The organism is Streptomyces sp. NPDC039462, from assembly GCF_055639375.1.
This window is the reverse complement of record NZ_JBVKAO010000009.1, coordinates 339,528-397,198: the sequence shown is the minus strand read 5'-3', so window position 1 is coordinate 397,198 and position 57,671 is coordinate 339,528. Positions and strand designations below refer to the sequence as shown.

The window sequence follows — 57,671 nt, the reverse complement described above, 5'->3', positions numbered from 1 at the left end:
AACGCGTCCTGCCCCGGCCACATCCTGATCCGCAGCTTCACCCCTGTGCGGGTCGGACGCAGCCACAGCAGCCGCGGCACCCGCTGACGGGGAATCTCCCGCTTGAACATGCGGGCCATGGCCAGCCGGAACCGGGAGGCCGGCATGGTCAGATGGCAGGCATCCATCACATCCGCGTAGCGCAGCCGGATACGCAGCACCGTGAAGACGATCCCGAAGCTCATCCAGTACCAGGCGGGGCGCCGCCACCGCAACAGACCCGCGGCAGCGACCACCACCAGCACGAAGGCGAGTAACCACCACACGATTAGGCAGCCTTCGGCTTCGAGGCGGCAGCCGCCAGGGACGTAACCGCGACCGCGCGGAAAGCGATGCCGTGCCGCTTCTGGCCGTTGAACTCGTTCTCCCACGCCGAGGCCACCAGACCCGTCAGGGCAACCGGCGTGCCCATGGACAGTTCTCCCGTGATGCCCGGCTGCGGAACGGTGACCTTCAGGATCTCCACCTCGTCGTTCACGGAGAACATCACGTCCACGGTCATCAGCGTGACGCCCTCGGCGTCCGTGGCGATCTCACCGGTACGGCGATCCTTCACCTTGGGCTGCGGAGCCTTGGCCACCATCACGGTGGCAGCGGAGGTGTCGACGGGAATCTGACGCATGACTTGTGCTCCTAGATTCGGTCCACTTGACGTACTTGGTACGCCAACCTTGGTTCGAGAGTGCACCTGTCCTACTTGGTATGTCAAGTGGATGGTCTCGACTCGTGTCGGTGCGATGTGCTGCACTTGGTACAACAACCGTGGAGAGGGGCTATGGCCGAGTTCACCGGGCGCGCGGCGTACTTGCAGATCGCCGACGAGTTCAAGGGCAAAATCCGAGACGGGGAACTGGCCCCGGGGGACAAGCTGCCCTCAGAGTCCGAGCTGATGACTCGTCACGGCGTCTCGCGGACCGTCGCACGACAGGCGATCTCTCGTCTGCGTGAGGACGGATACGCAACCTCTCATCAGGGCAAAGGCAGTTTTGCCGCCATGCCCGGCGAGAGTACCGAGACAAAGCGAAGCCCGGAGTTCGAGCAGATCACCAAGTACCTGTCGGAGGTTCGCCGGGATGTGCGTCTGCTCGCCGAGCGGATGGAGCAGCTCGAAGATCTCGTGAAGCAACAGACGCAAGCGAAGTGATCACCGCGTCGGCGCGGGACGTAAGGGCGGTTATCTCGTCGCCAAGTCCCCTGATCTGGTCGATCAGTTCCGTCCGTTCTTGTGGGGTCAGTGCCATCGTGTTCCCCTCGCCGCACGTTCGAGCTAACAGCCCCTCCGGTTGTCAGCAACGCTAGGACCGGAGCGAGGCACCACCCCGGAAAAACTCTCCGGGGTCGCGTGAGGAGACGGGGAGACGCTCTTGCCATGCGAGGAATGACGACGAACCTGACGATCGGCGAACGAGTTGCTTGGTACCGCCGGCGCCGCGGCATCTCCCAGGAAGTCTTGGCTGGACTCGTCGGCCGCACAGTCGACTGGTTGAGCAAGGCCGAGAACAACCGGCTGGAGTTGGACCGGCTGTCGGTCATCAAGTCGCTAGCCGACGCGCTGGACGTGACCCTTGGTGACTTGCTCGCCGAACCCACTCTCATGGACTGGACAGCGGACAGCGGAACCCGAACTGTTCCGGCGCTGCGCTCAGCGCTCATGAACTACCGCCAGCTCACGCCACTCTTGGGGGTGGTCACAGAGGGAGAACCGAGCCCGCTCGACGAACTGCGGGACAATGTCGCGGAGGTGTGGGACGCCTACCAAAACTCGCGGTACGGGTTCGCGACGCGCCGCCTGCCTCTCCTCCTGGCCGACGTGCTTATCGCTGCCCAGGCGTACAGCGGGCAAGAGCGCGAACAGGCACACGAGTTGATGGCGATGACCTACCAGGGCGCCGCTATGGTGTTGACCAAGGTAGGTGAAACAGACCTTGCCTGGATCGCAGCGGACCGTGGCTTGGCCGCGGCACAGCAGTCGGGCAATCAGGTCGTCACAGGCTCGCTCTTCCGATCCGTAGCGCACTGCCTACTGTCCAACGGGCGATTCGACGCAGCCGTCCAGCTCGTCGGCGATGCATCGGAATACCTTCGTCCGGGACTCGAAAATGCTGACCCCGAGTTCTTGTCGATCTACGGAACACTTTTCCTCGCTGGATCGATGGCCGCGGCCCGCGCGGAGGATCGGTCCACAACTCGCGAGTTTCTTGCCGAAGCCGACCGCGCCGCACAGCAGCTCGGACACGACGCCAATCACGTATGGACGGCATTCGGGCCGACCAACGTCGCCATTCACCGTGTGGCCACATCGGCGGAACTCGGAGACATGCAGGTAGCCGTCGACCTCGGGCCACAGATCGATACGAGTGCCTTGCCGACCGAGCGACGAACGCGCCACAACCTTGAGGTGGCCCGCGCTCTCAGCGCACACAACCGCGCCGACGAGGCCCTTTCAATGGTCCTCGAAGCCGAAGGCTGGGCACCGGAACAAGTGCGGAGTCACTACCTCGCCCGAGAGCTTGTGCTCACCTGGGTGCGGAACCAGCGTGGTCGACCGAGTCGGCCCATGGCGGACCTGGCCCATCGACTTCACGTCGTCTGAGGTAGGTACGCTCAATCGCATGGCCTTGAACGAACACGAAGCGAAGATGGCGCATCCGCGAATGGCCGCGGGTGCGCTCTTCTTTGATGCCGCGGGGCGACTTCTCATGGTTGAGCCCACGTACAAGGACTACTGGGACATCCCCGGCGGGTACGTCGAGACGGGGGAGTCGCCCCTTCAGGCGGCGGTCCGCGAGGTGCAAGAAGAGCTCGGAATCTCCGCTCCCCTGGGACGTCTCTTGGCTGTCGACTGGGCGCCCAGCGACACGGAGGGGGACAAAGTCCTGTACCTCTTCGACGGAGGGCAGTTGCCCCCGGAGATCCTTGCAGGGGTGACCTTGCAGGAGGGGGAAATCAAGGGGTACGCGTTCCTCTCGTCCCAAGAGATCAGTGAACGAACCATCCCAAGGCTGGCTCGAAGGCTCATGGCCGCGATCGACGCCCGGTCGGGGGCCACGCCGATCTACCTCGAACATGGTCGTCAGCCCAAGGGCGTAGCCGCGTAGAGCTTGCCGGGAACCACGACCCGCTAGACGCAGCGCGGTAGAACTTTCCCTACTTCATCAAGGCTCGCTGCGCTCGCGGCCGTCCATGGCCAGCCGCGAGCGCCAACCATCCCTTGGCCGGGGCTTTGGCCCCTGGTGATGTGGGTGAGCCCACCGCGTGCCGCCGCCGCGATCCGGCCTTGGAGGGGGAAGACCTCAAGAGCCGTAGGACCTCAAGCGCACGCACGGACACACCCCATCAAGACCACAGACCCGAGCCGTCCCCGAAGGGGATCAATCCAAGGACCGAGGGCCACACATCAGCGGGGCGGCGCCGGTCGGCCGCCGCCCCGCTGCCTCCATGTCTCCGCCACCGGCTGCGCGGCGGCGTCCGCCCGTCACCACCCACAAGCGGCCAAAACCCAGCACCGGGCCATAGGGCACAGGGGAGAGCCGCACAGCAGGTCACAGAAGCTTTGGGTTACCGAATAGGCCGGATCGCGGCGGCGGCACACAGCGGGCTAACCCACCACCCGTGGCCACGACCCCAAGCCAGGATGCTCAACCCCGGAGCCATGGCCGGCCCCCTGCCGCACGCCTCGAAGGCAGCAGGAAGACCGCCCGGCAGCGCACCCGGGCAGGACCCGCACCGCCAGCCGAGCCCGCGGGAGCTTCCAGTGCGCCAGCACGGGATCACCCTGCCGGCCGTGGACCACCATTCGCCGCGGTGGGCAGGAGGTGGGGGAAGGAGAGGTGGGATGGGGGTGGGGAAGGTGGTGGGCTGGGGCGGTCGGCTCCACGGCTTTAGGCAGCCACTTTGGGGCGAGCCTCTAAGATCATGGCCCCGATTCGGACCTTGCGGGCAGGTCCACTGACTGCCCGAATCGCGATGAGCTTAAGGGGCCATGATCACTCGCCCCAAAGCAGCTCCAGCCCAAAGCCGCTCCACCGACCGCGTGGACAGGCTGCGAGCTGTGGAGGGTGCCGTGTTGGCATGCCGGGGGTGGGTGTGGCCGGCAGGCGGTCGGCCGTGGTCGTGGGTCGGCTCAGTGGGGGTGTCTGCCGGTCGGCACCGCTGTCCTGATGCCCAAGGGCAGCACGAACCTGGGAGGGCGCACAAGGTCGTTCAGCCAGTGGGGTGCTCCACCTTGTGCGCCCTCCCAGGACCGTGCCGGGCGAAGCCCATCAGGACAACGGCACCGACCTAGGGAGCACACCATGACCTGCACCAACCCCCAGTGCGACGACGGCATCGTTCCCAACCCGTACGCCGATGACCCCGAGGACGTCACGCTCTGCCCGGACGAGTACCCCGGCTACGACCCGCGCGACTTCCTTGACTACTGCGAGGGCTGAGCACCATGGGCCCCGGTTCCGGCCGGGGCTCACTCTTCCTGCCCGCATGACTAGATCCTCGGGTGGGGAGCTGACATCCGTTACTGACATCAACAGCCACGGACCACCGCAGACAGTAGTGACCTCATACGACTATCGTCACAGGCCAGTGACCTCTCTCACCAGCAGCCCAGTCACTGTTACGAGAATGGGATGATGTCAGGCATGAAGGGACGAGTCCTTGTCGTCGACGACGACACCGCACTGGCCGAGATGCTCGGGATTGTGCTGCGTGGTGAAGGTTTTGAGCCGTCGTTCGTAGCTGATGGCGACAAGGCGCTGGCCGCTTTCAGGGAGGCAAAGCCGGATCTTGTACTGCTCGATTTGATGTTGCCGGGGCGTGATGGCATCGAGGTGTGCCGCCTGATCAGGGCGGAGTCCGGGGTGCCGATCGTCATGCTCACGGCCAAGAGCGACACGGTGGATGTGGTGGTCGGCCTGGAGTCCGGGGCCGACGACTACATCGTCAAGCCGTTCAAGCCGAAGGAGCTCGTGGCCCGGATCCGGGCGCGGCTGCGGAGGTCGGAGGAGCCCGCGCCGGAGCAGCTGGCCATCGGTGACCTGGTCATCGACGTGGCCGGGCACTCCGTGAAGCGGGACGGGCAGTCGATCGCGCTGACGCCGCTGGAGTTCGACCTGCTGGTCGCGCTGGCGCGCAAGCCGTGGCAGGTGTTCACGCGTGAGGTGCTCCTCGAGCAGGTCTGGGGCTACCGGCACGCGGCGGACACCCGTCTGGTGAACGTGCACGTCCAGCGGCTGCGGTCCAAGGTCGAGCGGGATCCCGAGCGGCCGGAGATCGTGGTGACCGTCCGTGGCGTCGGTTACAAGGCCGGACCGAGCTGACGTGACCCGGGACAGTTCCACCTCGGCGCCCGGGGGTCCGGGGGCTCGCTCGGGGCGGACTGGCCCGGCGCGTCGCGCGTCCCGGTTCGGGCGGCTCGTCGACGGCGGGCTGCTGCTGCAGGGCGGGGTGCAGGGCAGCCCTGTGCTCCGGCTCTTCGTGCGCTGGGTGCGCCGTCCGCTGCTGCCCGCCGTGCGGCTGTGGCGGCGCAACATCCAGCTGAAGGTTGTCGTCACGACCCTGCTGATGTCGCTCGGCGTGGTGCTCATGCTCGGCTTCGCCGTCATGAGCTCCGTGAACAACGGCCTGCTCAAGGCCAAGGTGAAGGCGTCGCAGAGCCAGGCCGACGGTGGCTTCCGCGCCGCGCAGGACAGCGTCAACGCGGCGCGGCAGAGCACCGGGCAGGGCCAGGGCCAGGACGGCAGCACGGTTGACGGGCGTAACGCCGCCGTGTGGATGTCCGACCTCGTCGAGCAGCTCTCCAGCGGTGGGCAGAACGCCTTCGCGGTGGTGACGCTGAGCCCCACATCCGCCGGCGACTCCGGCAGTGTGCGCGGGTCGCGGGCCTCGGGCGGCGTGGAGCCGATACTGAGCGTGCCCGAGGAGCTGCGCCGCCAGGTCGACGACGGCACCGGCGTCTACCAGGCCAATACGCGGGTCGTGTACGACGACGGCCGTGAGCCGCAGTCCGCGTTGGTGATCGGCAAGCGGCTGAACGACCTCAACGGCGATCCGTACCAGCTGTACTACCTCTTCCCGCTGACGCAGGAGGAGGAGTCGCTGAACCTGGTGAGGACGACTCTCGCGACCGCCGGGCTCTTCGTCGTGGTGCTCCTGGGCGCCATCGCCTGGCTGGTGGTGCGCCAGGTCGTCACGCCCGTCCGCATGGCCGCGGGCATCGCCGAGCGGCTGTCCGCCGGGCGCCTTCAGGAACGCATGAAGGTCACCGGAGAGGACGACATCGCGCGGCTCGGTGAGGCCTTCAACAAGATGGCGCAGAACCTGCAGCTGAAGATCCAGCAGCTGGAGGAGCTGTCGCGGATGCAGCGGCGGTTCGTGTCCGACGTGTCGCACGAGCTGCGTACGCCGCTGACGACGGTACGGATGGCCGCCGACGTCATCCACGAGGCGCGGGTGGACTTCGATCCGGTGACCGCACGGTCGGCGGAGTTGCTCGCCGACCAGCTGGACCGGTTCGAGTCGCTGCTCGCGGATCTGCTGGAGATCAGCAGGTTCGACGCGGGGGCGGCCGCGCTGGAGGCCGAGGCGATAGATCTCCGTGAGGTCGTCCGCCGGGTCGTCGGCGGCGCGGAGCCGCTCGCCGAGCGCAAGGGCACCCACATACGCGTCGTGGGGGACCAGCAGCCGGTGGTCGCCGAGGCCGACGCGCGGCGGGTGGAGCGCGTGCTGCGCAATCTCGTCGTCAACGCCGTGGAGCACGGTGAGGGCAAGGACGTCGTGGTGCGGCTCGCCGCCGCGGGCGGCGCGGTCGCCGTCGCGGTGCGGGACTACGGAGTGGGACTCAAGCCGGGCGAGGCGACCCGGGTCTTCAGCCGTTTCTGGCGGGCGGACCCGGCACGCGCGCGTACGACGGGTGGTACGGGCCTCGGCCTCTCCATCGCCCTGGAGGACGCGCGGCTGCACGGCGGCTGGTTGCAGGCGTGGGGCGAGCCGGGCGGTGGCTCGCAGTTCAGGCTTACGTTGCCGAGGACGGCGGACGAGCCGTTGCGGGGCTCGCCGATACCGCTGGAGCCCGACGATTCGCGGCGCCACCGCGGGCTGAACGACGCGGGGCTGCCCCTCGGGGGCGGGAACAAGCTGGCCACGGTTCCCGCGCAGTCCTCCGCGCAGTCCTCCGCGCAGGCGTCCTCGGCGACGTCCGAGCGGGTTCCGCCGCCCGTGCCGGCGAAGGGGCCCATAGCGCCGCGGCTGCTGCACACCGGGCCCGTGGACCCGACGGCGTTGCCCGGCAGCGGGGCGCGGGTCGTGGCGCGTCGGCAGATGGATGACGAGCCGCAGGGTGGGGCCGGCGGCCAGAGCGGTCCGAGCGGTCCGAGTGGTGCGGGTGGCGTGAGCGACCCGGGTGGCGTGGGTGGCGCCGGTGACCCGAGCGGCCCGAGTGGCCCGAGCGGTCCAAGTGGCCCGAGTGGTGCACGTGAGGCCAGTGGTGCGAGTGAGTCCAGTCGCCCGAGTGGTGACGGCGCCGGGCAGGCGGACAGGGAAGAGGAGAACACTCGTGGGCGCTGATCCCGACGGGCGCGGCCGCCGTACGGGCCGCAGGCGTCCCCTGCGCACCGGACTCCTGCTGGGCAGCTGCGGCGCACTCCTCGCCGGGTGCGCCTCGATGCCGGACAGCGGGAATCTGAAGTCCGTCGACGCCTCGCAGCGTCCGGACTCGCAGTCGCAGGTCCGTGTCTACGCCATGCCGCCGCGCGAGGGCGCCCGGCCCATCGAGATCGTCCAGGGCTTCCTGGAGGCGCTGACCAGTGATGACCCGCAGTTCGCGATGGCGCGCAAATACCTGACCAAGAAGGCGTCGCGGGAGTGGCACCCGGAGGAGTCCGCGACGGTGCTCGCCGACGGGCCCAACCCCGACGCGGGCAACGCGGGCAACGAGGGTGAGGGCAGCCGCCGCTACTCCCTGACCGGGCACCAGGTCGCGAGGGTCGACGAACAGCATGCCTACCGCCCCGAGGACGGGGCGTACAGCCAGTCCGTGCACCTCAGCCAGAACGGCGGCCCGGGTGGGAACGAGTGGCGCATCGACCAGCCGCCGCCGGGCGTGGTGCTCGGCGAATCGGACTTCCAGCGGATCTACCGGCCCGTCAACAAGTACTACTTCGCCGGGCCCACCGGTGCGGGCGTGAGCGGCCGGACGGGGCTCGTCGCGGACCCCGTCTACATCCGGCAGCGCATAGACCCGCTGACGCAGACGGTGAAGACGCTGCTCAAGGGGCCGACCAACTGGCTGCGCCCGGTGGTGCTCTCGAGCTTCCCCAGCGGCACGGAGCTCAAGGACCCCGAGAAGACGCTGACGCCGGACGACCAGAACAGGCTGACCGTGCAGCTGAACAGCCGCTCGGACGGCGCCGGGCAGACCAAGTGCAAGGAGATGGCGGCGCAACTGCTCTTCACCTTGCAGGACTTGACGCCTTCGGGGGTCGAGCAGGTGACGCTGCAGCGTTCCAACGGCTCGATGCTGTGTGTGCTGAGCCAGGAGCGTGCCGAGACCGTCGCGGCACACCGCAGTGCGGACCGCCCCGACTACCAGTACTTCGTCGACGAGGAGCACCGGCTGGTCCGGATGTCCGCCAACTCCGGGAGCGCGGCGGATCCGGAGCCGGTGACGGGCGTCCTCGGCACCGGCGACCAGCCGTTGCGCTCGGCGGCGGTCTCGCGGGACGAGCAGCGTGCGGCCGGAGTGTCGCTCGACGGCAAGTCGCTGTACACGGGGTCGCTGCTCTCGGACGACCCGCTCGGCAAGGCGGAGCTGCGCAGCAAGGCGAAGTCGGAGGAGGACCGCCTCTCCACGCCCAGTTGGGACGGCCGGGGCAATCTGTGGGTGGCCGACCGTGATCCGAAGAGGCCGCGGCTGCTCTGGCTCGACCAGGGCGTGGGCAAGCCGGTCGAGGTCGAGGTGCCCGCGCTGGACGGGCGCATCCAGGAGGTGCGCGTGTCGGCCGACGGCGTGCGCATCGCCTTCCTCGTGGAGAAGGACGGCAAGCAGTCCCTGTGGATCGGCCGGGCCGAGCGGGGCGTCGGCAAGGGGGAGCGGCCCGAGATCTCCGTCCTCGACCCCACTCCGGCGGCACCGCGGATGGAAGAGGTCACGGCCATGTCGTGGGCGGGCGGGAGCCGCCTCGTGGTGGTCGGCAGGGAGACCGGTGGCGTGCAGCAGATCCGGTACGTCCAGTGCGACGGCTCGGTGCTGCCGGGCACCGCGCTGCCCGGCCTGACCGGCGTCAAGGAGATCGCGGCGTCCGAGGACGAGCGGCAGCCGCTGGTGGCCCACTCGGACGACGGGATCGTGCGGCTGCCGACGGGTTCGCAGTGGCAGACGGTCGTGAAGGAAGGGCTGGCGCCGGTCTATCCGGGCTGACTCGGCTGACCTTGGTGCGGCCCTCGGCGGACGTGTCGTCATCGGCGGGCGGTTGTCCACAGGGGGTTGTCCACAGGGGTGGCCGGGCGGTGGGCGGCTTGGCACAGTGGGGGCATGCGGGGGTGGTGGCAGGACCTCACCGACCTGGTGCTGCCGGCCGAGTGCGGAGGCTGCGGGGAGCCCCGGGCGGCGCTCTGCGACGAGTGCCGTGCCGCCCTGTGCGGGGCCGTGCCGCGCCGGGTGCGGCCTGAGCCTGAGCCGCCCGGGCTGCCCGTGGTGCACGCCGCCGCGCCGTACGAGGACGCCGTCCGGGCCGTGCTGCTCGCGCACAAGGAGCGGGGCGCCCTGGGGCTCGCCGCGCCCCTGGGGGCGGCGCTCGCCGGAGCCGTGTGCGCAGGCCTGCGGGGCCATTCCGAGCGCGAGGCCGTGTGCGGCGGTCTGCCGGGCGAATCCGGGGCCCACGGTGATAGCGGGGCGCGAACGTGGGTAAGCGGCACACAGGATGGTCCACAGGGGCGTGTGATGCTGCCGTTGTCACTCGTGCCTGTGCCGTCCGCGCGGGCCGCTGTGCGGGCCCGCGGGCACGACCCGGTGCGGCGGATCGCCCTTGCCGCGGCGGGTGAGCTGCGGCGGGCGGGAATCCCGGCGCGGGTGCTCGGGGTGCTGCGGCAGCGGCGTGCGGTGGCCGACCAGTCGGGGCTCGACTCCCGGCAGCGGCAGGCCAATCTGGCGGGCGCCCTGGAGGTGACCGCAGGGGGCGGCCGACTGCTGGCGGGCGGTGGCCGGATCGTGGTCGTCGACGACCTGATGACGACCGGTGCCTCATTGGCGGAGGCCGCCCGCGCATTACGTGCCCTGCGCACGGAAGAGAACGCCGGAGCGGAGGGCGTACGAGAACCGGGAACGGGGGTTGTACGAAGGTCGGTATTGGGCTGCGAGAACACGGTCGACGCCGCCGTTGTCGCCGCGTCGCCGGATTCTTTCGAAATAAACCGGAACTGACTGAGAACTTGCATCGTTGCAGGTGATGAGAGGGTCGTTACACCTGAATGGAGGTACGCCGCAGTAGAGGGTGACGACATCCGTCCGGGCGAGATATGTTCGGTTGTGAGGAATGGCGGACGCCGTCCCTCGCATATCGGAATACCGGTCCGTGCTGGTCCGTGGTTTTCGCAATCACCCGGGCCGGTGGGGTGGAGATCTTGCCCACGGGGGAGGAGGAGGTGGAAGTCACCGAGTCCGAGGCCCCGGGAGTCACCGGGGTCTGGTGCAAAAGGGAGATGCTCCGCATCCGAAGCGGAGCGATCCGGGAACGGAGTTCTGCGTGGACATCGTCGTCAAGGGCCGCAAGACCGAGGTGCCCGAGCGGTTCCGCAAGCACGTGGCCGAGAAGCTGAAGCTGGACAAGATCCAGAAGCTCGACGGCAAGGTGATCAGCCTCGACGTCGAGGTGTCCAAGGAAACCAACCCGCGTCAGGCCGACCGTTCCGACCGTGTGGAGATCACGCTCCGCGGGCGTGGACCCGTGATCCGCGCGGAAGCCTCGGCCGCAGATCCGTATGCGGCGCTGGACCTGGCGACGGCCAAGCTCGACGCCAGCCTGCGCAAGCAGCACGAGAAGCGCCACAACCGGCGCGGCAACGGCAGGCTTTCGGCCGCCGAAGTCGCCGAGCGCGTCCCGGACGCGGCGACGCTCAACGGAGACGGCACCCTCGCGCGCGACGAAGAGCCGGACGGCGTACCGGTCAAGAAGATCGGCTCCCTGGAGATCCAGGGTGAAGGTCCCCTCGTGGTCCGCGAGAAGACGCACGTCGCGGCACCCATGTCACTCGACCAGGCGCTCTACGAGATGGAACTGGTCGGACACGACTTCTACCTGTTCGTCGACTCCGAGACCAAGGAACCCAGCGTCGTCTACCGACGGCACGCCTACGACTACGGCGTCATCCGCCTCAACACCGACCCCATGGTGGCCAAGGCGGAGACGGGCGGCGGAGGCGGAGCCCTCGGCGGCTGACGACCGCCCCATGACAGCCGAGGTGGTGCCCCTGGAGCGCCTGTGCGCCCCCAGGGGCACCACCGTGCGCCCAGTGCGCGCACCGCACCGGCGCCGGGCATGAAATCATGGGCGAGCCGGTCAACCGGTGTGCTGCCGCCTGGGGTTGGCGCAGCAGAAGCACAACAGGCCGCGGCCTTCATGGGGGAGGAACGATGGCGGACAGCTTCGGACCGATGCGTCACCAGGGTGCCGGCGACGGCATCGGCATCGGCACGGACGCGGGCGCCCCACGCAAGGAGCCCATCCGGGTCCTTGTGGTGGATGACCACGCCCTCTTCCGCCGCGGCCTGGAGATCGTCCTCGCCGCCGAGGAGGACATCCAGGTCGTCGGAGAGGCGGGCGACGGCGCGGAGGCGGTGGACAAGGCCGCCGATCTGCTGCCCGACATCGTGCTCATGGACGTACGCATGCCGAAGCGGGGCGGCATCGAGGCGTGCACCTCCATCAAGGAGGTGGCGCCCAGCGCCAAGATCATCATGCTGACGATCAGCGACGAGGAAGCCGACCTCTACGACGCCATCAAGGCGGGCGCCACCGGCTATCTCCTCAAGGAGATCTCCACGGACGAGGTGGCGACGGCCATCCGCGCGGTGGCGGACGGGCAGTCGCAGATCAGCCCGTCGATGGCGTCCAAGCTGCTCACCGAGTTCAAGTCGATGATCCAGCGCACCGACGAGCGGCGGCTCGTCCCCGCGCCCCGGCTGACCGACCGGGAGCTCGAAGTGCTCAAGCTCGTCGCCACCGGCATGAACAACCGTGACATCGCCAAGGAGTTGTTCATCTCGGAGAACACCGTGAAGAACCACGTGCGCAACATCCTGGAGAAGCTGCAGCTGCACTCCAGGATGGAGGCCGTGGTCTACGCGATGCGGGAGAAGATCCTCGAGATCAGGTGAGGGCCCGCACCAGCTCGGCGGTGAGCTCGGGGCGGTTCACCCGCTCCACCCGCACCGCGTCGCAGCCGACCCAGGACGCCGCCTCAAGCAGCGCCTGCGCCATCGGGGCCACCGCCTTCGGGGTGTCGAGCGCCACCTGCCTGGCGACCAGGGTGCTGCCCTCGCGCGCGGGGTCGACCCGGCCGAGGAGCCTGCCGCCCGCGAGCAGCGGCATCGCGAAATAGCCGTGGATCCGCTTCGGCTTGGGCACATACGCCTCCAGGCGGTGCGTGAACCCGAAGATCCGCTCGGTGCGCGCCCGCTCCCAGATCAGTGAGTCGAAGGGCGACAGGAGCGTGGTGCGGTGCCGGCCGCGGGGCGTCGTCTCCAGGGCCTTCGGGTCCGCCCAGGCCGGCTTGGCCCAGCCCTGGACCATCACCGGCACCAGGCCCGAGTCCGCGACCACGGCGTCGAACTGCTCGCCCTTGAGCCGGTGGTAGTCGGCGATGTCCGCGCGCGTGCCGACGCCCAGCGCCTCACCGGCCAGCCGGACCAGGCGGCGCAGACACTCCGTGTCGTCCAGGTCGTCGTGGAGCAGGGTGTCCGGGACGGCGCGCTCCGCCAGGTCGTACACCCGCTTCCAGGAGCGGCGCTCGGTGCACACCACCTCGCCGTACATCAGCGCCCGCTCGACGGCGATCTTCGACTCGGACCAGTCCCACCACTCGCCCTTGTTCTTCGCGCCGCCCAACTCCGTGGCGGTGAGCGGGCCTTCGGCGCGGAGCTGCTTGATGACCTGGTCGTACGCCCCGGCGGGCAGGTCGTGGTGCCACTGCGGGCGGGCGCGGTAGGCGCGGCGGCGGAAGGCGAAGTGCGGCCACTCCTCGATGGGGAGGATGCAGGCGGCGTGCGACCAGTACTCGAAAGCGTGCGTGTCCGTCCAGTACGCCGCTTCCACGGTGTCGCGGCCTACGGCGCCCAGGCGTGCGTACGGAATGAGTTCGTGCGAGCGGGCCAGGACCGAGATCGTGTCGAGCTGGACCGCGCCCAGGTGGCGCAGCACGCCCCGGACCCCGGACCTTCGGTCGGGGGCTCCCAGGAAGCCCTGCGCGCGCAGGACCATGCGGCGTGCCTCGTCGGCGGAGAGTTCGATGGCGGGGCTCGGCAGGCTCGTCATGGTCCGAACGATAGGCGGCGGCACTGACATTGGGGCGGGCCCGGTCGGCGCAGGGGCTCTTCGTGGAGGGGCCTCACGCCCTCGCGGGCAGGTACGGGTGCGGTGACGGCATGCCGAGGTCCGAGGGGAGCAGCGAGCCGACCCAGCAGTCACGGAGCGTCTCCTTGTTGAGCATGCCCGCGCGGTGGACGCCCTCCACGGTGAAGCCGGCCTTCTCCACGACCGCCCGCGAGCCGGTGTTGCCGACCTCCGCGCGCCACTCCAGGCGAGTGCACCGCAGGTCCGTGAAGGCCCAGCGGGCGAGGGCGAGCACGGCCTCCCGCATATAGCCGCGGCCCCGGTGCTCCTTGGCCGTCCAGTAGCCGATCTCCCAGGTGCCCGAGCGGGGGTGGTGCAGGCTGGCGGCGGCGAGCAGGGGGCCGCCTTCACGGGGACGTACGGCGAAGGTGTATTCCGTGTCGTTGCGCCAGCCCGCTGGGACCATGGCGTGCACGAAGTCCTCGGCGTCCACGCGCGCGTACGGCGAGGGAATGGTGGTCCAGCGCTGGATGTCCGGGTCCTGGCAGGCCGCGTGGGTCTCGTCGATGTCCTCGGGTGTGAAGACACGCAGGAACAGACGTTCGGTGGTGAGGGTGACGGGCTCCATCAAGCGATGATGAGGGGGCGCCGCCCCGGGAGCCAGTACTTTTCGCCCGCCCTTCGCGATCACCTCTCGCGGGGCACTCGGGGGCGCGACCCGGCACCTTCGGCGCCCCTCGTCCGTTGACCTCATGGCACACCTCCCGGCGCGGCCCGGTCCTCGCATACGATGGCCGGTGCCCGACGAGTAAAACCGACCATGCCAGGCCCGACCGGCAAGGAGACCAACCCCCGTGTCCGTCCTCTCGAAGATCATGCGTGCAGGCGAAGGCAAGATCCTGCGCAAGCTGCACCGCATCGCGGACCAGGTCAACTCCATCGAAGAGGACTTCGTCAGCCTCTCCGACGCCGAGCTGCGCGCGCTGACCCAGGAGTACAAGGAGCGATACGCCGACGGCGAGACGCTCGACGACCTCCTTCCCGAGGCCTTCGCGACGGTCCGCGAGGCCGCCAAGCGCGTCCTGGGCCAGCGCCACTACGACGTCCAGATGATGGGCGGCGCCGCGCTGCACATGGGCTACGTCGCGGAGATGAAGACCGGTGAGGGCAAGACCCTCGTCGGCACCCTGCCCGCTTATCTGAACGCCCTCTCCGGCAAGGGCGTCCACCTGATCACGGTCAACGACTACCTGGCCGAGCGCGACTCCGAGATGATGGGTCGCGTCCACAAGTTCCTGGGCCTGACCGTCGGCTGCATCCTGGCCAACATGACGCCGGCCCAGCGCCGCGAGCAGTACAACTGCGACATCACCTACGGCACGAACAACGAATTCGGCTTCGACTACCTGCGCGACAACATGGCGTGGTCGAAGGACGAGCTGGTGCAGCGCGGCCACAACTTCGCCATCGTCGACGAGGTCGACTCCATCCTCGTCGACGAGGCCCGTACGCCGCTGATCATCTCCGGCCCCGCCGACCAGGCCACCAAGTGGTACGGCGACTTCGCCAAGCTGGTCACGCGCCTCACGAAGGGCGAGCCCGGCAACCAGCTCAAGGGCATCGAGGAGACCGGGGACTACGAGGTCGACGAGAAGAAGCGCACCGTCGCCATCCACGAGTCCGGTGTCGCCAAGGTCGAGGACTGGCTGGGCATCGACAACCTCTACGAGTCGGTGAACACGCCGCTCGTGGGTTATCTGAACAACGCCATCAAGGCCAAGGAACTCTTCAAGAAGGACAAGGACTACGTCGTCATCGACGGCGAAGTCATGATCGTCGACGAGCACACCGGCCGTATCCTCGCCGGCCGCCGCTACAACGAGGGCATGCACCAGGCGATCGAGGCGAAGGAAGGGGTGGACATCAAGGACGAGAACCAGACCCTTGCGACCATCACCCTCCAGAACTTCTTCCGCCTCTACAAGCGCGAGGGCTACGACAGCGGCCTCTCCGGCATGACCGGTACGGCCATGACCGAGGCCGCCGAGTTCCACCAGATCTACAAGCTGGGCGTCGTGCCGATCCCGACGAACCGGCCGATGGTCCGCGCCGACCAGTCCGACCTGATCTACCGCACCGAGGTCGCGAAGTTCGCCGCCGTCGTCGACGACATCGCCGAGAAGCACGAGAAGGGTCAGCCGATCCTGGTCGGCACGACCTCCGTCGAGAAGTCGGAGTACCTCTCCCAGCAGCTGTCCAAGCGCGGCATCCAGCACGAGGTGCTCAACGCCAAGCAGCACGACCGTGAGGCGACCATCGTCGCCCAGGCCGGCCGCAAGGGCGCCGTGACCGTCGCCACGAACATGGCCGGCCGTGGTACGGACATCAAGCTCGGCGGCAACCCCGACGACCTCGCCGAGGCGGAGCTGCGCCAGCGCGGCCTCGACCCCGTCGAGCACGCCGAGGAGTGGGCCGCCGCGCTGCCCGCCGCCATGGAGAAGGCCGAGCGGGCCGTCAAGGCCGAGTTCGAAGAGGTCAAGGAGCTCGGCGGCCTCTACGTGCTGGGCACGGAGCGGCACGAGTCGCGCCGTATCGACAACCAGCTGCGTGGTCGTTCCGGCCGTCAGGGCGACCCCGGCGAGTCCCGCTTCTACCTGTCGCTCGGTGACGACCTGATGCGCCTCTTCAAGGCGCAGATGGTCGAGCGCGTGATGTCCATGGCCAACGTGCCGGACGACGTGCCCATCGAGAACAAGATGGTGACCCGCGCGATCGCCTCCGCGCAGTCCCAGGTCGAGCAGCAGAACTTCGAGACCCGGAAGAACGTCCTCAAGTACGACGAGGTCCTCAACCGGCAGCGCGAGGTCATCTACGGAGAGCGTCGCCGCGTCCTGGAGGGCGAGGATCTGCAGGACCAGATCACGCACTTCATGGACGACACGATCGACGCGTACATCGCCGCCGAGACCGCCGAGGGCTTCGCCGAGGAGTGGGACCTGGACCGGCTGTGGGGCGCCTTCAAGCAGCTCTACCCCGTCAAGGTCACCGTCGAGGAGCTGGAGGAGGCCGCGGGCGACCGCGCGGGCCTCACCGCCGAGTTCATCTCCGAGGCCATCAAGGACGACATCCACGAGCAGTACGCGGCCCGTGAGGCGCAGCTCGGCTCCGACATCATGCGTGAGCTGGAGCGGCGTGTCGTCCTGTCGGTCCTGGACCGCAAGTGGCGCGAGCACCTCTACGAGATGGACTACCTCCAGGAGGGCATCGGCCTCCGTGCCATGGCGCAGAAGGACCCGCTGGTCGAGTACCAGCGCGAGGGCTTCGACATGTTCAACGCCATGATGGACGGCATCAAGGAGGAGTCCGTCGGCTACCTGTTCAACCTGGAGGTCCAGGTCGAGCAGCAGGTCGAGGAAGTCCCCGTCTCGGACGCGGCGCCTTCGCTGACGAAGGACGGCGTGCAGGACGCGGTGCCCGCGGGCGCCGGGACCTCGCGGCCGGAGATCCACGCCAAGGGCCTCGAGGCGCCGCAGCGGCCCGACCGCCTGCACTTCCAGGCGCCGAACGCCGAGGGCGGTGTCGACGAGGGCGACTTCACCACGGACGGCTCCGAGGTGCGGTCCGAGGCGGACGGGATGACCCGTGCGGAGCGGCGCAAGGCCCAGAAGGGCGGGCGGCGGCGCAAGAAGTAGGCCGCGGCAGCGTTTGTTGCTTTGAGTGGTGGCGTGAGGGGCCGGGCTTCTGTCCGGCCCCTTCGTCGTGGGCGGGGAGAGGGGGAGGCGCGTCTCAGGGGCGTGGGTCTGTTTCGACTGCCGTGCAGCGCCACCTTCGGTCCGCTCCCAGCGTCAGGCGGAACGCCAGCGCGCGCAGCCTCGGGCCCGTCGCGACGCGGGCGAAGACCTCGTACGTCTCGGGGTGCGGCTGGTAGTGGCCGATCCGGTGGATCGTGGGGCGGTGGCCGCCCGCGCAGAGCGGCCTGAGCTCCGCCAGGTGGGCCAGGTCGTCGAAGGCCGTGTTGGCGATGTGCCGGGCCACCCAGTGCATCGGGCGCTGGCCGCTGAGGACCAGGAGCAGGCGTTCCGCGAAGACTTCGGTGGGGTGCGGGGGTGGCTGGGCGGGGATCGTGCCGGGCGGGCGTTCGCGGTTCGAGGGACGGCGGGAGTCCCTCCGGGTCGGCGGGCGGCCCGTGGGCGGGCGGCTCGCGGGTGGCCGGGTGGCTGCCGGGCGGGGGCGAGGCCTCGTCATCACCTTGTGCATGGGGTGCCTCTCTTGTTCGCCTGAGGGTGCGTGCGGGGGTCCGGCTCGTGCTCGGTACCGGGGAGTAACTTCCTGGTGGGGATCTTGTACGGGGGCGGAGGCGGGCGGGGCAAGAGGGCTGAGGGGGTGCGGGGGGTCGCTCTCGGGTTCACCTATCAGGGGGGGGCGGGGGCTCGGGAGCGGTGGGGCGGCGGGGGTGTGGTGGGTGAGATGTCGTACGGGTGTTGACCGCTGTGGGGGTCGTGGGGGGAGCTCGATGGGGGACTCCCGCACGTATATGAGGGGCTCCCGCACGTATCCTGAAGGTCTCTCCACGACCACGAAGTCCGCGTGCCGCGGACACGGATGAAAGCGGTCAGCCCCATGCGCGTCTACGTTCCCGTGACCCTGCCCCGGCTCGCCGAGGCGTACAAGGCGGGGGAGCTGGGGCCCGGGCCGCTCGTCGCCTATGCCGTCACGCCCGCCCTGCGGGAGTGGTACGTCTCGGACGACATCGAGGAGCTCGAGTACGCGGCGCTGAACCGGGCGGCGATGGCGTCGCTGCGGATGGTCGCGGTGGACTCCGGGGCCGCGCGGTGCCGGGTCGTCCTCGCGGCGGACGTGCCGGACGGGGCCGCCGTCGCCGATCCCGACCGGGGGCTCGATCAGGGGGCGCTCGGCGAGGTGCGGATCGGCGGGGCGCTGCCGCTGGGGAAGGTGGCGGCCGTGCACGTGGACGCGGGGGACGCGGAGGCGGACGTGCGGGCCGCGGTCGAGGCACTGGGGGCGGCGGACCAGGGTGACGACGACGCGCGGTTCGTGGTGGACGGGGTCGAGGACCATGAGCTGCTCTGGTTCGCCACGCAGGAGATCCCCGAGCTGATCCGCTGACGTTTCTGGCGGGGCGCCTTGGGCGGGGTTCGCCTTTGCTTCGTCTGTGGGCCGGGCGGGTTCTGGCGTCGTTCGCCTTGTGCGGGGGTCGCCTTTGCTTCGTCTGTGGGGCGGGGCCGCGGGGGTATGTGCGTACTCGCCATCCCTGCGCCGCGCCTCAAGTCCAAAGACGCCAGAGTGGGCTCGGTGCTCCGTTCGCACATACCCCCACGTCCCCTCGCGAGCGCTCGCGGCTGCGGGCCGGTGGGGGCCGGCCCCGTGACAATCGACCGCGCGGCTGCGGGCCGGTGGGGGCTTGCCCCCGGTCTGGGCGCTCGCGGTCGGTCGCGGGTCGGGGCGGGTAGATTTTCCGCATGGGGAAGTCGGTGCGCGGGGCGCATATCGTGTGGGACTGGAACGGGACGTTGCTGCATGACATCCATGCGGTGATCGAGGCGACGAACGCGTCCTTCGCGGAGCTCGGGCTCGAGGCGATCACGTTGGAGCGGTATCGCGAGCTGTACTGCGTGCCGATTCCGCGGTTCTACGAGCGGCTGATGGGGCGGCTTCCCACCGATGCCGAGTGGCGGGTCATGGACGCCGTCTTCCACAAGCACTACTGGGCACGGGCGGAGGCCTGCGGGCTGGCCGAAGGGGCCGCCGAGCTGCTCGCCGCACGGCGGGACGAGGGGCGTACGCAGTCCTTGTTGTCGCTCGCCCCGCACGACCGGCTGATCCCTTTCGTGCGCCGGCACGGGATCCACGAGTACTTCGTGCGCATCGACGGCCGTACCGACGAGTCGCACGCCGGTAAGGCCGAGCGGATGGTGCGGCACCTCGACGCCTTCGAGGAGCGGCTCGACGTCGATCGGGTCGTCGTCATCGGGGACGCCGTCGACGACGCCGTCGCCGCGGCCCACGTGGGGGCGCGGGCCGTGCTCTACACCGGTGGCTCGCACAGCCGGGCGAGTCTGGAGCTCGCCGGGGTGCCCGTCGTCGACAGCCTGGCGGAGGCTGTCGAGGAGGCGGAGCGGCTCGTCGCCTGAGGGCGGTTGCGGTGATTCCGTTCACGCTCCGCGTCGTTCTGCGTACGCTGAGGTCCGGATCCTCGGGACGACGTGGCGGGGGCGGTATCGCGATGGGTTTCGGCTTCGGGCAGCGGCGGGGCGGGCAACTGCCCGCCGAGTTGACCTCGTTCGTCGGGCGGGTGGACGAACTGGCGCAGGTGCAGGCGGCGTTCGCGTACGCGCGGCTCGTCACGCTGGTCGGGCCGGGAGGTGTCGGCAAGAGCCGTACCGCGCTGCGGGCGGCCGCCGGGCTCGGGGAGCGGTTTCCTGATGGGGTGTGGCTGGCCGAGCTCTCGGCCTTGCGGGACCCGGAGTTGATCCCCGCCACGCTCGCGGCGGTCCTCGAACTGCCGGAGCAGTCCGGGATGGAGCCGCTCGACGCGGTCGTGGCGCATCTGCAGGGGCGGCGGCTGCTCATCGTCCTCGACACCTGCGAGCACCTCGTCGACGCGTGCGCGATGCTCTCCGACATCCTGCTGCGCGAGGCCGCCGACGTGTGCGTGCTCGCGACCAGCAGGCAGCCGCTGGACGTGCCGGGGGAGCACTGCTGTCCCGTGTCGCCGCTCGCGCCGGACGACGCGGTGGAGTTGTTCGCGCAGCGGGCCGCCGGGGTCGTGCCCGGGTTCCGGGTGAGCGACGCCAACCGGGAGCGGCTGCTGGACCTGGTGCATCGGCTCGATTGCATTCCGCTCGCTCTGGAGCTTGCCGCGGTGCGGTTGCGGGTCGTTTCCGTCGAGGAACTCGTGGCGCGGCTCGACGATCGTTTCCAAGTGCTCACCGGGGGGCGGCGCACCGCTCTGTCGCGGCATCAGACGTTGCGTACCGCCATCGACTGGTCCCATGAGCTGTGCACGCCTGACGAGCAGGTGCTGTGGGCCCGGCTCTCGGTCTTCGCCGGGTCCTTCGAGCTGGCGGCGGCCGAGCAGGTGTGCGGGGACGAGGCGTTGCCCGTCGGAGAGGTCCTCGGGCAGTTGATCGGGCTCGTCGACAAGTCGGTGGTGCAGCGGCTCGGGGAGGCCGGGAACCGTTACCGGCTGCTCGACACCCTCCGGGAGTACGGGGCCGAGCGGCTCGGCGAGGTGGAGGACGACGGGGGCGCGGCGCTGCGGGCGCGGCACTTCGCGTACTACCGGGACATGGGGCGGCGCTTCGAGGAGGGGTTCCTGACCGCCGCCCAGCCGGAGCTGCACCGGGCCGTCCGCGCCGAGGCGGCCGGGCTGCGGGCCGCCCTTGAGTACGCGTACGAGACACATGGGCGGGAGCGGGAGGGGCTCCGCCTCGCGGCGCGGCTGTGGCCGCACTGGCGGGCCTCGGGGACGCTCTCCGAAGGCGCGTACTGGATCGAGAAGGGGCTGGAGCGCGTCCCCGAGGACTGTTCGGCGCGGGCGTGGGGACTGCTGGTGACCGGTGCCTTCGGCGTCTGGACCGCGGATCTCGCGACGGCCGTCGAGCGCATGGCGCTCGCGCGGGAGTGCGCGGAGCGTGCGGGCGACGAGGAGGTCGCGCAGTTCGCCGAGGCGTACGGCCAGGGGCTCGCCGCGCTGTGCGGGGACGAGTCGGGCCTTGCGGGGCTCGCGGACGTGCGGCGGCGGATGCTGGAGAGCGACAACCGGCTGGGTCTCGTGGTGATGAGTTGCGAGGGCGCTCTGCTGCGGGCCGTCCTGGGGGACACGGACGGGGCCCTGGAGCTCTGCGCGCAGGGGCTCGACGCGTTGGAGGGGGTCGGTGAGCGGCAGTTCTACGGGTCCACGCTGATGGTGCAGGGGCTGGTGCGGTGGCTCGTGGGGGAGCGCGAGGCGGGGGTCGCGTCGATGTGCCGGGGGCTGGAGGCGGCGGGCGAGGTCGACGAGATCCTCGTCGCCGCGATGTGCTGTCACGGGCTGGCGTGGGCGGCCGCGCGGGAAGGCCGGCACGAGCGGGCCGCCTGGCTGTTCGGGTACGCGGAGAACGCGCGGCGGCTCCAGGGAGACCCGATCGGCATGCTGCCGACGTTGCTGGAGCGGCAGGAGGCCGCGCGGAAGTCGGTGCGGGAGGCGTTGGGCGGCAAGCAGTTCGACCGGTGGCACGCGGTCGGGGCGCGGCTGTCCGGGCAGCAGGTGCTGGAGGCGGTGCGGAGCGGCGCGGACGTGCCGGGGCGGGCGCCGGCTCCGCGGGGGGCCGGGCGGCGGGTGGCGGGTGATGTGCTGACGCGGCGGGAGCGGGAGGTCGCCGCGCTGGTCGCCCAGGGGCTGTCGAACCGGGAGATCGCCGAGCGGCTCGTCATCTCGAAGCGGACCGCGGACGCGCACGTGGAGCACATTCTGGCGAAGCTGGGGGTGGGGTCCCGCACGGAGATCGCGGGGGCGGCCGAAGTGGGGTAGCGGCTCACTCCGGTGCGCTCGCGGCCGGCCGGCAGGTGCTCGCCTGGGCGGGACGTCTGCCCTCGCCGACAAGGGCAGACGCCCGGCGGCCGGGCACGGGGTGCGGTGGGGCGGGTGCCGCCTTGCCACGACAGCCGTGGGGGAATGGACCAGGCACTGTCGGCAGCCCCGCCCCGCGCAGCCCCGTGAACGGCGCAGGACCGAGTCTGTCGGGCGGGTGCGTTTCCTGGCATCGGTATGCCTGAGGATCCGCATACCGATGTACGAGACTCCGTATACCTACCGGAGGGTGTCGCTCCGCATCAGGTGACCGGGGCCTTCGCCCGCAGGACCGTGAGGAACTCCCGCATCCAGCCCGAGTGGTCCGGCCACGCGCGGGACGAGACCAGCGTGCCGTCCACCACGACCTCCGCGTCCTGATAGGTCGCCCCCGCCGCCTGCATGTCCAGTTCGAGCGCCGGGTACGCCGTCACCCTGCGGCCGCTCAGGCCGTCGATCGCGGCGGTGAGGAGCGGGCCGTGGCAGATCTGGGCCACCGGCTTGTCCGCGTCGAAGAAGGACTTGAGGATCTTGCGGAGCTCCGGGTCGTTGCGCAGGTACTCCGGGGCCCGGCCGCCCGGGATCACCAGGGCGGCGTACTGGCCGGGATCCACCTCGGAGAAGGCGAGGTCCGCGGGCCAGGTGTAGCCCGGCTTCTCCGTGTAGGTGTCGAAGCCCGGCTCGAAGTCGTGGATCACCAGGCGCAGTTTCTTGCGGGCGGGGGCGGCTATGTGGACGTCGTAGCCCTCCTCGCGCAGCCGCTGGTAGGGGTAGAGGACTTCGAGTGACTCCGCCGCGTCGCCGGTCACCATCAGGATCTTCGCTGCCATCTTGCCGCGCTCCCCTCGGACGGGCGCTGCCGCTGTCGGCCGGCCCCTCCCGTCAACGTGCCCGCGCGCCGGCCGTTTGCCAAGAGGGGGTGGCGGCCGGGGTCACTGTGCAGACTGTCAAAGTTCCACCCCTGCTTTTGTACACATACGGCTCATGACGGCTTCCGGGTCGGGAGCGATAGCCTTGACCCGTGATCAGCGCGATATCCCGCGGGGGCATGGACGCCCCCGCTCTGCGCCCGGGGAACACGGTGGACAACCGTGCCCGGGGCCTCGCTGACGCTTCTTCGCGGTGCGGCCGGACCGGCCGGGCATGCCATCCGTCAGCGGAACCGCTGAAAATGGCGGAAAGCCGACCGCTCTTCCCGCACCGCGGCATAACGTCGATTCCGGCCGGAGACCCCGGGCCGCGACGTCACGGCACATCACTTCCTTCTACGTCACGCAATGGCGCGCGACAGGAGTCAGAGGACAATGCAGACCAAGCTGGACGAAGCCAAGGCCGAGCTGCTCGCGAGGGCCGCCCGGGTCGCTGAGAACAGCCCGGTCGGAGGGCGCCTGCCGAGCGGTGCACCGACCGGGACGACGAGCGAGGCCACGCCGGACCAGGACACGGCTCTCGCGTTCCTCCAGCGCTACTACCTGCACACCGCCCCCGAGGACCTGGCCGACCGCGACCCGGTCGACGTCTTCGGAGCCGCCTTCTCGCACTACCGGCTCGCCGAGAACCGGCCCCAGGGGACGGCCAACGTGCGGGTCCACACCCCGACGGTCGAGGAGAACGGCTGGACCTGCAGCCACTCCGTCGTCGAGGTGGTCACCGACGACATGCCCTTCCTCGTCGACTCCGTCACCAACGAGCTGTCCCGGCAGGGGCGCGGCATCCACGTCGTGATCCACCCGCAGGTCATCGTGCGGCGTGACGTGACCGGAAAGCTCCTGGAGGTGCTGACCGAGGGGGCCGGTGGCGAGCGGCCGCACGACGCGCTCGTCGAGTCGTGGATCCACGTCGAGATGGACCGCGAGACGGACCGCGCCGACCTGAAGCAGATCACCGCCGACCTGCTGCGGATCCTCAGCGACGTGCGGGAGACCGTCGAGGACTGGGAGAAGATGCGCGACGCCGCGCTGCGCATCGCCGACGAGCTGCCCACCGAGCCGACCGCGGGGGACCTGCCCGACCAGGAGGTCGAGGAGGCCCGCGAGCTGCTGCGCTGGCTCGCCGACAACCACTTCACGTTCCTGGGCTTCCGTGAGTACGACCTCACGGACGACGACTCCCTCGCCGCCGTCCCCGGCACCGGCCTCGGCATCCTGCGCGCCGACCCGAAGCACGACAGCGACGACCACCACCCGGTGAGCCCGTCCTTCAACCGGCTGCCCGCCGACGCGCGCGCCAAGGCCCGTGAGCACCGGCTCCTCGTGCTGACGAAGGCCAACAGCCGGGCGACGGTGCACCGGCCCAGCTACCTCGACTACGTCGGCGTGAAGAAGTTCGACGCCGAGGGCAATGTGGTGGGGGAGCGGCGCTTCCTCGGGCTCTTCTCGTCCGCCGCGTACACCGAGTCCGTGCGCCGCGTGCCCGTCATTCGCCGCAAGGTCGCGGAGGTGCTCAAGGGCGCCGGGTTCTCGGCCAACAGCCACGACGGGCGCGACCTGCTCCAGATCCTGGAGACGTACCCGCGTGACGAGCTCTTCCAGACGCCCGCCGACGAGCTGCGGGCCATCGTCACGAGCGTCCTCTACCTCCAGGAGCGCCGCCGGCTGCGGCTCTACCTGCGCAAGGACGAGTACGGGCGCTACTACTCCGCCCTCGTCTACCTGCCGCGCGACCGCTACACCACCGGCGTCCGGCTGCGGATCATCGACATCCTCAAGGAGGAGCTGAACGGCGCAAGCGTCGACTTCACCGCCTGGAACACCGAGTCGATCCTCTCCCGCATCCACTTCGTGGTCCGGGTGCCCAAGGGCGGCGAGGTCCCCGACCTCTCCGAAGCCGACGTCGAGCGTATCGAGGGGCGGCTCGTCGACGCCGCCCGCTCCTGGGCCGACGGCTTCGCCGAGGCGCTGACCGCCGAGTGCGGCGAGGAGCGCGCCGCCGAACTGCTCCGCCGGTACGGGAGCGCCTTCCCCGAGGGCTACAAGGCCGACCACACGCCGCGCGCCGCCGTCGCCGACCTCCAGCACCTGGAGCAGCTCGGCCACGACGACAAGGACTTCGCCCTCTCCCTGTACGAGCCGGTGGGCGCCGCCCCCGGCGAGCGCCGCTTCAAGATCTACCGCACCGGTGAGCAGGTCTCCCTCTCCGCCGTGCTGCCCGTGCTGCAGCGCCTCGGCGTCGAGGTCACCGACGAGCGTCCGTACGAGCTGCGCTGCGCGGACCGTACGCACGCGTGGATCTACGACTTCGGGCTCCGCATGCCCAAGTCCCCGAACGGCAACGGCGACTACCTCGGCGACGACGGCCGCGAGCGCTTCCAGGAGGCCTTCGCCGCCGCCTGGACCGGTGCCGCCGAGGTCGACGGGTTCAACTCGCTGGTCCTGCGCGCCGGGCTCAACTGGCGTCAGGCCATGGTCCTGCGGGCCTACGCGAAGTACCTGCGCCAGGCCGGTTCGACGTTCAGCCAGGACTACATGGAGGACACCCTCCGCAACAACGTCCACACCACGCGGCTGCTCGTCTCGCTCTTCGAGGCGCGGATGTCGCCGGACCGCCAGCGCGCCGGGACCGAGCTGACCGACGGGCTCCTGGAGGAGCTGGACGGCGCGCTCGACCAGGTCGCGTCGCTGGACGAGGACCGCATCCTGCGCTCCTTCCTCACCGTCATCAAGGCGACGCTGCGGACGAACTTCTTCCAGACGGCGGAGAGCGGCAAGCCGCACAACTACGTCTCCATGAAGTTCGACCCGCAGGCCATCCCCGACCTGCCGGCGCCCCGTCCCGCGTACGAGATCTGGGTGTACTCGCCCCGTGTCGAGGGTGTCCACCTGCGGTTCGGCAAGGTGGCGCGCGGCGGACTGCGCTGGTCCGACCGGAAGGAAGACTTCCGGACCGAGATCTTGGGCCTCGTCAAGGCGCAGATGGTCAAGAACACCGTCATCGTGCCCGTCGGCGCCAAGGGCGGCTTCGTCGCCAAGCAGCTGCCCGACCCGTCCGTGGACCGCGACGCGTGGCTGGCGGAGGGTGTCGCCTGCTACAAGACGTTCATCTCGGCGCTGCTCGACATCACCGACAACCTGGTCGCGGGCGAGGTCGTGCCGCCGGCCGACGTGGTGCGCCACGACGAGGACGACACGTACCTCGTCGTCGCCGCCGACAAGGGCACCGCGACGTTCTCGGACATCGCCAACCAGGTCGCGGAGTCGTACGACTTCTGGCTCGGCGACGCCTTCGCCTCCGGTGGCTCCGCGGGCTACGACCACAAGGGCATGGGCATCACCGCCCGCGGCGCCTGGGAGTCCGTCAAGCGGCACTTCCGGGAGCTGGGCTGCGACACCCAGTCCGAGGACTTCACGGTCGTCGGCGTCGGCGACATGTCCGGTGACGTGTTCGGCAACGGCATGCTGCTCTCCGAGCACATCAGGCTCGTCGCGGCATTCGACCACCGGCACATCTTCATCGACCCGAAGCCGGACGCCGCCACCTCGTACGCGGAGCGCCGCCGCCTCTTCGAGCTGCCGCGCTCCTCCTGGGCCGACTACGACAAGGAGCTGCTCTCCGCGGGCGGCGGCATCTTCCCGCGCAGCGCCAAGGCGATCCAGCTCAACGCCCAGATCCGCGAGGCGCTCGGCATCGAGGGCAAGGTCGCCAAGATGACCCCGGCCGACCTGATGAAGGCCATCCTCCAGGCGCCGGTCGACCTGCTGTGGAACGGCGGCATCGGTACGTACGTGAAGTCGTCGGCCGAGTCGAACGCCGACGTCGGCGACAAGGCCAACGACGCGATCCGCGTGGACGGCCAGGACCTGCGCGTCAAGGTCGTCGGCGAGGGCGGCAACCTCGGCCTCACCCAGCTGGGCCGCATCGAGTTCGCGCGCGCCGGCGGCCGCATCAACACCGACGCCATCGACAACAGCGCGGGCGTGGACACCTCCGACCACGAGGTGAACATCAAGATCCTGCTCAACGCGGTGGTGGCCAACGGCGACATGACGGTCAAGCAGCGCAACAAGCTGCTCGCCGAAATGACCGACGAGGTCGGCCAGTTGGTGCTCCGCAACAACTACGCGCAGAACACCGCGCTCGCCAACGCCGTCGCCCAGTCGTCGTCCCTGCTCCACGCCCACCAGCGCTTCATGCGCAGGCTCGGCAAGCAGGGCCACCTCGACCGGGGTCTGGAGTTCCTGCCGAACGACCGGCAGATCCGCGAGCTGCTCAACTCCGGCCGCGGCCTCTCCCAGCCCGAGCTCGCCGTGCTCCTCGCCTACACGAAGATCACGGCCGCGGACGAGCTGATCCAGACGACGCTGCCCGACGACGCGTATCTGCGGCGGCTGCTGCACGCGTACTTCCCGAAGGCCCTGCACGAGAAGTTCCCCGAGCAGGTCGACGGGCACGCGCTGCGCCGCGAGATCATCACGACCGTGCTGGTCAACGACACGGTGAACACCGGTGGTTCGACCTTCCTGCACCGGCTGCGCGAGGAGACCGGCGCCTCGCTGGAGGAGATCGTGCGGGCGCAGCTCGCCGCCCGCGAGATCTTCGGCCTGAGCGAGGTGTGGGACGCGGTCGAGGCGCTCGACAACGTCGTGGCCGCCGACGTCCAGACCCGGGTCAGGCTGCACTCGCGGCGCCTCGTCGAGCGCGGCTCGCGCTGGCTGCTCAACAACCGGCCGCAGCCGCTGCAGCTCGCCGAGACGATCGACTTCTTCAGCAAGGGCGTCGCCGAGGTCTGGGCCGAGCTGCCGCAGCTCCTTCGCGGCTCGGACCTGGAGTGGTACCAGGGCATCCGCGACGAGCTGACCGGCGCGGGCGTGCCCGCCGAGCTCGCGCAGCGCGTCGCCGGGTTCTCGTCCGCCTTCCCGGCGCTCGACATCGTCGCCGTCGCCGAGCGGACGGGCAAGGAGCCGATGGCGGTCGCCGAGGTGTACTACGACCTCGCCGACCGGCTCCGCATCACCCAGCTCATGGACCGCATCATCGAGCTGCCGCGGGCCGACCGCTGGCAGTCCATGGCGCGCGCCTCCATCCGCGAGGACCTGTACGCCGCGCACGCCGCGCTCACCGCGGACGTCCTCGCCGTCGGCAACGGCGCCTCCACGCCGGAGCAGCGCTTCAAGGCGTGGGAGGAGAAGAACGCCCCGATCCTGAGCCGGGCGCGGACGACCCTGGAGGAGATCCAGAGCTCGGACGCGTTCGACCTGGCGAACCTGTCGGTGGCGATGCGGACGATGCGGACGTTGCTGCGCACGCATTCGTAGTTTCTGTTAAAGGGGGCGCCCCGGGCCGTTTTCGGCCCGGGGCGCCCCCTTGCGCGTGGCGGAGTGCGCCGTGAGCGGATTGGTTGCTTCCGCGGCGCGGAACGGGTGATGACATTCGCCATGCCTCGCCATACCCCATCAATTCAGACATTCGGTCTAAGGTGGGTGAGATTGTCTGATGGCGGTACGAGATCCGATGCGCAGGGAAGGTCGCGAGCGAGGCGATGACGGAAGCCATTCTGCTGGCCGGCGGGCAGGGCACCCGGCTGCGGCCGGTCACGGTCCATACGCCGAAGCCGATGGTCCCGGCGGCCGGGGTCCCGTTCCTCGCGCACCAGCTCGCCCGCCTCGCGGCCGCCGGCGTCGACCACGTCGTGCTGGCCACCTGCCATCTCGCGGAGGTCTTCGAACCGTACTTCGGGGACGGGGCGGCGTACGGCCTGGAACTGGAGTACGCCGTCGAGGACGCGCCCCTCGGCACCGGCGGCGCCATCCGCCACGCCGGGCGGCGCCTGCGGTCCGGCAGCGACGAGCCCGTCCTTGTCCTCAATGGCGACATCCTCAGCGGCGTCGACATCCGCGGCCTCGTCGCGGCCCACCGGGAGCGCGGCGCCGACGTCACGCTCCACCTCGCCCGCGTCGACGACCCCCGGGCCTTCGGACTCGTGCCGACGGACGCCGACGGGCGCGTGCTCGCCTTCACCGAGAAGCCGCGGACGCCCGAGGAGATCGTCACCGACCAGATCAACGCGGGCGCCTACGTGTTCCGGCGGTCCGTCATCGACGCGATCCCCGGGGGACGCGCCGTCTCCGTGGAGCGGGAGACGTTTCCGGGACTGCTCGCCTCGGGCGCGTATCTGCACGGCCTGGTCGAGGACGCCTACTGGCTGGACCTCGGCCGCCCCGAAGCGCTCGTCCAGGCCTCCGCCGATCTCGTACGCGGCGTCATCCACTCGCCCGCCCTGCCGGGGGAGCGGGGCGAGGCGCTCGTCCTGCCCGGCGCCCACGTCGCGCCGGACGCCGGCCTCGCCGCGGGCACCGTCGTCGGCGCCGGGGCCCGCATCGGGGCGGGAGCGGTCGTGCACGGCTCGGTCGTGCTCGACGGGGCGGAGGTGGGGGCAGGCGCCGACATCCGCCGGAGCCTGATCGGCGTGCGGGCCCGTGTCGGGCGCCGCACCGTCCTGGAAGGCGCGGTCGTCGGGGACGGCGCGCGCGTGGGGGCCGACAACGAACTGCGGACCGGGGCGCGGGTGTGGTGCGAGGCGGTGCTGCCCGACGCGGCGCTCCGCTTCTCGCCGGACGTCCCCCACGCATCGCCGACCATCGAAGGGCTTGAGCAGTGACAGTGAACCTCCCCCAGGACATGCCGGAGCACGGCTCGGGGCGCGGTGCCGTGGAGCACGGCTCGGAGCGCGGTGCCTTGGAGCACGGCTCGGGGCAGCTCTCCGAGAGCCTCGCCGCCCGGCTGCCCGAGGCGTGGGCCGCGACGCCGCTGACCGTCGTCATGCCGACGTACAACGAAGCGGGCAGTCTGCCCGGCATGGCCGAGGCCCTGATGGCGCTCCCGCTGCCCGGCCTGCGCCTCCTCGTCGTCGACGACTCCAGCCCGGACGGCACCGGCGACATCGCCGAACGCTTCGCCGAGCGGTACGGCAGTGCCCGCATGAGCGTCCTGCACCGCACCGAGAAGGACGGCCTCGGCCGCGCCTATGCGGCGGGCATGGCGCGGGCCGTCGCCGAGGGCGCGCACTACGTCCTCCAGATGGACGCCGACGGCAGCCACCCCGTGGAGAAGGCCGCCGAACTCCTCGGCGTCGCCCTCGCCACGGACGCGGGCGTCGTCGTCGGCAGCCGGTACGTCCAGGGCGGCACGCTCTCCGACGCGTGGGGCGCCCACCGCAAACTGCTCTCCCGCTGGGCCAACGCGTACGCGGGCACCATCCTCGGCACTCGCGTCCGCGACATCACCGGCGGCTTCAACCTGTGGCGCGCCGACGCCCTGCGCGCCATCGACCTCGCCTCCGTGAACAGCGCGGGCTACAGCTTCCAGGTCGAGATGAAGTACCGGGCGCTGCGCCGCGGCTACGGCGTCATGGAGGTGCCGATCCACTTCGAGGACCGCACGGTCGGCGAGTCGAAGATGAACCTGATGGTGCAGCTGGAGTCGGTCGTCATGCCGTGGAAGCTGCGGCTCGACGGGAGAGCGGGCGGACGGGGCACGGGGGTGCGCGGATGACGGCCCCCGCCTCCACTCTGACGGAAGCCCCGTCCGCCGCGACCACTGTGGGGCCGGCCGCCCCCGCGCCGTCCCCCGCCGCTCCGTCCACCCTCGCGCGGCTGCGCGGGCTGGTCCTGGAGGTCGTGAAGTTCGGTGTGGTCGGCGGCAGCGGTGTCGCCGTGAACCTCGTCGTCTTCAACCTCCTCCTGCACGGCTTCGCCGCCTCGGGCGCGATGACGGCGACGGTGCTGGCCAGCTGCGTCGCCATGGGCACGAACTACCTCGGCTTCCGCTTCTTCGCCTACCGCGACCGTGCCTCGCGCACCAAGCGGCAGATCGCGCTCTTCTTCGCGTTCAGCGGGATCGGCGTGGTGATGGAGAGCGTCCTGTTCTACGCGGCGTACCACGGGGCGGGCATGAGCGGGCCGCTCGGCTCGAACATCGCCAAGGCCCTGTCGATCGTCCTCGCCTCGGCGTTCCGCTTCCTGGTCTACCGGACGTGGGTCTTCCAGCACGATGCGCGTCGCCACTAAGGGGGTCATACGGGGAGCGGCCAGAGGGGGCGTCCAGGGAGCGGTCAGAGGGTGCGTCCGGGGAGCGGCGCTCCTCGTCCTTGCCCTGCTGCTCCTCGTGATCGTGCGCCTGCCCTGGGCGGGCGACCTGGGCATCCACGCGGCGACCGTCGAACGCCTGCGCCACGACCTGGCCGACCCGGGCAACCCGCTGGTCGACGCCGACACCCCGAGCCCGTACTACTCGCCCTGGATGCTGCTGCTCGGCTGCCTGGCCAAGGCGACGGGGCTCGGCACGTTCGTGGTGCTGAGGGTGGCCGCGCTGGTGGGGCTTGCTCTGCTGGTCACGGGGGTTCGGCACTTCGTACGCACGCTGAGCGCCCGGCGGGGCGCGCCGGCCCTGGCCCTGCTCTGCCTGCTCCTGCTCTGGGGTCCGGGGCTCTTCAACTGGAGCGGTTTCCTCGGCCTGAACTCCCTGGCCCTGACGGTCTCCTACCCGAGTACGTTCGCGCTCGGGCTCTCCTTCCACTTGTGGGCGCTGCTGCGGAAGGCTCTGCGCGGGGACGGGGCGGGGTGGTCGGCCTTTCTTGGCCTCGGGGCGCTGTGGGCGGTGACGTTGCTGAGTCACCAGTTCACGGGTGTGGTCGCGTCGTTCGGGGCGCTGGCGATGGTGCTCGGGGCCCGGCCGTGGCCGACGCGGGCGGTGCTGGCGCGGCTGGCCGGTGGCTTGGGCGTGGGGCTCGTGGCGCTGGCGATCTGGCCCTACTACTCCTTCTTCGACCTCTTCGGAGTGGGCGGTCTTGAGGAGATCCACCGCTCGCTCTACCGGAACCTGCTGCCGCACTTCGGTCTCGCCCTGCTGGGCGTGGCCGCGCTGGCGCTGCGCCTGAGACGGGATCGCCGGGACCCGCTGGTCCTGTTCTTCCTCCTCGGCGCGGCGATGTTCGCGGCGGGCGGCCTGACCGGCCACTACTCGTGGGGCAGGGTGTTGCCGGCGGCCCTGATCCCGGCGCAGGTGGCGGCGGCGCTGGAGGTCTTCGAGGCGGGACGGACGGGCGTGCGGCGCGTCTTCGCGGGGGTGCTGGGGGTGGCGCTGCTCGCCGGGGCGTGGACGCAGGCGGGGACGCTGGGATATGTGGTGCCGAAGGGTGCCCTGCCCGGCCCGGTGGCCGCCAAGTACAAGGCCCCGTGGACGGGTTACGACTGGCTGGCGCCGCAGGTGAAGTACGGCGACGTGGTGCTGGCGAAGACGTTTCCCTCCCGCCAGATCCCGGCGTACGGCCCCTACACGGTCGCCCCCGGCTACCCGGACTTCTTCCTGCCGGACCAGGAGGAGCGGTTGGCCGCGGTACGGGACTACTTCGCACCGGGTACGTCCCGTGCGGGGAGGCTGGCTGTTCTGCACCGTTACGGGGTGCGCTGGATCGTGCAGTACCCGGGGGACGGGGGCTTGGGGGCGGGCGACCCCGCCCTCCGCCGGGCGGGGGTCGGGCCCAAGGGGCAGGTGCTGTACGAGGTGGTGCGGGGTTGAGCCCGCCCGTGTGGGGCGCTGTCACCCGATCCTGATCTCGTAGCGGAGCTGTTGGCGGTGTGCGGGCATGAGCATCAGGTCGGCCTGGAGTGGGTTTCCTCGGGCGTCCAGCGTCACTCGGCTCAGCCGGAGGACCGGTTCGTCCGGACCCAGGCGCAGGGCTTCGCGTTCGTCGGCGTCGGGCATACGGGCGGTCACGTCCTCGCGGACGCGTACGCCGACGTGACCGAGGGCGGCGAGGAGGGTCACGGCTCCGCCGCGGATCTTGCCGGTCTCGGCGAGGGGTGTGCCGCGGGCGATGTCGACGGGGTAGTAGGTGTCCGTCAGTTCGCAGGTTGCGCCGTCGAGTTCGATGATGCGGCGGCGGACGATGACCGGGTCTCCGGTGGTCAGCCCGAGCAGCTCGGCCACGTCGTCCGGGGCTGGGACCTCGCCCGCGTGGGTGATTCGCTGGGTGCCCTTGCCTCCGCGTGCGGCGGCCTCCTCGCCCCAGGCGTCGGACTGCCCCTCCGCACGGGGCTTGAGATACGGCATCGAGGTACTGACCCACGTGCTGTCGCTGTCGCTCACGGTGTCCTCCTGGGTGCCCGGTTCGTCCGCGGCGACTTCGCTGCCGCACGGCATGCGCAGCAAATCACGTGCCGTGGCTTGACCTTGCCTTGCCTGGCCTGGTCTCGCCTCGCCTGCCCTGGCGTGGGCGGGTGCGCTCCTTGGCCGTGGGGCCGTCGCGGGGTGGGAGGGGGCCAATGGGGTGGTTGGCCTGCCCCGTCGCGGTGGGGGGGAGCGGCGCCTCGGCCGTGGCGGCGCGGGGGCAGTTCTGTCACGGCCGTCGCGGCGTGAGGGGACCCCTGCCTCGGTTGTCGCGGCGTGAAGGGGCCTGCCGCGGTCGTCGCGCTGTGGGGGGGGGTGCTGCCCCCGGCCGGCACGGCGTGAGGCGGCACCGCCCGGCCGTCATGGCTGGGCAGTCCCGCCGTGGCTTGAGAGGGGAGCCCCGCCCTCGTCCCCACGGCGTGAGGGAACCCTGCCTCGGTCGTCGCGGCTTGGGGGTGGCTCTGTTACGGCCTCATGGCTGGGGGCAGCCCCGCCACGGAGTGGTGAGGGCGGGTGGGTGGGGAGGGGGCCTTCAGGGGTGTGTGGCGTTGCTTTGGGGGTGTCCGGTGCTGGGCGGTGCGGGGACGGGTGGGTTCGCTCAGGGCGACGTGGCACGCCACGGGTAGGTGGGGGCGGGTGGGTGGGGAGGGGGCGGGGCCTGTGGGGTGGCGTTGAGGTGGGCCGCCTCCCCCCGGGGGCGTGAGGGGGGTGCCGCGACGGGTCAGCGGGTCAGGGTGCCGGCCAGGTGGGCCGCCCTGCGGAGCCGGGCGCCGGCCTTCGCGCCTGCCTTGCGGGCCAGCGGGCGTATGACCTTCGACGTGACGCCCACCGGGGTCCAGCGGAGCTGGAGGCGCCCCGAAGCCCGCCCCTCCGGTTCCACCGTGACCTCGTGGGGCAGCGCCCCGCCCCGGTAGTCCACGCGGGCCCTGAGGGTCGGGAAGGTGAGAGGGGCCAGGAGCAGGGACGTGTTGCGGAGTGTCCCGGCCGTCAGCTGGAGGACCGGGTGGCGGGTGCCCTCGAAGCCGTTCAGAGGGAGGGGGGCCGCCGTCAGGTCCAGGCGTACCGTTCCCTCGAAGACGCCGGGGCGGACCGGGTCCAGCCGGAAGGGTGTCTTCATGCGGCGGCGGCCGGGGGCCAGCAGGAGCGTGGCCACCTGGGGGCCGACCGGCAGGCGCAGGCCCGGGTCGTACGTGCGGACGGAGAGGTCGACGGAGGCACCGGGCCCGCGCTCCACGCGCGTGATCTCGTGGCGGAACTGCGCGCTCGGGAAGGGTCGGGAATCCAGGCCCTGGTCCGTCAGGTCGAGTTCGGCGCGGGACCCCTCCGACTCGGGGACGTACGGGCCCCAGTAGACGCGGCCGGCGGAGTCCGCCGCCGTCTCGCGCGGCGCCACCCCGTGGCCCAGGCCGCGCGCCGCGAGCTGCGCCTCCGGCAGCCGGCCGTCGCGGACCAGTCGGAGGACGACCCGTTCGGCGCGGGGGAGGCGGGCGTAAGCGCCCGGAGACAGTTCCGCCAGGTACGGGTTCACGATGGACGCGAAGCCCGCCAGCCACTCCTCGTCCCGATAGGGGAGGTCACCCGCGTACATCCGGAAGTCGTGCTTGAGGAACTTGTAGTCCTTGGCCTCCCGGAGGGCCGCCGAGTGGCCGCTCGTCTCCATGAACTCGTCTATCAGGCGCTGGACGTGGACACGGTCGCGGACGTTCGACAGCTTGTGGCGCTGGTTCGAGATCGACGCCGACTCCGCCGCCTCGTACGGGGCGATGTACCAGCGGTAGACGGGGTCGGGGATCACCGTGAAGGACTTCGCGAGGCAGTACGCCTGCGCCGAGAACAGCTGGTCCTCGTAGTGGATGCCCTCCGGGAAGCGCAGCCCGTTCCGGTCCAGGAACTCACGGCGGTACATCTTGCTGGTCGACAAGTGCTCGAAGAACAGGGCGGGTTCCGCCTCGATGCCCTCGACCGTGCGCCGCTCGGCCACGAGATGCGCCATCCACGTGGAGGTGCGGCCCGTGTCGACCCGGACCCGCTCCACCGCTCCCATCACGAAGTCGACTTCCCGTTCGCGGTGTGCGGCGAGCAGCAACTCCACTGCCCGCTCCGGGAGTTCGTCGTCGCTGTCCAGGAACATCAGGAACGGAGCGCGCGCGATCTCCAGCGCGCGGTTGCGCGGCGCGCTGCACCCGCCGCTGTTCTCGGGCAGGCGGAGGTACGTGATGCGGTCGTCCTCCGCCGCGAGGCGCCGTGCGACGGACGGGGTGTCGTCCGTCGAGTGGTCGTCGCTGATGACGATCTCGATGTTCGCGTGCGTCTGGCGGCGCAGCGAGGCGACCGCGCGCGGGAGGCGTTCCGCGTCGTTGTAGACGATCACCGTGACCGTCACGTCAGGAGTCATGGACATCGCTGCGTCAGGAGTCGGAGTCATCGCCGCGTCGCCTCCTCGGGCGTCGGTGCCGGGGTGCGCTCGTCGACGGGGGTGACGGGCGGCAGGGAGTCCTCGCTCTCGCCGAGGAAGACGCGGCGTACGACGCGTTCGGCCGCGCGCCCGTCGTCGTACTCGCAGAAGCGCTCACGGAACGCCTTGCGCGCCTTGCCGGCCTCCTCGTCGCGCCAGGCGTCGGAGGTGAGGAGCTCGGTCAGCTCCTCCTGGGTGCGTGCCACCTTGCCGGGGGCCTCCGCGAGGAGGTCGAAGTAGACGCCGCGCGTCGTCGCGTACGTCTCCCAGTCGTCGGCGTAGATGACGATGGGGCGGTCGAGGTTGGCGTAGTCGAACATGATCGACGAGTAGTCCGTGATCAGCGCGTCCGCCGCGAGTGCCAGCTCCTCCACCGGGTCGTACGCCGAGACGTCGATGACCCGGCCGCTCTTGCGCAGGCCCGCCAGCGGGGAGGCGGCGCCGCCGTAGAAGTAGTGGCCGCGGACCAGGAGCACCGTGTCCTCGCCGAGGCGGTCGGCGAGTGTCGCCAGGTCAAGGCGGGGGGTCCAGGCCGCTTCGTAGTCGCGGTGGGTGGGCGCGTAGAGGATCGCCCGCTTGCCGGGCGCGATGCCGAGCTTCTCGCGGATCGCGCGGATGTCGGCGGACGTCGCGCTGTAGTAGACGTCGTTGCGCGGGTAGCCGTAGTCGAGCGACGTGTAGGTGGAGGGGTAGGCGCGCTCCCACATCTCGGTGGAGTGGCCGTTCGCGGAGACGCTGTAGTCCCACTTGTCGACGCGGGCGAGCAGGCTGTGGAAGTTGAGGCCCTTGGCCGCCGCCGGGTAGTCGAGCTGGTCGAGACCCATGCGCTTGAGGGGCGTGCCGTGGTGGGTCTGGAGGTGGACCGCGTCGGGGCGCTTCACGATCGCGTTGGGGAAGTTGACGTTGTTCACCAGGTACTTGGCGCGCGCCATCACCTCCCAGTAGCGGGGCGTGCCGGGCACGATGTGGTCGGTGCCGGGCGGCAGCAGCGGCACGTTGGCCGCGGAGACGACCCACACCGGGTGGATGTGCGGGGCGAGTTCGGCGAGCTTCGCGGCGATCGCCGCCGGGTTGCAGGCCACGCCGCGGTCCCAGTAGGCCGTGAAGACCGCGAGGTGGGGGTCGACGGGGCGGTCCAGGGCCCTGCGGTAGCGCAGGTCGCGGACCTTGAGGCCCACCTTGTGCTTGCGCGAGACGACCGCCGAGCGGAGCTTGCGCCGCTGCTGGTTGGCGGTCTGGAACGTGCGGTATTTGGTGTACGCGTCCTCTTCGAGGAGCCGGCGCCGCACGCCCTCCAGGCCGCCCGGGTGCTGGTGGCCCGCGGGCCGCCCGGCGACCGCCGCCTTCGACGCGCGGTGGAAGAACTCCCTGCGCACCGGGTCCGGCAGGTTCTCGCGGGCGATGATCCGCAGGCAGTCGCCGACCATCACGTCGTAGAGCGCGGCGCGGGGCGCGGCCGGCAGGGCGAGGCCGGTGGCGAGCCGCAGCAGCGACTCGTAGCGGTCGATGACGCCGTAGCGCTCCTCGGGCCGCCCCGTGGGCAGGCTCTCCGTGCGCAACTCCCGTACGTTCAGGGCGACTTGGTCGAGTGCCGCCGCGCGGCCGGCGAGGAGCAGCGCGGCGTACGCGGCGAACGTCTCGTCGTCGACGTCCAGTTGGTCGCGGTGCGCCCGCCAGAAGTCCGCGCGCAGGACGCGGGTGCCGAGCAGGGGCGTGACCTTCAGGAGGTTCGGGCAGTCCGCGAGGGGCAGGTCGCGGCGGCCCTGCTTGGCGAGGTGCTTGCCGTCGGGGCTCGGCATGCCCTGGTGCCGCCACGTCGAGCGGACGTGGTCGACGACGAGTACGTCCACGCCGTCCGGCAGGTCGGCCGTGCGGTCGGCGACGGCGCGCGGGGCGCCCGTCGGCACGCTGTCCTTGCTGTGCACGAAGTGCAGCCACCGGCCCGCCGCCCGCTCGGCGCCCGCGGCGCGGGCCGCGCCGTCGCCCGTGCCGTCGGGCAGCGGGACGACGGTGACGCCGGTCCGGCCCGCCGCGGCGGCCTGCGCGGAGGCGCCCACCGCGGCGACGATCACCTCGACGCCGGGCGACACCTGCGCGGTCAGGCCGTCCAGGCAGGCGCCGAGATGGCCCTGGACGTTGCGGCCGTGGACGATGACGCTCAGCTGCGGCTGGTCCGGCATCGCGGGGTCCCCCTCGTGTGTGCTCATGCGGTGGCCGCCCCTCGGTGGGCGAGCATCCGGTCGACGACGCGGCGCGCGGCCCCGCCGTCGTCCAGGTCGCAGAATTCGGCGCGGAACTCGTCGTACGCCCGCGCGTACGGCTCACTCACCGTGCCGAGGTCGCGCAGCGCGGCGATCAGCTCGTCGGAGGTGGGCAGCAGCGGTCCGGGCGCGCGCTTCTCGAAGTCGAAGTAGAAGCCGCGCAGGCGGTCGCGGTAGTGCTCCAGGTCGTACGTGAAGAACAGCATCGGACGGCCCGTCACGGCGAAGTCGAACATCACCGAGGAGTAGTCGGTGACGAGGACGTCGGCGATCAGGAGCAGGTCCATGATGTCCGGGTAGCTCGCGACGTCCCACACGAAGCCGTCGCCCGCGCCCGGCACCGGCTCCACGATGTGCGCGTGCGGCCGGACGAGCAGGACGTGGTCGTCGCCCAGCTCGCGCCGCGCCTTCGCCAGGTCGATGCGCAGGTCGAGGAGGAAGCCGCCGCGGTGGCGCTGCTTGTCCTCGCGCCACGTCGGCGCGTACAGGACGACCTTCTTGTCCTCGGGCAGGCCGAGGGCGCGGCGCACCTTCGCGGCGCGCTCGGCGCGGTCGGGGGCGAGCAGCACGTCGTTGCGCGGGTAGCCCGCCTCCAGGAGCTCGCCGTCGACGTCGCCGCCGAAGCGGAAGGCGCTGCGCATGATCGGGGTGCTGAACCGGTTGGGGGAGAGCAGCATCGTCCACTGGTGGCGCTCGCGGTCCAGGTCCGTGAGGTACTGGGTGCTCGCGAAGTGGTCGTTGTCGAAGTCGAAGCCGATCCGCTTCAGCGGGGTGCCGTGCCAGGTCTGGACGATCTGCTGGCCCTCGCGGCGCTCCAGCCAGCGCGGGAAGTGCGTGTTGCCGACGATGTAGCGGGAGCGGGCCATCGCCTCGTAGTACTCGGGGCTGTGCACGCGGACCGGCTTCGCGGTGGCAGGGACCTCGCACTGGCCGTCCTTGACGACCCACAGGTGCTCGACGGGCAGCCCGCGGCGGACCATCTCCTCGTGGATGGCGCGCGGCGAGTCGCCGTACATGCGGCCGCCGAACACGTCGTACAGGACGGCCTCGCGCAGCGGCTCGTGGCGGGCCGCCGGGTAGGCCTCGGTGCGCAGCCGGGTCTGGCGGTGGCGGCTGCGCTCGTCGGGGCGCAGCTCGGAGTGGGCCATCAGGGCGAGCTGGTCGTACTGGCGGGCCTGCAGCTCGACGCGCTTGCCGTGCGCCTCCACCTCCAGGGGGAGGGCCGCGTGGACGGGCGGGGCGAGCTGGACGGCGGTGCGGGAGCCGTCCGGCTTCTGCACGGACGGCCACCAGAAGCCGGCGCGCAGGGGGGTGGCGCCGGCGTAGCGGTGAGTGGGGGCGGGGACGAAGCGGGCCTCGAACCGGCCGCCGGTCGCCTTCGCCGGGAACGTGTACTCGTGGCCCGACCAGGTCTGGCGGAGCACCAGCTCCAGGGCGTGGGTGCCCTTCGCCGGGTAGCTGCCGGTGAGGGTGACGGTGCCGTCGGGCTGTACGGAGACGTGGTCCACCAGGGGCTGGACGGGCTGGTCGCAGAACTGGAGGTAGCCGCCTGGGCTGCGCCTCGCGTAGACCGTTCTGCCGGTGTCCCCCTGCGCGAACTGGGCGCCCGAGAAGCCCTCCCGGTCGTCCAGGATGAGGGCAAGACGGGTCGTCTTGACTGGAGCCTCGGTCTCCTTGCCCGGCACCGTGGGCTGTGCCCACCCGTTCCGCCGTGCGGAACGCCTGCCCACAGCGGGAGCGGCCTGGCCGTCCGCAGCGGGAGCGGGCTGGCCGTCGGCGGCGGGAGCGGGCTGGCCGTCCGTGGCGGGAGCGGCCTCGTCGGCCGCAGCGGAAGCGGGCTGGTCGGCCGCAGCGGGAGCGGGTTGGGTGCCTGCGGTGGGAGTGGGCAGGTTGCTCGCCGTAGGTGTGGTGATCTCGATCGACATGTCCCAGCGGGCTATCGAGCGTTCTGCCTGGGTGGGGCGGAGGCGTTCGTGGTTCTCGCGGATGTCCGTGAGGGAACCCGTGTCGACGCGGGCCGTGAACGGGACGCGGCCGTCCTTCGGGGCGTCGAGGGACAGCGGCGCCGTCAGGATCGTGCCGGACTCGCGGTGGCGCATGCGCAGCCGGGGCTCGCCGGCGGGGGCGGTGCGCAGGATGCCGCGTACGAGGAGGTCGGCGCCCTCGGCGCGGACTTCGAGGGCGCGTGCGTGCGCCGTCTCCACGCGCAGGGCGAGCTCGCCGTCCTGGATCTGCGGGGCGACGCGGACGTCCTCGGTGACCCAGTGCGCGGGCGGCGTCTGGCCTGACCCCGTGCCCGCGCCGTGGAGCGGGCCGCGCCGCGGGGTCGAGCCCGTGCCGGCCACGGCGATCCGCACGTACCACAGCCCGTCGACCCACTTGCCGCGGTGCCGCAGCCGCGCGGGGTTCACGAGGGCGCCGAAGCCCGCCCAGTCGGCGTGCCGGAACTCGGCGCCGGACGCCACCGTCGCCTCCGGGTCGAGGTGGCTGCGCGCGGGCACGAGCACCGTGCGGCGGCTGCCCTTCTCCTTCAGGATCAGCGACTTGAGCGCCTTGCTCCGCGACTCGGCGCCGAGCTGGCGCGGGAACGCCCAGCCGGACAGCCACAGCTTGCCGTCGTGCCAGGCGGCCTTGTCGAGGCGGCTGCGCAACCGCAGCTCCGGGTCGAGGCGGAGGACGGCGTCCGGGACGGGGGAGGTCGGGTCGAGGAAGGGGTAGTCGGCCTTCGGGTGCAGCGTCCCGGTGACGGGGATCGAACTGGGGTGCTCCTTCTCGAACTCCAGCTGCGCGATCAGCTCGTCGAGGCGCCGGTGCACGGTCAGGTACAGCTTCAGCTTGTGCGGGACGTGCAGCGCGCGCACCGCGTCCTGGCCGATCTCGCGGACCAGCCGGCCGACGTGCTCCAGGAACGCCTCCTGGTAGGCGGCGTCGGAGCCGGGGAGCACCTTCCAGAAGAGGGGGATCTCCTCGGCGAGCGCGTTGTTGTCGTAGACCCGCAGGTGCTCCGCGTACATCGGGTCCTCGCCGACGCGCGCGAGCATGAACTCGCGGACCATGCGGATCGACTTCACGCGGTCGATGAGCCCCTGCGGGTTGGTGCGGTTCTGCGTGATGGAGCGCTCGCCGATCTCGCGCTCGCGCCAGTTGTAGATCGGCTCGCTGAGCACGTCCACGGATTCGGCGAGGTAGTGCGCGGGGACGCTGACGGGCGCGTCCTCGTAGAGCATGGCCTCCGGGTACGCGAGCTGGTGCCGCTCCCAGAAGGAGCGGCGGTAGACCTTGTTCCACGCGGTGCGGTCGGTGAGCAGCGGGCGGAACTTCGACACGTGCGTCCGCAGCCGGGTCGCCGCGAAGGGCACGCGGTGCACGGGCGACTGGACGTGTCCCGCGGAGCGGAAGCGGGTCACGTTGCCCGCCGCGAAGTCCGATCCTGTCTCGTCGAGCGTCTCGATCAGCAGCGCGTACGCCGTGGGCGGCAGGGTGTCGTCACTGTCCACGAACGCGAGGTACTCGCTGTCGGGCGACATCTCCCGCACACCCGTGTTGCGTGCCGCGCCCAGGCCCTTGTTCTCCTGGGATATGAGCCGGAAGCGGGGATCGGCCGCCGCGAAGGCCTTCGCGATCAGCGCGCTGCCGTCCGTCGACCCGTCGTCGACCATGATCACTTCGAAGTCCGTGAACGTCTGTGCCGCCAGGGACTCCAGGCACTCGTCGAGGTAGAGCTCGACGTTGTAGACGGGGACGACAACACTCAGCCGTGGCTGCACGCGCACTCCTTCTGTTGCTAAACGCTCCCTAAGTGTAAGGATGGGCGTATTGATGCGACAAAAGGGATACGGCCCAGGGGTCAGCCCTTGCCGCCCGCGAACCGCTCGTACTCCTTCAGTACGTCCTCCGTGGGCCCGTCCATCCGCAGCTCACCGCGCTCCAGCCACAGCACGCGGTCGCAGGTGTCGCGAATCGACTTGTTGTTGTGGCTGACCAGGAAGACCGTGCCCGCGCGCTTGCGCAGCTCGCGGATGCGGGCCTCGGAGCGCTTCTGGAAGGAGCGGTCACCGGTGGCCAGGGCCTCGTCGATGAGGAGCACGTCGTGGTCCTTGGCGGAGCCGATGGAGAAGCGCAGGCGGGCTGCCATGCCCGACGAATACGTCCGCATGGGCAGGGTGATGAAGTCGCCCTTCTCCTGGATCCCGGAGAAGTCGACGATCTCCTGGTAGCGCTCCTTGACCTGCTCGCGGGTCATGCCCATCGCGAGGCCGCCGAGGTGGACGTTGCGCTCGCCGGTCAGGTCGTTCATCAGGGCGGCGTTGACGCCGAGCAGCGAGGGCTGGCCGTCGGTGAAGATGCGCCCGCGCTCGACGGGAAGCAGCCCCGCGACGGCCTTGAGCAGCGTTGACTTGCCCGAGCCATTGGTGCCGATGAGGCCGATGGCCTCGCCCTTGTACGCCGTGAAGGACACGTTCCTGACGGCGTGCACCTTGCGGACGCCGCCGGAGTCGCCCCGCTTCAGGATCCGGCCGAGCGCGGCCGTCGCGGCGCCGCGTCCCGCCGTGGCGCCCGCGCCGTGCACGCGGTAGACGATGTCGACGGCGTCCACGATGACGGTGGGGGCGTTCTCGGTCTCAGCCACGGCCGTACGTCTCCTCTGCCTTCCAGAAATAGATGAACCCGCCGACCCCGGCGAGCAGCGCCCACCCCAGGGCCCACGCCCAGACGTGGTGCGGGAGCTGGTCCGCGCGGAAGGTGTCGATGAGCGCGAACCGCATCAGGTCGATGTAGACGGCGGCCGGATTGGCCTCCAGGACGGCCTGCACGGCGCGCGGCAGGTGCTGGTCCTTCAGGACGGCGTCGATGCTCCACATCACCCCGGACGCGTACATCCAGGTGCGCAGGACGAACGGCATCAGCTGCGCGATGTCCGGCGTCTTGCTGCCGAGCCGCGCCATGACGAGCGCCAGACCGGTGTTGAACGTGAACTGCAGCGCGAGGACCGGCACCACGAGCAGCCAGGACGCGGTGGGCGGGACGCCGAAGCAGAGCAGGATCACGAGCAGCGCGGCCATGGAGAACAACAGCTGCTGAAGCTGTTGCAGGCAGTACGAGATGGGCAGCGAGGCCCGCGGGAAGTGCAGGGCGCGGACCAGCCCGAGGCTGCCGGAGATCGCGCGGGTGCCCGCCATCACCGAGGCCTGCGTGAAGGTGAAGACGAAGACCCCGGTGACGAGGAACGGGACGTAGTCCTCGACGTCGTGCTTGGTGTTCATCAGCACGCCGAAGATGAAGTAGTAGACCGCCGCGTTCAGGAGCGGGGTCATCACCTGCCAGAGCTGGCCGAGCTTGGCCTGGCTGTACTGGGCGGTCAGCTTGGCGGTGGCGAAGGCGGTGATGAAGTGCCGGCGCTGCCACAGCTGCCGCACATAGGCGGGCAGCGAGGGCCGGGCGCCGCTGACGCTCAGGCCGTGCAGGGCGGCCAGTTCGGCGGGGGAGAGGGGGGCCGTGACGGGGGGCGGGGCTGCGTCGAGGACCTGACTCACGTCCGTCGCTTTCGCTCGGGGGAGGCTGGGGCGTACGTCGGGACGGGCCCGTATCGTCGCAACGCCGAGAGTAGGACGATGCGACGTCGGAACGCAACCGTATCGTCGTGACGCTTTATGCTTGCCGTATGACCACGAGCAGGCCACAGGGTGAACAGCCGCGCCGCAGGGCGCCCGCCGGGGCGGCCGTGCTCCGCGAGGACGTGACCGAGGCGATCAGGGCGGCCGTCTTCGAGGAACTGGCCTCCGTCGGCTACGCGCGCATGTCGATCGAGGGCATCGCCCGCCGCGCGGGCGTCGGCAAGACGGCGGTCTACCGCCGCTGGCGGTCCAAGCTGCACTTGGTGCTCGACCTGGTGTCGGCGATAGCGGTGCAGGGCCTGCCGGCCCCCGACACGGGTTCCCTGGAGGGCGACCTGCGCCTGCTCTACGAGGTGACCTCACGCGCCCTGCGCCACCCGGTCGCCTCGCAGATCATCCCGGACCTCCAGGCGGAGGCGGCCCGCAACCCCGAGATCGCGGAAGCGCTGCAGAAGGCACTGCGCGAGGGCCAGCACGGCGTGGCGAGCGGCATCGTGCGGGCGGCCGTGGAACGGGGCGAGATGAAGAAGACCGCCGACGAGGGTCTGGCCCTGGACCTGATCTCCGGCCCGCTCTACTGGAGATCGGTGGTGGTCAGGGCGGACCTCCCCAAGGGCTACCTGAGCCGACTGGCGTCGGCTACGGCGGCGGGGCTGCGGGCGCTCTGAGGGGTTCCCTCAGGGGGTGGTCTCCGAGGGTCCCTCAGGGATGGGCTCCGAGGGTCCCTCAGGAGGTGGTCAGATCAGTTCCGGCCGGCCCCGGGGTGCAGCCGCACCCACCCCTCCCACGCCGACGCGACCATCTCGCGGACGTCACGCTTCGCGGACCAGCCGAGTTCCGTGGCGATGCGGTGTGCGGAGGCCACCACGCGGGCCGGGTCGCCGGGACGGCGCGAGGTGACCTCGGCGCGGGTGTCGTGGCCCGCCACCTCGTTGATCAGATCCGTCATCTCGCGGACCGAAACACCCTCCCCGCGCCCGACGTTGAAGACGAAATCCGTGCCGGGTGCGGACGCCGCGAGCTTGCGGGCCGTCGCCACATGGGCCTCGGCGACGTCGACGACGTGGATGTAGTCGCGGACACACGTGCCGTCGGGCGTCGGATAGTCCGCGCCGAAGACGCGCGGCGCCTCCCCGTCGGTGAGCTTCTCGAAGACCATCGGGACGAGGTTGAAGACGCCGGTGTCGGCGAGCTCCGGAGCCGCCGCGCCCGCCACGTTGAAGTAGCGCAGGGACGCCGTCGTCAGCCCGTGCGCGCGGCCCACGGCGCGGACCAGCCACTCGCCGGCCAGCTTCGTCTCGCCGTACGGGCTCATCGGCAGGCACGGCGTCTCCTCGGTGACGAGGTCGACCTCGGGCATGCCGTACACCGAGGCGGAGGAGGAGAAGACGAAGTGGGCGACGCCCGAGGAGACCGCCGCGTCCAGGAGGACGCGCAGGCCCTCCACGTTCTCCCGGTAGTAGTGCAGCGGGCGCTCGACCGACTCGCCGACCTGCTTCTTGCCCGCCAGGTGCACGATGCCGGTGACCCCGTGCTCCTCGAAGGTGCGGGTGAGCAGCTCGCCGTCGAGGACCGAGCCGACCACCAGCGGCACCCCGTCGGGGAGGCGCTCGGCGACGCCGGTGGACAGGTCGTCGTAGACCACGGCCCGCTCGCCCGCCTCCGTCATGGCGCGGACGACGTGCGCCCCGATGTATCCGGCGCCGCCGGTGATCAGCCAGGTCATGGTCGTCTTGTCCCGTCTTGTCGCGAGTGTGATGCGTGGACGTGCAGTGTCGCAGAGGCGGTGTCGGGTAAGTGTCAGTGCCCCACGGCGCTGCGGACCGACCGCAGCACCCGGCCAAGACGCCGCTTCGCGACGCCCGCCACGCCCCGCACACCGGGCGCGAGCCGCACCGAGAGGTTCCCCGCCTGCGTGGCGTACGGCTGGACGAGCAGCACCCCGCGCCGCCGGCTCGGCACCACCGTGCGGCGCAGCAGCCCGGGCCCGGCGACGGCGTGCGCGGTCGTGTCGCGCGTCGTGCCGTCGTCGAAGTGGAGCCGCAGGCGCAGGTCCCACACGCCGTCGGCCAGCGAGCCGAGGTCGAGCAGGACGGTGGCGGCCCACGTCCCGTCGGCCCGCTCGGGGCCGAACGCCGCCGTCCGGCGCAGCCCGGGCCGCCCGTCGTGCCGGTGGGCCAGCTCGACGTCGACCGTGGCCGGGCCCGCGCCGGCCACGCGCCCGTACAGCTCGTGCAGCCGCAGCGTCAGCCGCGAACCGCCCGCGCCGGGCCGCAGCTCACCGTCGATCGCGACGGGCAGCAGCCGCATGGGGCGTACGAGCAGGTGCTCCAGGGTGACCTGGGGCAGGTCCGCCGCCCAGACCGGCGTGCCGTCGGCCGCCGTCGGGTACGGCGGCGCGAGCCGGGCCGGGCGTGCCGCCACCTGCTTCAGGCGGGTCAGGTCGCGCGGCCGCTCGGAGGCGAGGATCACGCGGGCGATGACCCGGCCCGGCGCGGGCGCCGCGTCGAGGTCGGCGGCGTCGAACGTCGCCAGGTAGGCGCGCGTGAGGGTCCACCACTCGCGCTGGTACTCCGGGCCGCGCGCGGTGAGTTCACGCGTGTACATGCGCAGGCCGTGGTCGACGAACTTGGCGCGGGCCGCCCGCGCGAGCCGCTTGCCGCCGGTGCCGCGCGCGTCCCGCAGGATCTCCACGGACTGCCGGTGCGCCTCCATGCGGGCCTGCCAGTTGGTGATCCCGGAGCGGTCCAGGGAGATCGACAGCTTGGCGGCGGCGCGCCGCACGTGCCAGACGTAGACCGTGTCGGGGACGAGCGCGATGCGGGGCGCGGCGGCGAGGACCCGGGCGGTGAAGACGAAGTCCTCGTAGATGAAGCGGCCTTCGGGGAAGCGGATGCCGTGCTCGCGCAGGAACGCCGTGCGGTAGAGCTTGTTGACGCAGAGCGTGTCGTGGACCAGGCGGGTGCGCAGCTCGGGGCGGGCGACGAGCCGGGCCCGCGGGTAGAGCTCGGGCTGCCAGGGCACTTCGCGCCCGGACGGCAGCTCGCGGCGCACGCACAGCCCCGACGCGACCTCCGCGTCGTGCTTCAGCGAGGCGGCGAGCAGGGCGTCGGCCGCGCCGGGCGGCAGCACGTCGTCGCTGTCGAGGAACATCACGTAGGGCGCGGCGGCGGCGTCGATGCCGTCGTTGCGGGGGGTGCCGCAGCCGCCGCTGTTGGTCTCGCGGCGGACGACCCGCACGCGCTCGTCTGCGGCGGCGAGCGCGGCCAGGATCTCGCGGCTGCCGTCGGTCGAGCAGTCGTCGACGGCGATCACCTCGTGGACGACGGGCCCCTGGGCCAGCGCGGAGCGCACCGCGTCCGCGACGTGGGCCGCGTCGTTGTAGCCGATCACGACGATGGAGACGAGGGAGGCGGAGGGGGCGGAGGAGGCGGACGGGTTAGTGGCAGGAGTGTTCTGGGCAGTCGGGTGAGGCAGGTTGCGGTCCACAGGGGAAATGGTAGGCGTTTCTCGTAATTATCCGATTAGGTGGGCATTCGCCGGTGAGGCCGCCCGGTCGGCACCGGGCCGCCGTGGCTGGTCCGCACCGCCGACCCGCGCGAGCACCTCACCCGTGCGCCGGCTCCAGCCGACCACCACCGCCTCGGGCGGGACGCGTTGGCCGGGCGAGAGCAGCAGCCACCGCACCTGGTAGCGGCGGACGATCGCCGCGCGTTCGGCGCGCGTGGACTCCGGGGACAGATAGGCGCGCACGGCCGCCAGGCGGCGGTGGCGCACGTCCTCGTCGAGGGAGGCGTCCGGCCAGGCGGGGGCGACGAGATTGGCTCCGTAGCCGGGCACGGAGCGGGTGGGGCGGTAGCCGTCGGTCAGGACGACATCGCCCTTGCGCAGGTGGCCGACCGCCCACCCGTAGCCGGGCCAGCGCGGCGGCTGGTCGAAGCCGACCGGGTCCAGGGCGCGCGGCACGACGGCGCCCGCCTGGATCTGGAAGAAGCCGACGCAGGCGCCGAGGGCCGCGGCCCCGACGAGCGCGCCGCGCCGCCACCCCCAGGGGCGGGGCGCCACGAGCTCGATGGCCAGGGCGAACTGGAGGGGCACCAGGGTCAGGCCGAGGATGCGGCCGTACGTGTAGTGACCACTGACCCAGCCGTACGCGACGACCGCGCAGTCCAGGGCGAACATGAGGACCAAGGGGTCCCTGCGGTCCCTGCGGAAGCGGAGCCACAGCGCGGGCAGGCCGAGCAGCGCCAGCCAGAAGCGCTGGGGCATCTCCGTGTAGAGCTGGCGGTGGATCCAGTCGACGGACTCGTCACCGACGAGGGAGAAGACGCTGTAGTACGGCCAGACCGCCGCAACAACCGCCGCGACCACGGCGGTTGCCGCCCAGTGCCACGCCCGGTGCCACGCCGGGCCCCCCACCGTGCGCCCCGACGCGGCGAACGCGACGACGCCGATCACCGCCGCCACCGAAGAGATGGGGTGGATCAGCAGGATCAGCCCGCACAGGACACCGAGCCCGGCGTACGGCCACCAGGAGCGCCCCGCGCGGTGGACGAGGGTGCCGGCCCAGGCCCACGCCCAGAACGTCAGGCCGATCGCGAACGTCGACGGGTAGCCGAGGTTCCCCGTCATCGACATCAGGCCCAGATAGCCGCTCCACCACGCCATCCGTGTGCCCCACAGCAGCACCATCGCGAACAGCGCGAGGACCGGCGCCCACGGGCGGGGCGTCAGGACGCGGACGAAGCGGCCGATGCCGGTGAGCAGGACGAGGAGGTTCAGCGGGCCGGCGAGCTTGACGACCTCCCAGCCCGCGAGCCCCGTGGCCCTGGCGAACGCGCCCTGCGCGACGGCGTACGGCGAGTAGTACGCGCTGCCGTGGCCCGGCAGGTCCGCCATCGGATGCGCCGGGTGGAGGAGGTTGTCCTTCAGGCGTTCGACGACGGCCGCGTGCTGGCCGAAGTCGCAGCACATCGGGACCCGCCAGAACGCCAGCGACATCACCACCCAGAACAGCCCGCCGACGACCACGTAGGGGCTCGGGCGCCGGCGCCGGCCGCCGCCCAGCGCCGTCGCGCCGTGGCAGGCCCTGCGGGTCAGCAGCGCCCCGCTCACCGCATGAGCCTCTCCGCGACACGGGCCGCGGCCCGCCCGTCGTCCAGGTCGCAGTAGGCCTCGCGGAACGCCGCGTACGCCTCCGCGTGCCGGGCCGAGATCGCGTCCAGGTCGCGCAGCGCCTCGACGACCTCGCCGGTGGAGGCGAGCAGCGGGCCCGGGGCGCGGGTCTCGAAGTCGAGGTAGAAGCCGCGCACCGTGTCGCGGTAGTGCTCCAGGTCGTACGCGTGGAACAGCATCGGGCGCCCGGTGTGCGCGAAGTCGAACATCAGCGAGGAGTAGTCCGTCACCAGCACGTCGGCGAGCAGCAGGAGTTCGGCGGCCCGCGGATGCGCGGACACGTCGCGTACGAAGGGGGCGCGGGCGCCCGGCAGCCGGCCCGCCGTCAGCGGGTGCTTGCGGACGAGCAGCACGTGGTCGTCGCCGAGCACGGACTCGGCCGCGCGGAAGTCCAGCGCGGGTTCGTAGCGGAACCGGCCGGGGGAGTACGCGAGGTGGTCCCGGTACGTCGGCGCGTACAGCACGACGCGCTTGTCCGGGGCGATGCCGAGCTCGCGGCGGACCCGCTCGGCGACCTTCTGCCGGTCGTCGCCGAACAGCACGTCGTTGCGGGGCGAGCCCGCCTCCAGGATCTCGCCGTCGTAGGCGAGGGCGCGGCCCAGGTGCGGGGTGGAGAACCGGTTCGGCGAGACGAGCACGTCCCACTGGCGGGACAGCTTCGGCAGCGCGTCGAGGTGGGCGTGGTCGGCGTAGAGGGTGTCGGTCAGGTCGGTGCCGATCCGCTTGAGCGGGGCGCCGTGCCAGGTCTGGACGACGGTCTGGCCCTGGCGGCGCTCGAAGAAGTCCGGCAGGTGGCCCGCGGTGACGATGCGGCGGCAGCGCGCCAGCGCCTCGTACCAGTCGGCGCTGTGCTCCTCGACGCCCTTGGCGCCGGCCGGGACGCGGGTCTGCTGGTCGTGCGTGACCCACAGGTGTTCGACGTCGGCGCCGCGCCGCACCAGCTCCTCGTGGACGGCGCGCGGCGAGTCCCCGTCGAAGTACAGGACGGCGTCGGTGAGCGGCAGCCTGCGGCGGCTCGGGTAGTGGACGGTGCGGAGCCGGTGCCGCCGGTACGCGCCGCGTTCGGACCGCGAGAGGACCGAGCCCGCCTCGACGAGCAGCCGGTCACCGAACCGCCGGTCGACGGTGAACTCCCGCCCCTGGGCGGTGTGGTGGAGGGGCAGCGTGACGGACGCGGAGGCCAGCAGCCGCACGGGCATCCCGTCCTCGGCCGCCCCCTCGGCGGCCTCTTCGGAGGAGCCGCCCGCCCCCGTGCCGTCGCGCAGGAACGCGTACCACCGGCCCTCGCGCAGCACCCCGCCGCCCGGCGCGACCACCGCGCGGAAGCGGTCGCCGTCGTGCTCGGCCGGTACCGTCAGCTCCTCGTCGCGGCCGCTGTGCCGCAGGACAAGCTCGGGCTCGTGCCAGCCGGTCGCGGCCAGTGAGCCCTCCACGGTCAGCGTGTCGTCCGGCCCCCATGCGACGCGGTCGGCGATCGGCCTGCGGGTCAGTTCGACGACGAGGCGGCCCTGGTCGTTGGCGGTGGCGCACAGCTCGCGGCCAGCGCCGGACGCGTACCGGCCCGGAGGCAGGTCGAGGGTGGCGGCCAGCGGCTTCAGGGTGCCGTCGGGCAGGACGAGGTTGGCCTGCCAGCGCTCGCCGTGCGGCGGCTCGACCTCCTTGGGCGCCAGGTGCGGGGTGGGCGGCACGCTCTCCAGGTCGGCGAGCCGGACGCGTACGTCGAAGCGGTCACCGGTGACGCGCACCGGGCAGTCGAGGTCCGTCCGCGTGGGCGCGTGGGTGAGGCGGAGCGCGGCGGGCCGCGGACCTCCCGCCAGGGTGCCCGTCAGCACCACGTGGTCCCCGTCGCGCCGGTGGGCGTCCACGCGCGCCGCGTACTCCTGGATCCGCAGCACGAGCCGACCCTTGCTGAAGCCGAGGACGAGCCGGAGCCCGTCGCCGAGCTCCCGCGCCAGGGACTGCGCGGAGGCGCCCTCCGAGGACCGCACGGCCGCCCGCCGCACCGTGCCGTGGCCCGCGACGACCACGCCGAACAGCCAGTTCCCCGGCCGCCAGCGCCCGCCGGTCCTGAGCTGTTCGGGGTCGACGGTCATCTCGAAGCCGGACAGGTCGTAGCAGTGCAGCCGCTGCCGGGACTTCTCGGTGGCCTCCGGCGCGGTGACCGTCCGCGTCGGCACGCGGCGGATCTGGCGCCTGCTGTGCGCGGACTTGAGCAGGCCCGCCTTCACGGAGTGCCCGGGGCGGGTCGCCTCCAGGTTGCGGACGTACGCGTATCCGCTGATCCGCAGCTTTCCCTCGGCGTCCCACCGCGCCTCGCTCACGCGTGCCACGACGGGGAGTTCGCCCCGGCCGAGGCGCGCCACCTTGTCGGGCAGGGGACCGACCCCGGGGTAGACGGCGCTGCGCCGCACCTTCCCGCGCACGTGGAAGGCCGTGCCGTTGGCCCGCTCGAAGGCGAGCAGCTCGATCAGTTCGGCGGTGCGCGACTCGCGGACGAGCTGCCACTTGACGCGCAGGTCGACGGGGAGCCCGGCGAGCACGTCCGGGTCGGCGCGGCGCAGGAAAGCGGCCGTGTCCGTGAGGAACGCCGAACGGTACTCGGGGCCGCCCATCGGCAGCCCCTCCAGGAAGTACACGAAGTCGTCGCGCAGACAGGACGCGTCGTACGTCTTCTTCATCTCCGGCGCGTGCCGGGCGAGGAACCCGCTGACGTGCGCGCATGCCGCGATCCGGTCGCGGACGCCCTTGACGTCGGTGCGGCGCCGGGTGATGGAGCCCTCGCGGACCCGCCAGTAGTAGACGTGGTCGCTGAGTACGTCCACGGATCCGGCGAGGAAGTGCGCCGGGATCATCACGGGGGTGTCCTCGTAGAGCTTGCCCTCGGGGAAGGTGAAGCGGTGCCGGTCCCAGAAGGCGCGGCGGAACACCTTGTTCCAGGCCACGCGGTCGGAGAGCAGGTCCAGGTCCTCGGAGATGTGGGTGCTCGTGCGCGCCTCGGTCAGCCACTTGTACTGCCAGGCCTGCGAGCGCCCGCGCTCGGTGAGCCGCCAGACATTGCCGCTCGCGAAGTCGGACCCGGTGGCGTCCAGGCTCGCGATCATCCGTCCGTACGCGTCGTGCGGCACGACGTCGTCACTGTCGACGAAGGTGAGGAACTCGGCAGTCGGGGACGCCTTGCGCACCCCGGTGTTGCGGGCGGCGCTCAGTCCGGCGTTGCGCTGGCGGACGTAGACGAAGCGGGGGTCCCTGGCGGCGAACTCGCGGGCGATGCGGGGGCTGCCGTCCGTCGAGCCGTCGTCGACGAGGATGCACTCCAGGCCGCCGCGCGCCTCGGGGCCGCCCAGCAGGCCTGGTCCGTCCATGGTCTGCCCGGCGATCGACTCCAGGCACTCCTCCAGAAACTCCTCGACGTTGTAGATGGGTACGACGACGCTGAGACGGGGCTGCACGCGAACCGGCCTTTCGGTGGGGATAACGGCATATTCGTCCCCTTTGCCCGCTCGCGTCTCACGACGGTCAAGGTCTTTGCACTCCACCACCCCAACGAGTGACGCTCGGTCTTCGACAGGCGGTGCCCGGCTGACTACGGTCGGTGCCCATGACGCGCTTCTCGGTAGTCGTCCCCGTCCACCGCGTCCAGGGCTACCTGCGCGCATGCCTGGAGTCGGTGCTCACCCAGTCCTTCGGCGACCTCGAACTGATCGTGGTCGACGACGCGTCCCCCGACGCCTCGGCCGCGATCGCCGCGGAGTACGCGGAGCGCGACCCGCGCACGCACCTCGTCCGCGTCCCCGACCGGACGGGCACGGGCCCCGCCCGCAACACCGGCGCCGACCGCGCCACCGGCGACCACCTCCTCTTCCTCGACGGCGACGACCTGCTGCTCCCCGGCGCCCTCGCGGCCGTCGACGCCGCACTCACCGCGGCCGACGACCCCGACGTCCTGCTCTGCGCCCACGACCGCGTCGACTGGTGGGAGCACGTCCGCCCCGGCGGCGACGACCTCACGGGCGACCCCCTCGCCGTCACCCCCGCCGCCTGGAACCGCGTCTTCCGGCGCGACTTCTGGCGTGCGCAGCGGCTCGCGTTCTCCGCGGGCGCCTACGAGGACGTGGTGCCGGTGCACACCGCGACCCTCCGCGCGGGCGACCGCGTCACCGTACTCGACCGGCCCTGCGTGCGCTGGCGCGAGCGGCGCGCGGGCAGCTTCACCAAGACGCCGGGCCGCGCCCACTTCGCCGTCGTCGGACGGTACGAGCAGCTGCTCGCGGCCGCAGGACCCGAGGAGCGCGCCCGGCTCCTGCCGCACGCCGCCGCCCACCTGCTCGCCGTCCTCGACGACCCCGGACGGATCCGGCAGGCCGACCGGCGTGACTTCTTCCGCGAGGCGTCCCGCGTCCACCGGGCGTACGCGCCCGCGGGCACCGCGCCCCGCACCCCCGAGGGCAAGGCCCTCGCCGCCGCCTCCTTCACCGCCTACGAAGGCCTGCGCAAGGCCGAGACGCGGCGGCTGCGCGTCACCCGCAGGCTGACGCGGCAGAAGAAGAAGCTGCGGGCCCGCGCCATGCGCGCCGCCTACCGCGCCGACCTGCGCCGCCCCCTCGACCCGCACCTCGCGGTCTACGGTGCCTACTGGAACCGCGGCGTCTCCTGCAACCCGGCCGCCATCCACGCCAAGGCACGCGAACTCGCCCCGCACGTCCGGGGCGTGTGGGTGGTCTCAAGCCGCAACAAGCACCGGGTACCACCCGGTGTCGAGTACGTCATCGAGGGCTCCCGGCGCTACTGGCAGACGATGGCCACGGCGACGTACCTCGTGAACAACTCCAGCTTTCCCGGCGGCTTCACCAAACGCCCCGGCCAGGTCTACCTCCAGACCCACCACGGCACCCCGCTGAAGACGATGGGCCTCGACCAGCGCCGCTACCCCGCGGGCACGCACGGCATCAGCTTCCAGAAGGTCCTCGACCACACCGACCAGTGGGACTACAGCCTCTCCTCGAACCCTCACTCCACGGAGATCTGGGAACGCGTCTACCCCTCCGTCGCCTATCAGCCCTTGGAGGCGGGCTATCCGCGCAACGACGTCTACTTCACGGCGGGGACAGAGGAAGTGGAGCGTGTCCGGGCGCAGTTGGGTGTCGACGACGGGCGGACCGTGCTGCTGTACGCGCCCACCCACCGCGACTATCAGAAGGGCTTCCTGCCCCGCCTCGACCTGCGCCGCTTCGCCGAGACACTCGGCCCGTCGTACGTCGTGCTCGTGCGCGCCCACTACTTCTACGGCGCCGACGCCGGCCTGGAGAACCACCCGCAGCTCATCGACGCCACCGGGCACCCGCACGTCGAGGAGCTGTGTCTGGCCGCCGACGCCCTCGTCACCGACTACTCGTCCCTGATGTTCGACTACGCCTGCCTGGACCGCCCCATCGTCACGTACGCCCCCGACTGGCAGGCCTACCGCCTCGCCCGCGGCACCTACTTCGACCTGCTCTCCGGACGCCCCGGCGAGACACCGGGCGCCGTGGCCACCACCGAGGACGAGCTGGCGGGACTCTTCCGGTACGGGGGCTGGGACACGGCGGAGACGACGGCGCTGCGGACGGCGTTCCGGGAACGCTTCTGCCCCTACGACGACGGGAACGCCGCCGAACGCGTCGTCCGGCGGCTGTTCCTCTCTGCCTCTCAGAGCTCGTAGGGCGAGCGCACCGGAAAGTACGCCGTCAGGAACGACCGGATGGCGAGCGCCATCTCCTCGTCCGTCACCCCGCCGTCCGGGGACTCCCCGATGCAGAACGCCGTCCTGTCGCGGTTCTGCAGCAGCCGCCCGAGCCGCGCGTGGTCGGCGCGGTCGCCGATGTCCACGAAGTCGTACGAGATGCCGGCGGGTACCGCGCGCCCCGTCAGGTAGGCGTAGTGGTGGTGCAGCGACGAGACGAGCGAGAAGTCGTCGCGGCAGCGGAACCGGCTGCGGGCCGTGGCCGCCAGCTGCTCGGGGAAGCGCTCGGTGATCTCCGCGAGGACGCTGCGGCGCAGCGCGTACGGCACGTGGAAGAAGGTGTGCGTCGTCGTCCTGCCGAACTCGCGGCGCAGCAGCTCACGGTTGTTCTTCGCCGCCGCCAGATAGCCCTCGTCGCCGGGCGCGACCGGCAGCGCGGGCACGGACGCCGACGACCAGAAGAAGCGGGCGAGGCCGTTGCTGAGGAAGAAGGTGTCCGGGTTGGTGGGGCGGCCGAGGAACATGTCGTCGTTGAAGTAGAGGAAGTGCTCCGACAGGCCTTCGATGCGGTGCAGTTGGGACTCGATGGAGTGCGAGTTGAAGGTCGGCAGGCACGCCTCGGGGTCGGCGAACAGCTCGCGGTGGTCGACCACCGTCAGGCCCGGCTGATCCCGGTCGAGCCAGGGCGGGACCTGTCCGGCCGTGACGAGGTACACGTGCCGGATCCACGGCGCGTACATCGCGAGGGAGCGCAGGCTGAAGCGGAGCTCGTCGCGGTTGCGGAAGCGCACCGCGCCGTTGTCGGCCGACGTGTCGCCGCCGCCGAGCGTCGCGTCGCGCAGGGCGCGCCACTCGGGGTCCGAGTCGTCGACCCAGGTGTAGACGGCGTCGATGGGGAAGTCGACGTCCTTGACGAGGAGTTCGGTGAACACGTCCAGGGTCGGATACGCGCGGTCGGCCACGCACAGCGTCGCCGTGGGCGTGAGCGAGGGCAGCTCGGCGCCCGCCAGCGTCGCACCGAACGGGGCCCGGAAGGAGCCGTCGGGTGTCCGCGTCCAGAACCCCACCGTGCAGGCGAGCCCCGCGCCGTGCCGCAGCGACAGCGTGGTCGTGGTGACCGGCTTGAACAGCTTGACGCCCGCCAGCTCGCCGATGGTGTCGAGGCGCTCGGCGAGCACGGTGCCGGGCGCCGCGTCGCGCGGGTTGACCAGCTCGGCGTAGACGGGCTGCCCGCGCAGCACACCGGCGAGCGCCTTCAGTGCGCGGCCCCGGTCGTCCTCCGCCACGGCCAGGGTGTGGGCGGCGCCGTTGGTGGTGCGGACGAGGATGTACGGGACGTCCTGCGCCTCCAGGGCGTCCGCGGCGAGCTCAAGGTTCCAGTCGGCCATGTGGGGCGCGAGCACGTCGTCGCGCCGCTCGGCGAGGCGGCCCACCGAGCGGATGACGCGGCCCGTGGTGTCGGCGGCGCGGATCTCCTCCTCGCGGGCGTGCTCGTCGGCGGCGGCCGCGGCGTCGAAGGTGTGCGGGGCGGTGGGCCGGAAGCCGCTGCCGCCGGACGCCACACCGAGCGCCACCCGGTCCGCGCGCCCGCGCAGCCGCTCCGGCCGGTCGCGCCCCGCGACGAGCCGCGTGTACAGCTCCTCCCAGCGCGCGGTGACGTCCGCGGAGGAGAACCGCGCGTAGACACCTTCGCGGGCCGCCTGGGCGTAGGCGCGCCGCTTCTCGTCGTCCGCCATCAACTCACCCATGGCGACAGCGAGTTCGTCGACCTCGCCGGGCGGCACGAGCAGCCCGTCGACGCGGTGCCGCACGATCTCGGCGGGCCCCGTCAGCACGTCGTACGCGACCACCGGCACCCCGGCGGCGAGCGCTTCGAGGAGCACGAGCGGGAACGCTTCGTTGTGTCCAGCCGTCATCAGGCTCAGCCCGGCCTTGGCCCACTCGGCCGCCATGTCCTGGCAGGGCCCGAGGAGCTCCACCCGGTCGTGCAGTCCGAACCCGTCGACCAGGCGGCGCAGCTGCCGCTCGCGGTGGCCGCCGCCGAAGATCCGCAGCGTCCACTCCGGGTGCGCGTCGGCGACCTGCGCGAACGCCCGGACGGCGTGGTCGACCCGCTTCTCGCCGGTCAGCCGCGCCGCCATCACGATGACCTTGCCCTCGCCGTCCGCGCGCGGCCGGAAGCCGTCGGGCACGGCGTTCGGGATGACGGCCAGCTCGGGGGCGGTGGCGCCCAGGGACTCCGCGATCCAGTCGCGGGTGCGCTCGGTGAGCGTGACCAGCGCGTCCAGGCGCGGCGCGTGCAGCAGCAGCGGTTCGCCGGACGGGCCGCGGCGCTGGGTGGGGCGGTGCTCCTGGTGCACGGTGACGACCCGCGCGGGCACGAGCGCCACGGCGGCGGCGAGGAGCGCGGGCGTCGTGGTGACCAGCACGTCGGTGTCGATCGCGCCGAGCGCGGCGGCCATCTCGATGTCCGAGAGGCGGTCGAAGGCGTCCTCCCAGGCGGGTCTGATCAGCTCGCTGGGCAGTGCGGCGAGCGCCCGGCACGCGGCGTCGTCCAACTCCGTCTCCCGCACCGGGCGTTCGGGCGTCACGGTGCGGTCCACGAGGTGGCGCACGGGCAGGCCGCGCGCCTCGGCGAAGAACGGCTCGGCGCGGGTCCGGAAGACGGAGACGACCTCGACCTCGATGCCGGGACGCTCCGCGAGGTGCCGCGCCTGGGTGTACGTGGCGAGCTCGGTGCCGCCCATCTCGTCGCCCCAGCCGAGCAGGTACGTGATCTTCATGTGGTCTCCTCCGCGAACTCGCGTGTGCCGTCGGGCTCGGGTGCGGCGGACTCCGTCGCGGCTGCCGGCTCCGTCACGGCGGTGGGCTCCGGTGGTCCGGCGGGCTTCCGGGTGGCTTCGGTGGTGATGTCCCAGCACGTCACCGCGAAGGCGCCGGTCCTGGTGAAGTGGGCGTGGGCCCGGACGAGCGCGCCGTCCGGCAGGGCGAAGACGCGGAAGGGGGTGGGGTAGGCGGTGGACGGGTCGCGCACGTCGGTCAGCCACCGGCCGAGGGGCAGCGGGCCCACCCGGAAGTCCCACACCCACTGCCCGGCACCCGCCCCTGCCATCGCGCCGAGCGGCACGCGCAGCGTGAAGGTGGTCTCCTCGGTGTTCTCCTGCCAGGACACCTCCGCCGGTACGACGACG

General features: G+C 71.4%; 39 protein-coding genes (2 of these 39 cut by a window edge). 21 read left to right on the top strand and 18 right to left on the bottom strand.

Annotated elements, in window-relative coordinates; genetic code table 11:
• Together ACZ7LU_RS37110 and ACZ7LU_RS37105 are read right to left on the bottom strand one after the other, a co-directional pair.
• Positions 1 to 305, bottom strand: partial view of an FtsK/SpoIIIE domain-containing protein gene (locus tag ACZ7LU_RS37110; RefSeq protein ID WP_471919266.1) — the start only. 1,033 nt of this gene lie to the left of the window's left edge; only the first 305 of its 1,338 coding nucleotides appear in the window; its start codon is at positions 303 to 305; its stop codon lies off the left edge, out of view.
• A 2-nt stretch (positions 306 to 307) separates the two neighbouring features.
• Positions 308 to 661 (bottom strand): SCO3933 family regulatory protein, encoded by a 354-nt coding sequence (locus ACZ7LU_RS37105; protein ID WP_471919265.1) that lies wholly within the window; start codon positions 659 to 661, stop codon positions 308 to 310.
• Positions 662 to 814: 153 nt separating this feature from the next.
• Between ACZ7LU_RS37105 and ACZ7LU_RS37100 the strand changes: the two genes are divergently transcribed.
• The 10 genes from ACZ7LU_RS37100 (at position 815) to ACZ7LU_RS37055 (ending at position 12,406) form a co-directional block, all read left to right on the top strand.
• A complete protein-coding gene (locus ACZ7LU_RS37100) occupies positions 815 to 1,183 on the top strand; it encodes a winged helix-turn-helix domain-containing protein (protein WP_468715146.1) in 369 nt (122 codons plus the stop codon).
• A 234-nt stretch (positions 1,184 to 1,417) separates the two neighbouring features.
• Positions 1,418 to 2,632, top strand: coding sequence for a helix-turn-helix domain-containing protein (locus tag ACZ7LU_RS37095; protein ID WP_471919264.1), 1,215 nt, complete (start codon positions 1,418 to 1,420; stop codon positions 2,630 to 2,632).
• A 19-nt stretch (positions 2,633 to 2,651) separates the two neighbouring features.
• A complete protein-coding gene (locus tag ACZ7LU_RS37090) occupies positions 2,652 to 3,137 on the top strand; it encodes an NUDIX domain-containing protein (RefSeq protein WP_468715148.1) in 486 nt (161 codons plus the stop codon).
• A 1,197-nt stretch (positions 3,138 to 4,334) separates the two neighbouring features.
• Complete coding sequence (locus tag ACZ7LU_RS37085; RefSeq protein WP_471919263.1) at positions 4,335 to 4,472, top strand: hypothetical protein; 138 nt, start codon at positions 4,335 to 4,337, stop codon at positions 4,470 to 4,472.
• A 192-nt stretch (positions 4,473 to 4,664) separates the two neighbouring features.
• Positions 4,665 to 5,354 carry a two-component system response regulator MtrA gene (mtrA, locus tag ACZ7LU_RS37080; RefSeq protein ID WP_189176211.1) on the top strand — a complete coding sequence of 230 codons (690 nt, stop codon included), beginning with the start codon at positions 4,665 to 4,667 and terminating at the stop codon, positions 5,352 to 5,354.
• Between the two features lies 1 nt (position 5,355).
• Positions 5,356 to 7,599 carry an MtrAB system histidine kinase MtrB gene (gene mtrB, locus ACZ7LU_RS37075; RefSeq protein ID WP_471919262.1) on the top strand — a complete coding sequence of 748 codons (2,244 nt, stop codon included), beginning with the start codon at positions 5,356 to 5,358 and terminating at the stop codon, positions 7,597 to 7,599.
• Positions 7,589 to 9,451, top strand: a complete 1,863-nt coding sequence (locus tag ACZ7LU_RS37070) for an LpqB family beta-propeller domain-containing protein (RefSeq protein WP_471919261.1) — start codon at positions 7,589 to 7,591, stop codon at positions 9,449 to 9,451. The genes mtrB and ACZ7LU_RS37070 overlap by 11 nt, the downstream gene beginning before the upstream one ends.
• A gap of 114 nt (positions 9,452 to 9,565) precedes the next feature.
• Positions 9,566 to 10,453 carry a ComF family protein gene (locus ACZ7LU_RS37065; protein WP_471919260.1) on the top strand — a complete coding sequence of 296 codons (888 nt, stop codon included), beginning with the start codon at positions 9,566 to 9,568 and terminating at the stop codon, positions 10,451 to 10,453.
• A gap of 322 nt (positions 10,454 to 10,775) precedes the next feature.
• Positions 10,776 to 11,468, top strand: coding sequence for a ribosome hibernation-promoting factor, HPF/YfiA family (gene hpf, locus ACZ7LU_RS37060; protein ID WP_398298420.1), 693 nt, complete (start codon positions 10,776 to 10,778; stop codon positions 11,466 to 11,468).
• 194 nt (positions 11,469 to 11,662) lie between these two features.
• Positions 11,663 to 12,406 (top strand): response regulator, encoded by a 744-nt coding sequence (locus ACZ7LU_RS37055; RefSeq protein ID WP_398795889.1) that lies wholly within the window; start codon positions 11,663 to 11,665, stop codon positions 12,404 to 12,406.
• Here ACZ7LU_RS37055 and ACZ7LU_RS37050 read toward each other — a convergent pair.
• Together ACZ7LU_RS37050 and ACZ7LU_RS37045 are read right to left on the bottom strand one after the other, a co-directional pair.
• Positions 12,399 to 13,562 carry a winged helix-turn-helix domain-containing protein gene (locus tag ACZ7LU_RS37050; RefSeq protein WP_471919259.1) on the bottom strand — a complete coding sequence of 388 codons (1,164 nt, stop codon included), beginning with the start codon at positions 13,560 to 13,562 and terminating at the stop codon, positions 12,399 to 12,401. The two genes, ACZ7LU_RS37055 and ACZ7LU_RS37050, sit on opposite strands and share 8 nt — an antisense overlap.
• Before the next feature lie 73 nt (positions 13,563 to 13,635).
• On the bottom strand, positions 13,636 to 14,208 hold the full coding sequence (locus tag ACZ7LU_RS37045; RefSeq protein WP_398298414.1) for a GNAT family N-acetyltransferase: 573 nt from the start codon (positions 14,206 to 14,208) through the stop codon (positions 13,636 to 13,638).
• A 226-nt stretch (positions 14,209 to 14,434) separates the two neighbouring features.
• Here ACZ7LU_RS37045 and secA point away from each other — a divergent pair, with 226 nt between their 5' ends.
• Entirely contained in the window at positions 14,435 to 17,272 is a 2,838-nt protein-coding gene (gene secA / locus ACZ7LU_RS37040; RefSeq protein ID WP_468093107.1) for a preprotein translocase subunit SecA, read from the top strand.
• Between the two features lie 94 nt (positions 17,273 to 17,366).
• On the opposite strand, the gene ACZ7LU_RS37035 is transcribed toward secA, so the two are convergent.
• Complete coding sequence (locus ACZ7LU_RS37035; protein WP_471919258.1) at positions 17,367 to 17,825, bottom strand: Rv3235 family protein; 459 nt, start codon at positions 17,823 to 17,825, stop codon at positions 17,367 to 17,369.
• 375 nt (positions 17,826 to 18,200) lie between these two features.
• On the opposite strand from ACZ7LU_RS37035, the gene ACZ7LU_RS37030 reads away from it, so the two are divergent.
• From ACZ7LU_RS37030 to ACZ7LU_RS37020, 3 genes are all read left to right on the top strand, one after another.
• Positions 18,201 to 18,707, top strand: coding sequence for a DUF6912 family protein (locus ACZ7LU_RS37030; RefSeq protein WP_471919257.1), 507 nt, complete (start codon positions 18,201 to 18,203; stop codon positions 18,705 to 18,707).
• A gap of 353 nt (positions 18,708 to 19,060) precedes the next feature.
• Entirely contained in the window at positions 19,061 to 19,732 is a 672-nt protein-coding gene (locus ACZ7LU_RS37025; protein ID WP_398298406.1) for an HAD family hydrolase, read from the top strand.
• Between the two features lie 92 nt (positions 19,733 to 19,824).
• A complete protein-coding gene (locus tag ACZ7LU_RS37020; RefSeq protein ID WP_471919256.1) occupies positions 19,825 to 22,113 on the top strand; it encodes a helix-turn-helix transcriptional regulator in 2,289 nt (762 codons plus the stop codon).
• Between the two features lie 302 nt (positions 22,114 to 22,415).
• Here the strand turns inward: ACZ7LU_RS37020 and ACZ7LU_RS37015 are convergent, their stop codons facing one another.
• On the bottom strand, positions 22,416 to 22,982 hold the full coding sequence (locus ACZ7LU_RS37015; protein WP_398298401.1) for a DJ-1/PfpI family protein: 567 nt from the start codon (positions 22,980 to 22,982) through the stop codon (positions 22,416 to 22,418).
• 474 nt (positions 22,983 to 23,456) lie between these two features.
• Between ACZ7LU_RS37015 and ACZ7LU_RS37010 the strand changes: the two genes are divergently transcribed.
• The 5 genes from ACZ7LU_RS37010 to ACZ7LU_RS36990 all read left to right on the top strand — a co-directional run bounded on the left by ACZ7LU_RS37010 (position 23,457) and on the right by ACZ7LU_RS36990 (position 32,664).
• On the top strand, positions 23,457 to 28,403 hold the full coding sequence (locus ACZ7LU_RS37010; RefSeq protein WP_471919255.1) for an NAD-glutamate dehydrogenase: 4,947 nt from the start codon (positions 23,457 to 23,459) through the stop codon (positions 28,401 to 28,403).
• 224 nt (positions 28,404 to 28,627) lie between these two features.
• Positions 28,628 to 29,746: a mannose-1-phosphate guanylyltransferase gene (gene manB, locus ACZ7LU_RS37005; protein ID WP_471919254.1), complete on the top strand. Its 1,119-nt coding sequence runs from the start codon at positions 28,628 to 28,630 to the stop codon at positions 29,744 to 29,746.
• Positions 29,747 to 29,907: 161 nt separating this feature from the next.
• Complete coding sequence (locus ACZ7LU_RS37000) at positions 29,908 to 30,639, top strand: polyprenol monophosphomannose synthase (RefSeq protein WP_398298550.1); 732 nt, start codon at positions 29,908 to 29,910, stop codon at positions 30,637 to 30,639.
• Positions 30,636 to 31,154, top strand: a complete 519-nt coding sequence (locus ACZ7LU_RS36995; protein WP_471919253.1) for a GtrA family protein — start codon at positions 30,636 to 30,638, stop codon at positions 31,152 to 31,154. The genes ACZ7LU_RS37000 and ACZ7LU_RS36995 overlap by 4 nt, the downstream gene beginning before the upstream one ends.
• On the top strand, positions 31,138 to 32,664 hold the full coding sequence (locus ACZ7LU_RS36990) for a hypothetical protein (protein ID WP_471919252.1): 1,527 nt from the start codon (positions 31,138 to 31,140) through the stop codon (positions 32,662 to 32,664). Before ACZ7LU_RS36995 ends, ACZ7LU_RS36990 begins: the two co-directional genes overlap by 17 nt.
• Positions 32,665 to 32,685: 21 nt before the next feature.
• On the opposite strand, the gene ACZ7LU_RS36985 is transcribed toward ACZ7LU_RS36990, so the two are convergent.
• The 6 genes from ACZ7LU_RS36985 to ACZ7LU_RS36960 form a co-directional block, all read right to left on the bottom strand.
• Positions 32,686 to 33,198, bottom strand: a complete 513-nt coding sequence (locus tag ACZ7LU_RS36985) for a GntR family transcriptional regulator (protein ID WP_471919291.1) — start codon at positions 33,196 to 33,198, stop codon at positions 32,686 to 32,688.
• 778 nt (positions 33,199 to 33,976) lie between these two features.
• The gene (locus ACZ7LU_RS36980; protein ID WP_471919251.1) at positions 33,977 to 35,680 is read right to left on the bottom strand and encodes a glycosyltransferase family 2 protein; all 1,704 of its coding nucleotides are present in this window, start codon (positions 35,678 to 35,680) and stop codon (positions 33,977 to 33,979) included.
• Entirely contained in the window at positions 35,677 to 37,917 is a 2,241-nt protein-coding gene (locus ACZ7LU_RS36975) for a CDP-glycerol glycerophosphotransferase family protein (protein ID WP_471919250.1), read from the bottom strand. The genes ACZ7LU_RS36980 and ACZ7LU_RS36975 overlap by 4 nt, the downstream gene beginning before the upstream one ends.
• Positions 37,914 to 41,738 carry a bifunctional glycosyltransferase/CDP-glycerol:glycerophosphate glycerophosphotransferase gene (locus ACZ7LU_RS36970; protein ID WP_471919249.1) on the bottom strand — a complete coding sequence of 1,275 codons (3,825 nt, stop codon included), beginning with the start codon at positions 41,736 to 41,738 and terminating at the stop codon, positions 37,914 to 37,916. The genes ACZ7LU_RS36975 and ACZ7LU_RS36970 overlap by 4 nt, the downstream gene beginning before the upstream one ends.
• Positions 41,739 to 41,818: 80 nt before the next feature.
• Positions 41,819 to 42,601, bottom strand: coding sequence for an ABC transporter ATP-binding protein (locus ACZ7LU_RS36965; protein ID WP_468082620.1), 783 nt, complete (start codon positions 42,599 to 42,601; stop codon positions 41,819 to 41,821).
• The gene (locus ACZ7LU_RS36960) at positions 42,594 to 43,505 is read right to left on the bottom strand and encodes an ABC transporter permease (protein ID WP_471919248.1); all 912 of its coding nucleotides are present in this window, start codon (positions 43,503 to 43,505) and stop codon (positions 42,594 to 42,596) included. Before ACZ7LU_RS36960 ends, ACZ7LU_RS36965 begins: the two co-directional genes overlap by 8 nt.
• 128 nt (positions 43,506 to 43,633) lie before the next feature.
• On the opposite strand from ACZ7LU_RS36960, the gene ACZ7LU_RS36955 reads away from it, so the two are divergent.
• Positions 43,634 to 44,254, top strand: coding sequence for a TetR/AcrR family transcriptional regulator (locus ACZ7LU_RS36955; RefSeq protein WP_398298377.1), 621 nt, complete (start codon positions 43,634 to 43,636; stop codon positions 44,252 to 44,254).
• A gap of 74 nt (positions 44,255 to 44,328) precedes the next feature.
• On the opposite strand, the gene galE is transcribed toward ACZ7LU_RS36955, so the two are convergent.
• From galE to ACZ7LU_RS36935, 4 genes are all read right to left on the bottom strand, one after another.
• A complete protein-coding gene (galE, locus tag ACZ7LU_RS36950; RefSeq protein ID WP_471919247.1) occupies positions 44,329 to 45,312 on the bottom strand; it encodes a UDP-glucose 4-epimerase GalE in 984 nt (327 codons plus the stop codon).
• A gap of 74 nt (positions 45,313 to 45,386) precedes the next feature.
• Positions 45,387 to 46,979, bottom strand: coding sequence for a glycosyltransferase family 2 protein (locus ACZ7LU_RS36945; protein WP_471919290.1), 1,593 nt, complete (start codon positions 46,977 to 46,979; stop codon positions 45,387 to 45,389).
• A gap of 123 nt (positions 46,980 to 47,102) precedes the next feature.
• Positions 47,103 to 48,701, bottom strand: coding sequence for a hypothetical protein (locus ACZ7LU_RS36940; protein WP_471919246.1), 1,599 nt, complete (start codon positions 48,699 to 48,701; stop codon positions 47,103 to 47,105).
• Positions 48,698 to 52,210, bottom strand: a complete 3,513-nt coding sequence (locus ACZ7LU_RS36935) for a bifunctional glycosyltransferase/CDP-glycerol:glycerophosphate glycerophosphotransferase (protein WP_471919245.1) — start codon at positions 52,208 to 52,210, stop codon at positions 48,698 to 48,700. The genes ACZ7LU_RS36940 and ACZ7LU_RS36935 overlap by 4 nt, the downstream gene beginning before the upstream one ends.
• Positions 52,211 to 52,359: 149 nt before the next feature.
• Between ACZ7LU_RS36935 and ACZ7LU_RS36930 the strand changes: the two genes are divergently transcribed.
• Positions 52,360 to 54,459 (top strand): bifunctional glycosyltransferase/CDP-glycerol:glycerophosphate glycerophosphotransferase, encoded by a 2,100-nt coding sequence (locus tag ACZ7LU_RS36930; protein ID WP_471919244.1) that lies wholly within the window; start codon positions 52,360 to 52,362, stop codon positions 54,457 to 54,459.
• Here the strand turns inward: ACZ7LU_RS36930 and ACZ7LU_RS36925 are convergent.
• Together ACZ7LU_RS36925 and ACZ7LU_RS36920 are read right to left on the bottom strand one after the other, a co-directional pair.
• A complete protein-coding gene (locus tag ACZ7LU_RS36925; RefSeq protein WP_471919243.1) occupies positions 54,447 to 57,263 on the bottom strand; it encodes a stealth conserved region 3 domain-containing protein in 2,817 nt (938 codons plus the stop codon). The genes ACZ7LU_RS36930 and ACZ7LU_RS36925 overlap by 13 nt on opposite strands.
• Positions 57,260 to 57,671, bottom strand: partial view of a hypothetical protein gene (locus tag ACZ7LU_RS36920; protein ID WP_471919242.1) — the final stretch only. Its footprint extends 740 nt past the window's final position; the window shows 412 of its 1,152 coding nt (coding positions 741-1,152); the start codon falls outside the window, past its right edge; its stop codon occupies positions 57,260 to 57,262. The genes ACZ7LU_RS36925 and ACZ7LU_RS36920 overlap by 4 nt, the downstream gene beginning before the upstream one ends.

What these genes read in the sequence shown, in the direction of transcription:
- ACZ7LU_RS37105 (WP_471919265.1), bottom strand. Translation starts at nt 661, where the DNA reads ATGCGTCAGATTCCCGTCGACACCTCCGCTGCCACCGTGATGGTGGCC.
- ACZ7LU_RS37100 (WP_468715146.1), top strand. Translation starts at nt 815, where the DNA reads ATGGCCGAGTTCACCGGGCGCGCGGCGTACTTGCAGATCGCCGACGAG.
- ACZ7LU_RS37095 (WP_471919264.1), top strand. Translation starts at nt 1,418, where the DNA reads ATGACGACGAACCTGACGATCGGCGAACGAGTTGCTTGGTACCGCCGG.
- ACZ7LU_RS37090 (WP_468715148.1), top strand. Translation starts at nt 2,652, where the DNA reads ATGGCCTTGAACGAACACGAAGCGAAGATGGCGCATCCGCGAATGGCC.
- ACZ7LU_RS37085 (WP_471919263.1), top strand. Translation starts at nt 4,335, where the DNA reads ATGACCTGCACCAACCCCCAGTGCGACGACGGCATCGTTCCCAACCCG.
- mtrA (WP_189176211.1), top strand. Translation starts at nt 4,665, where the DNA reads ATGATGTCAGGCATGAAGGGACGAGTCCTTGTCGTCGACGACGACACC.
- ACZ7LU_RS37065 (WP_471919260.1), top strand. Translation starts at nt 9,566, where the DNA reads ATGCGGGGGTGGTGGCAGGACCTCACCGACCTGGTGCTGCCGGCCGAG.
- ACZ7LU_RS37055 (WP_398795889.1), top strand. Translation starts at nt 11,663, where the DNA reads ATGGCGGACAGCTTCGGACCGATGCGTCACCAGGGTGCCGGCGACGGC.
- ACZ7LU_RS37050 (WP_471919259.1), bottom strand. Translation starts at nt 13,562, where the DNA reads ATGACGAGCCTGCCGAGCCCCGCCATCGAACTCTCCGCCGACGAGGCA.
- ACZ7LU_RS37045 (WP_398298414.1), bottom strand. Translation starts at nt 14,208, where the DNA reads ATGGAGCCCGTCACCCTCACCACCGAACGTCTGTTCCTGCGTGTCTTC.
- ACZ7LU_RS37035 (WP_471919258.1), bottom strand. Translation starts at nt 17,825, where the DNA reads ATGACGAGGCCTCGCCCCCGCCCGGCAGCCACCCGGCCACCCGCGAGC.
- ACZ7LU_RS37030 (WP_471919257.1), top strand. Translation starts at nt 18,201, where the DNA reads ATGCGCGTCTACGTTCCCGTGACCCTGCCCCGGCTCGCCGAGGCGTAC.
- ACZ7LU_RS37025 (WP_398298406.1), top strand. Translation starts at nt 19,061, where the DNA reads ATGGGGAAGTCGGTGCGCGGGGCGCATATCGTGTGGGACTGGAACGGG.
- ACZ7LU_RS37020 (WP_471919256.1), top strand. Translation starts at nt 19,825, where the DNA reads ATGGGTTTCGGCTTCGGGCAGCGGCGGGGCGGGCAACTGCCCGCCGAG.
- ACZ7LU_RS37015 (WP_398298401.1), bottom strand. Translation starts at nt 22,982, where the DNA reads ATGGCAGCGAAGATCCTGATGGTGACCGGCGACGCGGCGGAGTCACTC.
- ACZ7LU_RS37010 (WP_471919255.1), top strand. Translation starts at nt 23,457, where the DNA reads ATGCAGACCAAGCTGGACGAAGCCAAGGCCGAGCTGCTCGCGAGGGCC.
- manB (WP_471919254.1), top strand. Translation starts at nt 28,628, where the DNA reads ATGACGGAAGCCATTCTGCTGGCCGGCGGGCAGGGCACCCGGCTGCGG.
- ACZ7LU_RS37000 (WP_398298550.1), top strand. Translation starts at nt 29,908, where the DNA reads ATGCCGACGTACAACGAAGCGGGCAGTCTGCCCGGCATGGCCGAGGCC.
- ACZ7LU_RS36995 (WP_471919253.1), top strand. Translation starts at nt 30,636, where the DNA reads ATGACGGCCCCCGCCTCCACTCTGACGGAAGCCCCGTCCGCCGCGACC.
- ACZ7LU_RS36990 (WP_471919252.1), top strand. Translation starts at nt 31,138, where the DNA reads ATGCGCGTCGCCACTAAGGGGGTCATACGGGGAGCGGCCAGAGGGGGC.
- ACZ7LU_RS36985 (WP_471919291.1), bottom strand. Translation starts at nt 33,198, where the DNA reads ATGCCGTATCTCAAGCCCCGTGCGGAGGGGCAGTCCGACGCCTGGGGC.
- ACZ7LU_RS36980 (WP_471919251.1), bottom strand. Translation starts at nt 35,680, where the DNA reads ATGACTCCGACTCCTGACGCAGCGATGTCCATGACTCCTGACGTGACG.
- ACZ7LU_RS36975 (WP_471919250.1), bottom strand. Translation starts at nt 37,917, where the DNA reads ATGAGCACACACGAGGGGGACCCCGCGATGCCGGACCAGCCGCAGCTG.
- ACZ7LU_RS36955 (WP_398298377.1), top strand. Translation starts at nt 43,634, where the DNA reads ATGACCACGAGCAGGCCACAGGGTGAACAGCCGCGCCGCAGGGCGCCC.
- galE (WP_471919247.1), bottom strand. Translation starts at nt 45,312, where the DNA reads ATGACCTGGCTGATCACCGGCGGCGCCGGATACATCGGGGCGCACGTC.
- ACZ7LU_RS36930 (WP_471919244.1), top strand. Translation starts at nt 52,360, where the DNA reads ATGACGCGCTTCTCGGTAGTCGTCCCCGTCCACCGCGTCCAGGGCTAC.
- ACZ7LU_RS36925 (WP_471919243.1), bottom strand. Translation starts at nt 57,263, where the DNA reads ATGAAGATCACGTACCTGCTCGGCTGGGGCGACGAGATGGGCGGCACC.